This window comes from Chryseobacterium sp. FR048, assembly GCF_056844665.1.
The window spans coordinates 634,386-692,056 of sequence record NZ_JBXDSE010000003.1 but is presented as its reverse complement, the minus strand read 5'-3'; the positions used below and the strand labels follow the sequence as shown (position 1 = coordinate 692,056).

Below are 57,671 nucleotides of genomic sequence, written 5' to 3'. Positions count from 1 at the left end.
GTTTTCCAGTTCGTCACCGAGCATAATCGTATTGATAGGAATGCCCACGTCATGACATATTTTTTTAGCAACAATATCATTGTCTCCCGTTACTACTTTCACCTCTACTCCCAGTTTATGCAGAGCTTTGATGCTGGGCTCAGCTGATGGTTTGGCAGGATCAAGAAATCCTATAAAGCCGGTAAGGGTAAGCTGGTTTTCATCTGCAACAGAATAATTCAACGGGTGGTTTCCATCAAATTCCCGGATAGCCACCAGTAAGACTCTTAGTCCTTCTGCATTGAGCTTTTCAGACATTTTGATGATCTGTTGCTTCATGAGATCATCCAGAGGAACAATATTGTCATTTTCTATGTGAAGGCTGTGATCTTCTCCCGGATCCAGTGCATAATGACACAGTGAAAGCATTTCTTCTACGGCACCTTTGGAAATCATCAGGTGTTTTCCTTTGGATGTGTTCAGGATTACAGACATTCTTCTTCTTTCGAAATCAAAAGGGATTTCATCTACTTTCAGATAAAGCTCATCTGCCTTCATTAAATTATGAACTTCAGCATGATCCAAAACGGCCTGGTCCAAAAGATTTTTAAGACCTGTTTGGTGAAAACTGTTGAGGTAAGCCCATTTTAATACTTCATCATCTTCGAGCCCACGAACGTTGAGGTGGGTTTCCAGAACGATTTTATCAAGGGTCAGGGTTCCTGTTTTATCAGTGCAGAGTACATCCATTGCTCCGATATTCTGAATCGCGTTCAGCCGTTTTACAATGACTTTCTTTTTGCTCATGTTAACGGCACCTTTAGCAAGATTGGCTGTAACGATCATAGGAAGCATTTCAGGCGTAAGTCCTACGGCTACGGCAATTGCAAATAACAAGGCTTGCATCCAGTCGCCTTTTACCAATCCGTTAATCAGGAATATCACAGGGGTCATGATCAGCATAAATCTGATAAGAAGGAAGCTTACTTTATTTACCCCAATATCGAAAGCGGTTTCAGGTCTTTTGGAAACCAGACTTCTGCTGATGCTTCCGAAATAAGTGAAAATACCGGTATTGGCAACGACTACTGTTGCAGAGCCACTTACCACGTTGGTTCCCATAAAGCATATATTCTGGAGGGTAAGCGGGTTTTTATCTTTAGCATCACGGATGGGAAAGGCATTTTTTTCTACAGGTAGTGCTTCTCCGGTAAGAATAGACTCACTGATGAAAAGGTCTTTACTTTTCAGGATTCGGCAGTCGGCAGGCACCATATCACCTGCGGAAAGGATAATGAGGTCTCCGGGAACAATTTCCGTGATCTCTATTTCTTCGCTGTCTTTAAATTTTCTTTTGGTAAGGCAGCTGGTTTTTACCATTTTCTTTAGTGCTTCAGCAGCCTTATTGCTTCGGAATTCCTGAATAAAACGTAAAGTTGTACTAAACATAAGCATGACCGAAATAATGATGCTTGTACTGAGATCCTTTTCTTCTGCGGGTGCAAGAATGACATCAATGAATAATGAAATCACAGCGATACAGGCCAGAATATAATTGAAAGGATTAAAGAAAGAATGGGCAAACTGCTTCAGCCACGAGGGGGCCTTCTGGGTGGCAATTTCGTTTCTTCCATAGATTTTCAAACGGTCTTTTACCGTATTTTCACTGAGCCCTTCTTCTGAAGTTTCCAGCATCGCGTAAATCATTTTTTCATTCTCAGCCGCAGCTTCTTTCAGTTTTACAAGAGCCGCAGAATTGAGATTTTTGTTTGAAGATTTTTTTAACATGGCTTCAGATGTTGTTTTGTATCTAGTTATCTATTGTTTTTAAAAGTCATATGGCATCGCAGCATTTGTGTGCTAATCATGGTCATTTCAAATGCTATAAATCGTTTTCTGTTCCTATAATTTCCCAGCTTACTTTGATCACTTTATCTTCAATGGTAAGTCTGCTGGCTGTTTTTTCCATGAAGCTGTCCTGTGGAGTGGAAGCATGTACTTCTGCTGTGATGATGGCATTCTCAGGAATTCCATTGTCGTCGCTGGTAAGGGATTTTAAGAGGACTTTGTCATTTCCGCTTAAAGACTGCATCAGCTGTACCCGGATGTGATTTTCTACCTCGCTTTTGCATTTGATGCTGAGTAAATATTCTGTGTAATCATTTCTGCTGCTGATATTGTTGCCGAGTTTTACGCCTAATGGACGTAGAATAAGATGGGTGATAATAATAAAGCCACTGGTGATGGCAGCTTCAAGAGGTAACCCCAGTGCAGAGAGGGCTCCTACAGACGCAGAACACCAGATGGTAGCTGCTGTATTGAGTCCCCGAACGGTAAGCCCATCTTTCATAATGACACCCCCACCCAGAAAACCGATACCGCTCACGATATAGGAAGCTATTCTGCCTGTAGCATCACCACCGATTCTGATAGACAGAAGAACGAATGCTGCAGAGCCCAGGCATACGAGTGTATTGGTACGGAGGCCTGCACTTTTCTGGCGCCATTGTCGCTCAAAACCGATACTGGCGCCCAGGGCAAATGCTGTGAAGAGACGGAGTGTAAATTCTAATGTGGTCATAACCTTTCTGTTTTAGAGCATTCAGCCGGTATACAGAAAGGCATACTGCTGAATACTTAGTTGTTGTTTCGATGATGTGATGAATCAGTATCCATAGTGATTTTTATCTGCTGCAAAGATAATCCTGCTATCAGAGAGAAGCCGTTAGAAAAGCTTTAGAATATTATTAGAAAACTATTAGAAAGAAAGTAACTTTGTACAGTACCCATGAATTTGGAAAAATAAACCGGAATCTGTACCCATTCTGGAAAACAAAATTTCAATACATTTGCGGGCAGACTCTTATCAATTGCAGATTTCGATTGTAATTGATAACATGAAGTTCGCTCAGGTCCGGAAATTCCTTTCCAAAAACGGTTGATAATAATATAAGATTTTAGAAATGAAAAATTCAAATATAGCGATACCTGCAACGCTTTTAGCCATCATCTGTGTTCAGGGAGGAGCTTCGATTGCGAAGCAGCTTTTTCCTCTGATAGGACCTATTGGAACGGTTACTTTGAGGATTGTATTATCAGCTATTTTGCTTACATTGATTAACCGTCCGAAATTTTCCCAGTTTACCGCACAAAAATGGAAATATTGTGCCTTATACGGTATAGGCCTGGCAGCGATGAATCTTATTTTCTATATGGCGATCCAAAGAATTCCATTAGGATTGGCGGTTACAGTAGAGTTTGCAGGTCCTTTATTTCTTGCACTGGCTCTTTCCCGAAAGTTATTGGATGTGGTCTGGGCATTACTGGCCTGTGTCGGAATTCTGCTGATCGTACCATGGAAAAGTGATCATGTTGACTTGGTAGGGCTAGGCTTAGCTTTTCTGGCAGGAATATTCTGGGCTGTTTATATTGTAATGGGTGGGAAGGTTTCCAAAATAATGGATGGAAAAGATGCTGTTACCACGGGGATGCTGTTTGCCAGCCTGGTGATCATCCCTTTTACTATATGGGACGGAGCAGTGTTTAATCTTACTCCTTCTATTTTTGTGAAAGGTCTGGGCGTTGCCATTCTGTCAAGTGCGTTGCCGTTCTCTTTAGAAATGATGGCGTTGAAAAGACTTCCTGCCAAAACATTTAGTATTCTGATGAGTCTGGAACCTGCGTTTGCTGCTCTTTCCGGATTGGTATTTCTGGCGGAAGAATTAACATTTTTGCAATGGATTTCTATTTCCTGCGTTATAGCTGCCAGTATAGGTACAACTGCTTTCAATAAGGCTTCAGCTGCTTAAAAAGAAGTTGTTTAATAGAGAATAAAAGATAAAGCTATTATTAATCGTAAAACTTTAAGAAGGATTAAAGTTCAAATTTAAAAGATCAAACCGTTTCAATTTCAAATATCACGGTAAAAACAGTGGCATTATGTTCTGAAGTTACCCTGATTGCAGCATTATGCAGATGAATGATTTTCTCTGTGAGGAAAAGCCCGATTCCGTATCCTTTCTCTTTTCTTGAGTTTTCACTTCTGTAAAAAGGTTCAAAAATATGCTGTAAATCTTCCTGAGAGATAGTGATCCCCGTATTTGAAAAATTGATGTATAGCTTTTGGACATTCACTTTTACGTCAATAGAACATACATGCTCCGGCGAATATTTGCAGGCGTTATCAATAAGATTATTAAAAGCAACCTGTAGCAGGTACTCATTTCCCTGGATGGTCAGCTGATGTTCATCTATCGTATCTTCAATATTCAACAAAACTTTATAGCCGGAATTTTCCCGGATAATCTTAGTATAGGATTCCAGAAGAACCTCGTCAAGCCTTACTTCAGAGAAGCTGATTTCATTGGGATCATAGCTTGCTTTGGCAAGATCCATCAGGCTGTTGGATAGTTTGACCATATTTTTTGCGTCGTCCAGAGCGTACCTGATGGTTTGCTGGTACTGCTCTCTGGTCAGTTCTTTTTCAGAAGCGAGTTCAAGTTCTGTGATAATTGCTGATAAAGGTGTCCGGAGTTCATGAGAAATATTGGAGACAAAATGTTTTTGAGAGTCAAATGAATTTTCCAGACGTTCCAGCATTCCGTTAAAGTTTTGGGCAAGCTCACTGAGTTCATCCTTTTCTCCGGTTGTTTTAAGGCGCAGCTGTAATTTCCCGGCAGTGATTTTCTTAATCTGATTCACCATTTCACTGAGCGGGCTCAATGTTTTTTTAGAAAGAAAGATTCCTGCCAGATAAATAAGAATTAGAATACTGATAAAAGAAGCAATACTTATGGTCAGCAGATGAGAAAGATATTCATACCCATATTTATCATACGAGGCGGCAGTTACTGCGTAGGATTTTCCATTATAGTGGTATACCATTCCGATGACCTGTAGATTACCCAGAAAGAAGCTGATTTTCTTTTTCTGAAAGATTCTGGAAAGCATTTCAGGAGTTTCTTTTACATAATCTACCTTGGCATCATCATGGTAAATGAGCTGATGATCGGCATCGTAGATGGCCACCTGCACTTCATTCAGGGTTCTGTTGTTATTCTTATAAAGTTTATGCATTTCCTGTTCGGGAAGTGAACTTTGGAAATAGAGATCTGCCTTGGCTATTGCTTCGTTTTGAAGCTCTCCGTAGAAAGAGGTTTCTCTGGCTTCTTTTGATGAATAATAAATGGAGAAACTGTAAACCCCTAAAAGCATCGCCGTAATCAGCGTAAAAAGCAGTGTGAGCCTGGTTCTTATTTTCATCCGTCTATTTTTAATTCATCCAATGATTATTGTATAAGTCCGGATTCATAGTCCTTTTTAAGGATGAATCCCATTCCTGCTTTAGTATGAATAAGCTTGCTGTCAAAATCCTTATCAATTTTCTTTCGCAGATAATTGATGTATACGTCTATGAAATTAGTCCCTGTATCGAAATGGGTTTCCCATACTTTTTCAGCAATTTCGCTGCGGGAAAGAACCCTTTCAGAATTTTCGAGCATGAATTTCAAGAGGTTGAACTCTTTTGGGGTCAATTTGATAGGAGTATGATCGCGGCTGACTGTTTTTTGCTCCAGGTTCATTTCAATTCCTTCATATTTCAGGACAAAAACTTTCTGTTGTTTCTGTTGTGAAAAACGCTTCAGTAAGACTTTGATTCTTGCTGCCAATTCGCGCATTTCAAAAGGTTTGGTCATATAATCATCGGCTCCTGCATCAAATCCTTCCAGCTTATCATCCGTAGTTCCAAGTGCGGTAAGCATGACTACCGGAAGATTGGGTTTTAATACTTTTATTTCATCGCAGAATTCCAGACCGCTTTTTTTAGGAAGTACAATATCGGTTACTACCAGATCAAAATTGTTTTGTAGTGCCAGTTTCAACCCCGTCACTCCATCATATGCGGTGGTTACTTCAAATTCAGATTCCTGAAGCCCTTTTGTGATAAGTTGGGAAAGCCTGTCGTCGTCTTCAACTAATAAAATATGTGGCATAAGAATATGGAATGTTTAGGATGGTGTGAAGAGTAGCTCAATATTCTTCACAAATGTAATGAATTCTATTTTGTAATTTTGGGCCGAAACAATATTTGAATGTCAGAATTTAAAAAATCATTAAAAGAAAGAATTAAAAAGAATAGTCTGGTGGGAATCCTGTCCCTTTTCATCCTTTTGCTGATAGGTTGTGCTTCTTCTCAGACGTCTTCACTTAAAAATGGGGATCTGCTTTTTGTAACAGCAAAAGAAACAGGACTTTCCGGTGCCATCAATAATGTTACCCAAAGGCAAAAAACAGCTTCTTTTGATCATATTGGTATTCTGGAAAAAGAAGGACGTCAGATATTTGTACTGCACGCGGCTCCCAAAGGAGGTTCCCAAAAGCAGACTTTAAAGAATTTTATCAAAGATCAGGAAACAGACGGGCAGAAGGTTATAGTTTATCGCTTAAAGCCGGAGTATCAGAAAGCAATTCCGCATGCCCTTGGAAAAGCCAATTCAATGATCGGTAAACCTTATAATTTCAATTATATCCTGGATGAAAACTCCTATTACTGCTCAGACTTTATTGAAAGGGCTTTCAGGAATGATTCTATATTCAGATTAGAACCTATGACATTTATTGATCCTAAAACAGGAAAAACGAATACATTCTGGGAAGAATTTTACAAAAAAAAGAATCTGAAAGTACCTGAAGGAGAGCCTGGTTGTAATCCTAACGGGCTGGCAGGCTCAGATAAACTGGAAAGAATAGGAGTGTTGTAAAGATAGAGAGAAGCTGAAAAGCTTCTTTTTTTGTTAAAATTTAAAAAATATTAGTCTACTAATTTGGTAGACTAATATTTTTTTATATTTTTGTCACAGATTTAAATGCAGAGCGCAATATGATCTGAGAGTATTTAACCCAAAATGTTTAACGATGATTACACCTAACCCTAGTCTGCAGGTTTTTCAAAATAAACTGAACCTGCCTAAAAAAGAATTATTACTGGAAATAGAGTTGAATGGCAAAATGAAATTTGAGCATTTAATGAATACCATTTATAATCAGATGGGGATATGTCATAGAGTGTTGTCAGCCAATGTGGAATATGTGAACGGATATAGTTTTGGTACAATACAGTTGTATATAAATGTCAATTCAGAAGATTATCAGCAACTTGAGTTCTATCTGAATAAAAATAAACTTATCAATACTGCGGTAGAATATACCTGTAGAACCTATTTTTAAGTGAGATTCATATAGTTTTAATTACCAAAGCGTCCGGTTCTTTTATCGGGCGCTTTTTTATTTTTAATGTTTGTGAAGATTATACGGATATTTTAGAATAAAGAATAAAGAATAAAGAATAAAGAGGGGGGAGTTCATTAGAAGTTTCCGATTCAGAGAGCAATGACAATTGGAGGGCGAGAATTTTTGAAGTGTGGTCAAAAAAAGCGCCCAGATTTCTCTGAGCGCTCTATAGTAATAAAAATAATTTTAAATTCTTTCAATATCAGCACCAATGGCTTTCAGTCTTCCGTCGATATTTTCATATCCTCTGTCGATCTGTTCGATATTGTGGATAATTGATTTTCCTTCTGCGGAAAGGGCTGCAATCAAAAGGGCATTTCCGGCTCTGATGTCCGGGGAAACCATTGTTGTTCCTCTTAACGGAGCTTCCTGGTTCAATCCGATTACCGTTGCTCTGTGCGGATCACATAAAATGATCTGAGCTCCCATATCAATCAGTTTATCAACGAAGAATAATCTTGATTCAAACATTTTCTGATGAACAAGAATACTTCCTTTTGCCTGAGTAGCTACTACTAAGATAATAGATAATAGGTCCGGAGTGAATCCAGGCCATGGTGCATCAGAAATCGTAAGGATAGATCCATCAATAAATTTCTGAATTTTATAATGTTCCTGAGCAGGAATATAAATATCATCACCGCTTTGCTCAAGCTGGATTCCTAATTTTCTGAAAGTATTCGGGATAACACCAAGCTGGTTCCAGTTTACGTTTTTGATGGTAATTTCAGATTTCGTCATCGCCGCAAGACCGATCCATGATCCGATTTCCACCATATCCGGAAGCATTGTGTGCTCTGTTCCTCTAAGATAATCTACCCCTTCAATCGTAAGAAGGTTAGATCCGATTCCTGAGATATTAGCACCCATTCTGTTCAGCATTTTACACAATTGCTGAAGGTAAGGTTCGCAGGCAGCGTTATAAATTCTTGTTTTTCCTTTTGCTAAAACAGCAGCCATTACAATATTAGCTGTTCCGGTTACAGAAGCCTCTTCCAATAGGATGAATTTTCCTGTAAGTTCTTTTGCTTTTAGAGAGTAGAAATATTCTTCCTCATCATAGTGGAATTCAGCACCAAGTTCAACCAATCCCTGGAAGTGTGTATCCAATCTTCTTCTTCCGATTTTGTCACCACCCGGAGTCGGCATATAAGCTTCACCATAACGGGCTAACATTGGCCCCATCAACATGATTGATCCACGAAGCTTGGCACCGTCTTTTTTAAATTCGTTGGATTTTATATAATCAAAGTTTACTTTATCCGCCTTGAAAGTATAGTCTCCATGTCCGTTTTTAGTAACTTTTACTCCAAAATCTCCAAGGATCTCAATCAGTCTGTTCACGTCATGAATATCCGGGATATTTTTAATTCTTACTTCTTCGTCGGTCAACAGCACCGCACATAAAATCTGTAGAGCCTCATTTTTGGCTCCTTGTGGAGTTATTTCACCCTGCAGTCTTTTTCCTCCTCTTATTTGAAATGTTCCACTCATTATTTTCTGTTTTTATGATTGTTATTATGCCTTCTTTTGTTAGGCTGGTTATTGTTATTATTTTTATTATTGCTGTTGTTCCTGTTGTTATTGTTGTTATTTCGGTTGTTGTTATTACTTGTGTAATAGATTTTACTTTTCTCAAGAGAATCTATTCCTGTAAGATCCAACCTGTTTTCAGACAGTTCCTTCAGGTGGCGGAAAATAACATCATCCGTCACATGTTCTTTATTATAGACATTATAGGATTTCTTCATATTGTTGGCAATCACCTCGATAAGAGCTTCTTTTTCATCACCCGTTTCAAGTTCAATTGCTTTTTCGATCAATTGAAGAATACTTTTTCCGTAAAACTTAAAGTCACCCTGAAGTTTTGGATATTCCATTCTTTTTGGCTTTTCTGCCAATTGTTCCATGGTAGGGAAAGGATAAGGAGAATCTACATCCAGGTCATGATTGGCCAGAATATAAAGATGATCCCAAAGTTTATGTTTATAATTTTCTTCGTCGCGAAGTTGTGGGTTTCTCTGACCCATAAAATCGATGATTGCCATAGCCATTTCGTTCCTTTCCTCTTTGGTAGGAAGTTCTTTGCAGCGCTCAACCAACTGTTGTATAATTCTGCCGTATTCCGGCATATGAAGCTGAGTTTTTTGGGTATTGTATTCCATAGTATGCAAATATATGGATTAAAAGAAAAATTGTTTCGGGAATCTTAAAAATTTATGATTTTTTAATGAAAATTTCAAATGAATTTCTTCATGATTCATTATTTAGAATGAAAATATTTCCCATTAAATTGAATTTGTTTTCAATAAAAATGTAACTTAGTTAATGAATTCATAATTAAGTGTTACGATGAAAAAAACATATTTTTTCCTTTCCCTGCTGGCTTTAGCGCTTGTAAGCTCATGCCGCAATAATGATGAAATGATTACTGAGCCCTCTCCAAAAGAAGAAGTGCACAACAAGATTGTAAACGTTACCAATCATGACGGCAGACCTTTCAGTACCGGAAAAGGTTCCGGGTCTGTACAAGGTAAATTTGTAGCCGGCCCGGGTGGTGGAGTTCTTATGCAGGGATTCTACTGGGATGTTCCGGATGGAGGAAACTGGTGGAACACGGTGAAAGATAAACTGACGGCCTGGTCTAATGCCGGAATTGGTGCTGTATGGCTTCCTCCAGCTTCAAAAGCTCAGAATGGTGCTTATTCTATGGGGTATGACCCTACCGATTATTATGATTTTGGAGATTATAACCAGAATGGAAGTGTGGAAACCCGTTTCGGATCAAGAACAGAACTGGAAGCTCTTATTACCAAAGCCCACACAGAAAATATGCAGGTATATGCAGATATTGTGATCAATCACAACAGTGGCGGACAGTCTGAAGCCAATCCTTTTACCGGAACCAATACATGGACCAATTTTTCAGGGGTAGCCTCCGGCAAATTTAAAAGAAGCTACAACGATTTCTATAAAAATGCGTACGGGAATAATGACGAAGGTTCCTTTGGCGGTTTTCCGGATCTGTGTCATGCCAATCCTTATGTACAGGACTGGCTGTGGGGAAGAGATGATTCTGTCGCCAAATATTATAAAAATGTGATGAAATTCGATGGGTGGAGGTTCGATTATGTGAAAGGTTTCGGTCCGTGGGTGGTGAATACCTGGAATTCTAAAGTAGGAGGATTCTCTGTTGGGGAATTATGGGATTCTAACGTGAATACATTAGAATGGTGGGCGAATAATGCGAACAGCTCCGTCTTTGATTTTGCCGCTTATTACAAAATGGATGAAGCTTTTGACAATGGAAATCTAAATGCCCTGAATGATGATATGATGTGGAAAAGAAATCCTTACAAAGCGGTAACCTTCGTTGCCAATCATGATACGGATATTATCTACAACAAAATGCCGGCTTATGCTTATATTTTAACCCATGAAGGCTATCCTACGATTTTCTACCGGGATTATGAAGAATGGCTGAATAAAGAAAGACTGAACAATCTGATCTGGATTCATAATAATAAAGCTACCGGAACAACATCTATTTTATATACCGATAATGATGAATACATTGCAAGACGTAACGGCTACAACGGAAATCCCGGTCTGGTTGTTTATATCAATACTTCCTCAAACTGGCAGGAAAGATGGATTCAGACCAATTGGGCAAGTCAGCAGATTAAAGATTTTACAGGAAGTTCAGGTTGGTATCCTACCACCCAGGCTGATAAATGGGTGAAGATTCAATGTGCTCCGAATTCTTATTCTGTTTGGTCACTGAATCAATAAATAATCAGTTAAAATTAAAATGTAAATGAACAAAAAAGACTGCTTCACTATTGGAGCAGTCTTTATCTTTTTATTATAAGTATTTATCTACTTGTCTCACGAAGAAAGTTTTTCAAACCTGTATAAACTTCTTCTTCTGATGTTGATCCGGCAGATAGCATTTCTGATTGGCCAGTTTCATCCGGTTTCTGGAAATCATATCATATACCTTATCATTCAGGAATGTTGGGAAAGCTTTTCCAATAAAAGAAAGTTTGTAAATTCCGCCCAATAAATTGGCAATCGTTAGTACAGCCCGCGATTTTATTAAGTAATATTTTTTTGGTTTCCAGAGATACATGGTATTGAATTCTGTTGTATTCAGTCCCCTTTCAGAAAGAAACTGCTGCCCGAATTCCGATTGTAAGGAAGCAAACATGAATTGATCTTTCCTGTCTCTTTCCAGAATCCACTGAACCCAGAAATTACAGACACCGCAATCTCCGTCAAAAAATACAATATGTTTGTTCTCCCAGTTCTCCATGACTTTTATTTATTAAACATAATTCCTCTTTCAGTATCTTCTTTTACCCTTTTGAAGTATTGAACAAGATCTGCACGCTGCTCATCTGAGAGCTTGGCGTTCTGATGTCCCAGATAATAAGACTCAAGAGGCATTTCTTTTTTTTCAACCATTTCTATACATTCATCCAACTTATGGATCTGTCTTTTAGGTTCATATACTGCAAAGGTAGAAAAATTAAGATGTTTCCTGCCTTCATCAATATGATTTTTTACCCACCATGAAGCAGGAGAAATATTGGTATACCACGGATATTTTGTTTCGTTGGAATGGCAGTCGTAGCATGAAGTTCTGATGATTTTTGCTGTTTTTTCCGGAGTGTTTTTAAACTTCAGAAAATCCATTCCCGGTGTAGGAAGAGGATTGGTTTTGTCGATAGGAAAAAACTGAATGATAATGAATGCTACGAGAATGATAACCAGTACTTTTTTCATAGATGTTCATGTTTCTTAGGATAAAGATAGTTAATTTTTTTTTGATGAAGTAAGGAAGAGATGGAAGAGGTAATAGTTTGAATGCCAGGTTTAAAATATTCTATAAGGTCACATGTTTTTTAACCAGAAAAACCTTATTAATAGAAAATTTTTTCTTCTTCTTTTGCTTTAAAATGTCCTAAACTTATTTTCCGTCTGAAATAAACTTCCAGCTTCCCTCTTCCAACTTCTAGCCTTTTCTTACATTGAGTTATTCTAAATAGAGCCGGGTTGGCTGAATGGATTTAAAAAATGACTAACTTAATACCACAATTATGTCTTAGCCGTGATGCTGTCGAAATTATCTATTTATAGTTTTTAACTATCGTTGAAATAAAAATTAATAGATTGTATTTATTAAGTAAACGTTGTAGGTTTGTGATGTTCTTACAACAGAGAATTAAAACTGTATTAATCAATAATAAAATAAACGACAATGGAAAAAGATTTGAATGACATCAGCAAATGCCCGTTTCACAACGGAACAATGAAGACGAATAATGTAGCGGGAGGGGGAACTCAGAATTCAGATTGGTGGCCGGATCAGCTTAGAGTAGATCTTCTGCGCCAGCATTCGTCACTGTCTGATCCTATGGATAAAGACTTTGATTATGCCAAAGCTTTTGAAAGCCTTGATCTTGAAGCTGTAAAAAAAGACCTTCATGCATTAATGACTGATTCTCAGGATTGGTGGCCGGCTGACTTCGGCCATTACGGACCTTTGTTTATCCGTATGGCATGGCATAGTGCCGGAACTTATCGTGTAGGAGACGGAAGAGGTGGAGCAGGAGCAGGACAGCAGCGTTTTGCACCATTGAACAGCTGGCCGGATAATGTAAGCCTTGATAAGGCAAGAAGACTACTATGGCCTATCAAACAAAAATACGGAAGAAATATTTCATGGGCAGATCTTCTGATTCTTACGGGAAATGTGGCTCTTGAATCGATGGGCTTTAAAACATTTGGATTTGCAGGCGGGCGTGCAGACGTTTGGGAACCGGATTCCGATGTATACTGGGGATCAGAAAAAACATGGCTGGGAGGGGATGTAAGGTACGCTCATGGTTCAGAAGGAGTACCAGAAGGGCATTCAGCAGTTTTACCTACCGATGAAAAAGCAGATGGAGATATTCATTCCAGAAATCTTGAAAATCCACTGGCTGCAGTACAAATGGGATTGATCTATGTAAACCCTGAAGGACCGGACGGAAACCCTGATCCTATTGCAGCTGCCAAAGATATTCGTGACACATTCGGACGCATGGCCATGAATGATGAAGAAACTGTTGCTTTAATTGCCGGAGGACATACTTTTGGTAAAACCCACGGTGCAGGACCGGCAGATCATGTTGGGAAAGAACCGGAAGGGGCAGGCATTGAACAACAAGGTTTAGGATGGGCAAGCACCTATAAATCCGGAAGCGGAAGAGATGCTATTTCCAGCGGTCTTGAAGTAACCTGGACAGAAACTCCTACGCAATGGAGTAATTATTTCTTTAAAAATCTTTTTGAAAACGAGTGGGAGCTTACAAAAAGCCCTGCCGGAGCTCATCAATGGGTAGCAAAAGATGGGGCAGACATCATTCCTGATGCATTTGATTCTTCTAAAAAGCATAAACCAACCATGCTTACAACAGACCTTTCATTGAGACTGGATCCTGTTTACGAAAAAATTTCAAGACACTTCTACGAAAATCCTGATGCCTTTGCAGAGGCTTTTGCAAGAGCCTGGTTTAAACTTACCCACAGAGATATGGGACCTCGTGCCCGTTACCTTGGTCCGGATGTACCACAGGAAGAACTGCTTTGGCAGGACCCGATTCCGGCAGTAAATCATGAATTGGTAGATGCAGCGGATGTGGATGGTCTTAAATCTAAAATATTGAATTCAGGATTAAATATTTCTGAACTTGTATCTACAGCCTGGGCTTCAGCTTCTACTTTCAGAGGCAGTGATAAACGTGGTGGTGCCAATGGAGCAAGAATCAGACTGGAACCTCAAAGAAACTGGCAAGTAAATAACCCTTCACAACTGAATAAAGTATTGGGAGTACTGGAAGGAATTCAGAAAGAATTCAATGATTCCCAAAATGGAGGTAAGAAAATATCATTAGCAGATATAATTGTATTAGCAGGAAATGCAGCCGTGGAAGCTGCCGCAAAAAATGCGGGTCATGAAGTGAAAGTTTCTTTTGCTCCGGGAAGAATGGATGCTACTCAGGAACAGACAGATGTAGAATCTATGGGCTATCTTGAGCCTGCTGCTGACGGATTCCGTAATTATCTGAAAAGAAAATATAACGTATCTACAGAATCTTTGTTAATTGATAAAGCTCAGTTATTGACCCTTACTGCACCGGAACTGACTGTTCTGGTAGGGGGAATGCGTGCTTTAGATACCAATTTTGACGGTTCTAAACACGGCGTATTCACCAGCCGTCCGGGAGCACTTACCAATGATTTTTTTGTAAACCTTCTTGATATGGGGACACAGTGGAAAGCCATGTCGGAAGATAGAGAATTATATATGGGCAGCGACCGTTCAAGCGGCCAGCCAAAATGGACGGCCACTCGTGCCGACCTTGTTTTCGGATCCAATTCTGAATTGAGAGCAGTGGCTGAGGTATACGGAAGTGCTGATGCACAAGGTAAATTTGTGAATGACTTTGTCGCAGCATGGACGAAGGTGATGAATCTGGACAGGTTTGATCTGATGTAATAAAAAGTAATTTGAAATAGTAAAAGACAGCAGTGGTGCTGTCTTTTTTTGTTTCTGAAAAACAATGAGTATTATTCTATTTATTCAGTATCGGAAGGGTAAGGTGGGAGTATCAACTTTAAAGAATTGATATAATCTTCTTCAAAATAAATTGCTCTTATTTCTTTATATAAAAAGGTTTCCAATTGCAGCCAGACTGCACTGGGACTAAACAGGTGAACCCTGAAAGAATGTTTTCTAATGCTGTTGATCTTACCAATAAAAGCTCTGTGATGATCCTTGATCTCAACTCTGATAATTCCGATTTTAGATTGTAAATCAGCCAACAGTTTTTCATTGTCATCAAGATCTAGTATTGGGCTTTTCACCGAAATAGCTCCTTTTAGTTGTAATATCCGCTCCTTAAACTGATCTTCTTCAGTGATCTCGATGTCAGCTATATATCTTTTGTTGATGACTACATAACCATCTGTCATATAGTCAACAGGAATGTATTTTAAATAACACCAGTTATCTGAAATATCAATGACGATCCCCTGAAAATATGCTTTGCTCTTTAATGTAATTGAAACGACTTTATTGATGAGGTTTTCCGTATTCATGCTTATCCTGTTTTCAGGAAATAAATATATAAAAATAGAGAGGTAAAATGTTACTATGGTTATTTTATGTTTTATGAGTGAATGGCGGGTATTTAATTCTTATAAGGCTCTAAAATAATGCTCACTTTTCTATCAAAAAATTCGTTCTGGATTAAAAATATAAAATACACACTTATGTGAATTTTACATTAAATCCCGTTAATATTGATCTGTGGTTTTATAAGAAATGCTAGTTTCGTAAAGCGTTTATCAACGTAGACTAATTACTAATTCAAAAGCAATACGAGAATGAAAAAACTTTATCTCGGTGCATATACCTTATGCGCAGTCTTTGGTGTGTCCGCCCAGGAAGTCGTGTGGCAGAAAGACATCAAATCCTCTACTCAGGATTTTCTAAGCCAGATTACCACTACAATCGATCAGCAGTATCTTATTACAGGAAGCTCTATTCAAAGCGATAAGCAACAGGCTTCGGGCAGTAAGCGAAACAACGGCTATGATTTTCATCTGGTGAAACTCAATCAACAAGGAGATGAAGTCTGGGAAAAGTATTTTTCAGGGCAGAATCATGACTATTTATCAGCAACAGTTACCACTCAAGATGGCGGATTCCTTCTGGCCGGAACTTCTTATTCCGGAAAAGGTCTGGATAAAAAAGAGGATTCCAAAGGTGGTTCAGACATCTGGCTGATCAGAATTAATGAATTTGGCGATGAATTATGGCAGAAAACCTTGGGAACTTCTTCTGATGAAGAAGCCAGATCAGTGATTCAAACTACAGATTTAGGATTTTTTGTGGCCGGAAATGTACAAAATGCTTCAAAAGGCTATGGTTCCAAAGATGTCTGGATTACCAGACTGGATAAAGACGGAAAAGAGCTTTCACAACTGATTTTAGGCGGAAAAGGTCTCGATGAAGTTGAAAAAATGATTCCAACGAAAGACGGTGGGGCATTACTGGGAATTTATTCCAGAAGTTCCGAGGTTCGTGATACGGGTTCTGGAGTAAGAAATCCTGAAAGTAAATCCTCAGCCGAAAGTACTGCTACCCGCAACCTAACATCTGCCACCTCCAAACAAAGCACCAACTTCGGTGAAGGCGACTACTGGATCGTAAAGCTTGACAAAAACGGAAAAGTAGAATGGGAAAAAAACTATGGCGGAAAAGAAGATGATCATATCAGAACTCTTGCTTTGACATCAACAGGTTATATCATCGGTGGAGAGTCCAGATCAGAAAGATCAGGAAACAAAACAGTAGGTATTGAAGAAGGAACAGACCTTTGGCTGATTTCTTTAAATGAAAAAGGAGATGAACAGTGGCAGAAATCCTACAACTTCAAAAACCGTGATGTTTTGATGGGAATGAGTGTGATTCATTCTTCAGATGACAAATCTTCTAAAGGAATTCTTTTAGGTGGTTATACTCAAGCGGAAGGCAGAATAGAAAAAGATGATGAAACATTCTGGATGTTGTATTTGGATCAGAATGGGAATGAGCAGTGGAGAAAACATGTAACAGGAGAATCCAGAGAGAGGGAAGAAAGACTGTCAGATTTGAAACTGAACAGAGACGGTTCTATCATTTTAGCAGGAACCAGCGCGACAGAACTTGGAAAGGAGAACTGGAAGATCGTAAAGCTAGGAGACAAACAGGTTAATCAGCTGATCGAAAAACAAGACATCAAGATTTATCCAAACCCTGTATCGGACTATGCTTACGTAGAAATAGGTTTTGATTTCAAGGAAGCTGATATTCTGTTGTATGATATGAGTGGGAGACAGCTTCAGAATCTGAAGACAAAGAATAATGTGACTAAAATTAACACCCAGTCTTTGGTGCAGGGAGCTTATCTGATCACGATCAAAACGGATACTCAGAAAACAGCAAATGCCAAACTAATTAAAAACTAATGAAAAAATATACAATACTCATGGCTGTATTATATTGTTCTCTATATAATGCACAAAAGATCAATATAAAATCTCCTCAAAGTTATGAGATGGAGAGATACGGAAACATTCCGGTCAATATGAATGTAGGAGGAGTGGATATGAATATTCCTTTATTTCAGGCACCTATTGGAGCATCAGATAAAAGTTTTACCATGAATTTATCGTACAACTCTTCAGGATTTATCCCAACCAAAAGATCAAATTATGTAGGACTAAACTGGATGCTGGATGTTGGCGGGATGATAACAAGAGAAGTTAATCACCTTCCTGATGATGAACCTCAATTTGCGGTGGAAAATAATAGAGAAATAAATGGTCTTTTAGTAGGAATCAGAAATACCAATATCTCTAAAACAACTTTGTTTGACAATAATACTGATGTAGATGATTTTGGAAATTTTAAATCAGGAGGAAGTACAGGTTTTGAATTGGGACCGGATAAGTTCTCATTCAATTTCATGGGAATTTCCGGGTATTTCTACATTGATGCTGAAAAAAATCCGGTTTTTGCTTCCAATGATCCCAACCTGAAAATAGATATTACAGGATTTCAGAATCAAAAGAGTCCTAAAATAGGATGTCATGATTTTAATAGCAGTGAAATTGTGATGACGGACGGAAAGGGGAATAAGTATTATTTCGGCGGACCGGAAGAAAATATAGAAGTCAATTATCCATTGGGAACGAGTAGAGACTCTCCTGGATCAAGTGTTAATGGACAAAATTATTACATTAATGCATGGTATCTGAGTAAGGTTGAATTTGCTGAAGGAAGCAATATGACCATTTCGTATCTTAAATTTCAGGATGTAGGATCTATTGGGGTAAGTGACGGGTTCTGTCAAAACAGCTTTTTTCCTCCTACCTATCGTCTGCCGGGCTCTGAAGTTTTTTTTGAACAGCATAGCTACGTCAATGCAAGTTCCACGGCATATGTAAATGTGATCAATGATGGTTTTTTTTCAGGAGTGAGCAGTAATTCTTCCAATCCGGCCTTAAGCTATCATTTTAACCTGCTGAAAAAGGTTTATCCCTCAAAAGTTATGATCAATGGGAAGAAAGTTGCAGAGTTTACCTATAAACAAAATGAAGGAAGCTCGTTTACTAATCCTGCATTGGGTAATGTATTCAATAAATATTACAAATCTTTTAGTTTAGAAAATGTATTTCTTTACAACGGGGTAAATGATGTGTTGGTCAAAAAAATAGGATTTACTTACTACCGTAATAATGAATATTTCTTCCTGGATGAAGTAACACTTAATGATCTGAAATATAAGTTCGATTATTACGATAAATTTGCAAGCTTAGCTCATGAAACCACCACTTCTGTTGACCACTGGGGCTATTGGAATAATAAAGCTGAATTTTCTAACCCACTGATTCCTGATTATAAAATTAATCCCAATACAGGAGAATACATTATAACGGGAACTTCAAGAGAGCCATCTACCACTTCGGTTCAGCGGACATTATTATCCAGAGTTACTTATCCTACAGGCGGATATTCAGAATTTATCTACGAACCACACGATTATTCTAAAAAGCTGGACAGAACTCCCAATTCTAACTTTTTTGAAGAACTTAAAACTCAAAATGGAACCGTAGGTGGGGCTAGAATTGCCAAGGTATTGGATTTTGATGGAACTAAAACCATTGAAACAGAATACAAATACAGGAATAACTATCCTACAGGAACTACTTCATCAGGAATCAGCAATAGAGTGATAAGATATTCGAATTTTGTGAAATCCGGTAATAATACTCAATATGCGATGGTTCAAAAGAGTGTTTCCAATAATATTATTCCTGGTTCAATGAGTGGCTCCCCGATTAACTATTCCGAAGTGTCCGTATTGAAAAATGGGCTTTTACAGAAGAAATATTTGTTTTCTGATCAGGTCACCAATCCTGATACATTGGTCTATAGAAACAGAGCCAGCTTTGGAATTACTGACCTTTTGCCAGATAATATCGTCAACATGAAGAGAAAATATCAGGACAGAAGCTCTCTAAGAGGAAAAATTATCCGTGAATTGGACTTTAATGAGAATGGGGCAACGATAGTGAGTAAGGAATATAAGTATTCGGATAACAAAAAACTTCCGGTCAATAAATATAATTTGTTCTATGTTGAAACAGGTGAAGCAGAAGTGTTGTATTATAAAGATTTTCTCTTTCCTAATAATCTTACTAAAACAACTACCACCAATTTCTTCAATGCTCAGTCTGTCAATACTGTTAATGAATATTTTTATGATCACACCTATGACAATAATATTTCGAGGGAAAGAACATCTTCAAGTAGTACCGGAACCTCAGAGGTTTCCTATCAATATGCAAAAGAGTTATACGGAACAAGCAATGATTATGTTACTCAAAATATAGTTGGGATCCCACTTGTTACAACAAGATTTAACAATAATCTTCCGATTTCAAAAACAAAGCTAAGTTTTTACAGATATTGGTTTGGGTATGACAAGTTACTTCCTTCACAGCAGGAGTCTGTTCCTATTCAGTTGATCAATACTCCTAATGAGGTATATGATAAGGAAATTACATATGATCATTATGATACCAAAGGAAATCTGGTACAGTATACAACTAAAGCAGGCGTTCCTGTAACCATAATCTATGGCTATAACCAGGCATTACCTATTTTGAAAGTGGAAGGAGTGTCCTATTTAAGCTTTATGGATCTTTTAGGGATGGACGATAATGCGGTGAATTACTACAATCTGGAAATATGCAAAAAGTCGGACCTGGATATTGACCGCAATACTGAAGATGTATTAATTAATGCTTTGGATAATATCCGTCAGAATCCTTTTTTACGGGGAACTCAAATTACAACCTATACCCACGATCCTTTGGTGGGTGTGACGACTATTACCCCTCCATCCGGGATCAGAGAAAGGTATTTTTATGATGCAGCCAACCGATTGGAGAAAATAGTAGATGTCAACAATAAGGTAGTGAAAGAGTTTAAATACAAACACAAAAACTAATAACGATGAAAAAGATAATTATTCCCGTAAGCATATTGTTGATGTCAGGAACAATAAACGCCCAGCTTACTTCCACTGAAAATTATATCCAGGCAAAAACATATCTGGATTATGACGCCGCAGGTCAACCTGTTAAAAATTCTGAGACCGTTCAGTATTTTGATGGATTGGGTAGGCTTAAACAAACTGTAGGAGTAAAATATTCACCCCTTGGGAATGACGTGGTGACTCCTGTTGAATATGATTCCTATGGAAGACAGGCTAAAGATTATCTTCCTATTCCTCAGGGAGGAACTTTGAATGGAGGAATTGTTCCCAACCCAACAGGAAGTGCTTCGACATTCTATGGCGGAGAAAAGATCTATTCAGAAAAAATAATAGAAAATTCTCCGTTAGACAGAATTAAACAACAAATTCAGGTTGGGAATGACTGGAGTGCCAAACCCGTTAACTTTGGATATGAGGCGAATATTGGGGAAGACTACGTAAGAAAGTATGAAGTCTCTACAACATGGGTTGAGGAAAGGACGCAAACCTCAGTAAAGCTGCTTCAGTATTTCCAGGCTGCCCAATTATACAAAAATACGGTTACTGACGAAGACGGAAACAAAACCATTGAGTTTAAAAATACTAAAGGGCAAACCCTTTTGGTAAGAAAAGTACTGAGCCCTACGGAAAATGCAGATACCTATTACGTTTATAATGAATATGATCAATTAGCATTTGTCATTCCGCCACTGGCATCTGCTCCCACTGTGGAACCTGCCACTGTAGAGAGTTTGTATTATCAATATCGATATGATGGGAGAGGAAGATTGGTAGAAAAGAAGCTTCCCGGTAAAGATTGGGAGTATATGGTCTATGACAAACAGGATCGGTTGGTTTTGACTCAGGATGCCAACTTAAGAGCAAAAGGGCAATGGCTTTTTACTAAATATGATCAGTTTTCAAGACCTGTTTATACAGGGATATTAAACAGCGCTCCAGGAAGACTTCAGCAAGTGAATGCCATAGAAAGCAAGGGATCTAACTATGAAGTAAGAACTACCTCAGGTTGGAGTAATAGTGGGATGACAGCCTTTTATACTAATAATACAGCATATCCTACTACAAATTTCAAATTGTTGAGTCTCAATTATTATGACGCTTACCCTGGGTATGATTTCAATCCGCCATTTCCATCCGGTATTCAGGGAGAACCTACTTTATCCGATGTTGTGGTTGATGGGAAGAGCACAAAAGGATTACTTATCTTGAATATAGTTAAAAATGTTGGAGATGATTTCTGGACAGATAATGATAAATGGACCAAAAACTATACTTATTATGATAAAAAAGGAAGAGTTATTGGTACCCATTCGGTTAATCATTATGGAGGCTATACCAAAGTAGAATCTAAACTGAATTTTGCAGGTGATCCTCAAAATGTGATTACAAGACACAAAAGAATGCCTACAGATTCTGAAAAGACGATTACTGAAAATTTCACTTATGATTCTCAGAATAGATTATTAGTACGCAAACATCAGGTTGCTAATGGAGCTGAGGAAATTTTAGTTCAGAATAAATACAACGAAATTTCTCAGTTAGAGTCTAAAAAAGTGGGTGGGACAGACCTTATCACACCTATTCAGACTGTAGACTATAAGTATAACATCAGAGGCTGGATCTCACAGATCAATGATCCTGTTGCTCTGGGAAGTGATTTATTTGGATATAAATTGAAATATCAAACCCCTGAAGCTCCTTCCTCAATAGCCCGATTTAATGGTAATATCGCTGAGGTAGATTGGAAAACAGCTAACGATGGAGTTCGCAGAAGATATGGATATACTTATGACAAGCTCAACAGAATGGCACTTGCGAAGTATCAGAAACCCGATGCAGGGGTCGTAGAAACCAATGCCTACAATGAAAGTGCAACCTATGATCTTAATGGAAATATTCAGACACTATTAAGGTTTGGAGGATCTGATGGAAACTCAGCGCTTAAAATTGACGACATAAAATATACCTATGAGGGTAATCAGCTTGTAGATATTTGGGATTCAAGTGGAAACTCTTTGGGACTTGACGGAGGAGATGCTATAGTATATGACAAAAATGGTAATATAATTATGGATGGAGCCCATTTTATTGATGGGATTGCATATAACCACATGAATTTACCCGAGTCATTGGAAAAGAAGCATGAATATTTTAAGTATATTTACTCTGCAGATGGAACTAAACTAAGTTCATTCCAGTTTTTAAGAGAATTCAGTCAAATGATCGTAAATGATTATCTTGATGGTTTTCAGTACAAAGATGGAGTGTTGCAGTTTATACCGACAAGTGAGGGCTATTATAGTTTTACAGATAACAGATATGTGTATAACTATACCGATCATTTAGGAAATATAAGATTAAGTTATACCAAAAACGGAGCAGGAGCACAGATTTTAGAAGAAAATAATTATTATCCGTTTGGATTGAACCATTCAGGATATAATTCTACTCCGGGAACTTTTTCCTATAAGTATAAGTACAATGGGAAGGAATTGCAGGAAACAGGGTATTATGACTATGGGGCGAGAATGTATATGGCGGATATTGGAAGATGGGGTATGCATGATCCTTTATCGGATGCTACATTCCAACCTTATAATTATGCAAACAATAATCCTGTTTTCTATAACGATCCAAGTGGAATGATTGGTGAAGCTCATGCAAGTATTGGGGTGAAGAAAAATAAAAATGGAGAATATGAAATTGTAAGTGCAAAAAATGATGGAAATCTTGGGATTTATTTAGTAGGTTCTGATGGAATAAGTTATGATGTTAACAAAAGCCAAAGAGTCGGGACTTTAAATAATGCATTTGACTTTTTATTTACTAATGATGAAACAGGTAAGTTTCTAAATACTGTTGCAAAAAGAGCTAATGGTTCAAATATTAAACTTACAACATCGTTAAATTTAAGCTCAATATTAACCAAATACAGTTATAATACAGATAACAATATAGAAAATTATTATTTAGATCTATTGAATTTAGCTTATATGTCAGCCAATTATAGGGAAGGTGGAAATATGGGAAAATTAGATCTGAAAAGTTCATTAGGGTTAGACATGTATACCCCTGTAAAAGCAGGTAAAAATATTACTTCTTTAAGAGCAGCATCTAATATACTTTTTGGATTTAATATGCGAAGAATTTATGATAAATATAGTGGAAATTCTAATTTTAGAAATAAGTTTCCTACAGCTGGAGATTTCTATACCTACGCAATGCAGGCAGTAGGAGGGTATAATCAGTTCCAAAATAACCGAAGTGGTTTCTTTAATGGAAATGGATATAATAAAGGATTTCCATTTTATGGAGAACATACCTATTCTGGAACTAATATTTATAGAGGATACTTTCATCAATTTACTAATCAAAAATTACATAGATAATATGAGATACCTGTTTTTATTAGGCTTACTGGTTTTAATATCATGTAATAAAGAAAAGGTTTTTTATAAAAAAATTGAAACAAAAGATTATTTAGTAGAGGGGTATTCATACGAGAATCATACGGATAAGATATTTCCTAAGGAGCTGATAATAATAGATAAAGCCTCAAAAGATACTATTTATCATTGCAGTAATTGTTACAATGATTTTCATATGATTCTTCAAGATACATTATTAATTTATGGAGGAAATAGATTAGACAGTACAATTGCTCATGGAATATTTTTAAAGCGTATACCAGTGGCACAAATGTATAGATATAATTTACCTTTTTCTGATAAATAATGAACTTTTGGAGAACGTTTTATAAATATGAAAATAACATTTAAATCCCTGTCAATAATATTTTTATATTCAGTATTTTTTAGTTGCCAAAAGCGGAAATCAGAAATACATTATATTGGATTGTACACAGCTACTGTAACTTCAGTAAGTTGTGAAAATCTAAAGAAAGCAACTCATAAAACCGATCTTATTTTGTCTGAAAAAGAAAATAATGAACTGTTGAAATTATTTTCCCAGCTTAAACCTATAGGGAATGATGTGAATATAAATGCAAGGCTGTATGGAGAGATTATAAATGAAAATGCTGAAAGATCTGACTTTTGTATGAACCTTGGATTTATAGAATTAAATGGTAAGAAGTATATGGTAAATGATGAATTGAGGGAGTATATTTTGCAACTGACAAAGAAGAAAAAATAGTTTCACTAATAAAAGATGATAAAGCCACCATTCATTATGGTGGTTTTATTATAAAGGGGAATCAAATAACAGACTTTTCATAACGCCAATTGTAAGCATAATCAAAAAGAGGAGTAAAAAATAGGCGAAAAAATTCACAAGTTGTTTTCTATTATCATGATTTTTCAACGTATTGGTATTATAATTATTTACAAAGCCCCTCATTCCTAAAATAAATGCAACTATTATTGATGTAAATGTGATATAAATGGTAATAGATTGCTTTAGTTCAAAAAAGAATAATATTACTAAAATATCTATTAATGCAACAATCCAACTTAATTTAAATATTGGAAAGGACTTTATATCTTTTCCCAACATCAAAAATGTTGAATTTGAAAATATAATGGTAAGAAGCGTTATTTGTAAGATCGTATTCATTGGTAAGATTAGATATTATGCTCAGAACTGTACATAAAATAAAGCGCAAGGAAATAGGTTTTTTCACTCCCGTTTAGCTTTTTGAATTAGATATTAGTCCTTTTTAAACCTGCGCTAAATTAACTGTTTTTAAAAAGGTTTACAGAGGTTTTTAAAGTGTGTTAGTATGATTTTTGTCACTCTTTAGTGTGTTGTATTTGTACAATCGATTTTCTGTGAATTGACTTTAGAATTAGGAAAGTAAGAATTTTTTAATTACGGTAGAAAGAAGGATAGAAGTCTGGTATAAAAAACAAAAAACCACCCTTAAAAAAGAGTGGTCTGTAGACCCACAGGGATTCGAACCCCAGATGACTGAACCAAAATCAGTAGTGTTACCGCTACACCATGGGTCTGTTTTGACGCTGCGAAATTAGAAAATTTATTTTAAATATGAAAATCAAAATTGAAGATTAATGAACATAATAGAGGGGTAATGGGCTTTACTTATTGATAGCCAAAGAATTATTTTTAAGATATTTTTTCAAAATATATTGGATTAGACAGCAAGATGGCTTGATCAGGGAATATTCAACCCGTTTTCATCGAAATATGGATCATACATTATCCGTAGAATAGTAGCTTCCTGCCTCCCTCTTCCTGCTTCCCGCCTTAAATCCCCAGCTTTCCTTACGTTAAATAATAAAACCTTATCTTTGCAAAAAAATTGGGCTCCAAAAGTTGGAGTAACCCATTAATAACACATCCTGAGCGCAGCAAAAGGATTATTAAACATTTTTTATGTCAAATATTGTCGCAATCGTTGGACGTCCCAACGTAGGAAAATCCACACTTTTTAACCGTTTATTAGAAAGAAGAGAAGCTATTGTAGATTCTACAGCCGGTGTTACCAGAGACCGTCACTACGGAAAATCTGACTGGAACGGAGTAGACTTTACCGTAATTGATACCGGAGGGTATGATGTAGGTACAGACGATATCTTTGAAGAAGAGATCCGTAAGCAGGTACAGCTGGCGGTAGACGAAGCTACCTCTATTATCTTTATGATGAACGTAGAAGAGGGACTTACCGATACCGATTACGAAATTTACAGACTTCTGAGAAGATCCAACAAACCGATTTATATCGTTATCAACAAAGTGGATTCTTCAAAAGAAGAACTTCCAGCAACAGAATTTTATCAGTTAGGAATTGACAAATATTATACACTTTCTTCTGCAACCGGTTCAGGAACAGGAGATCTTTTGGATGATATTGTTAAAGATTTCCCGACTACAGAATATAAAGACCCTTTCGAAGGACTGCCTAAGATTACGATCGCAGGACGTCCGAACGTAGGAAAATCTACAATGACCAATGCCTTATTGGATGTAGAAAGAAATATTGTAACCGATATTGCAGGAACTACAAGAGACAGTATCCAGACCTTATACAACAAATTCGGACATGAGTTTGTATTGGTAGATACCGCGGGAATGAGAAGAAAGTCTAAAGTAAATGAAGACCTTGAATTCTATTCCGTAATGAGATCAATCCGTTCTATCGAATATTCTGACGTGGTGATCATTATGGTAGATGCTACACAGGGATGGGAGTCTCAGGATATGAACATTTTCGGATTGGCACAGAAAAACAGAAAAGGAATTGTCATTCTTGTCAACAAGTGGGATTTGATCGAAGATAAGCAGACCAATACCATGCGTGACTTCGAAAAATCAATCAAAGACAAAATCGGTCAGTTCCAGGATATTCCAATCTTATTCGTTTCAGCTTTGACGAAGCAGAGAATTCTGAAAGCAGTAGAGGTGGCAATGCAGGTTTATGATGACCGTAAAAAGAAGATCAAAACATCCAAACTGAATGAAGTAATGCTTCCGATCTTCGAAAATACGCCACCGCCGGCATTGAAAGGAAAGTATATCAAAATCAAATATTGTGTTCAGCTTCCTACGCCATCACCACAGTTTGTATTTTTCTGCAACCTGCCACAATATGTGAAGGAGCCATATAAGAGATTTACTGAAAACCAGCTGAGAAAAGAATTCGGATTTACCGGAGTTCCAATCGAAGTGTATTTCAGACAAAAATAATAAGAACAGTGTTCACAGAAAATCCGGTAAGCTTGCTTACCGGATTTTTTATTTTAAATAGTTTTAAAAAGAACAAGTGATCACAATATCTTTACTACAGAGAAAAAACTTCCAGCTTCCCTTTCCATGCTTCCTGCCTTTTTCTCATAACCATTTTTCATACACCAACCTTACAGGTCTGTACCCCTGTGAAGCCAGCCATCGCTGCATTGTATCATTATTGAAAAGAGTATAACGGTATATTTTGCGGATTTTATAATCTGAATAAGCCTCTTCAAATGTTGTATTGAGCGCAGAATAGATTCCCTGTTTTCTGTATTCTTTTTTTACATACCCTTCAGAAACATACAGGTCATCATTTTCCCCAAGTTCAAAATTACTGTCATCCTTTTCATCAATATACCCGAATATAAAGCCTATAGCTTTTCCGTCAACTTCTGCAATAAGGAATGTTCCGTCATTCTCTTCTTCACATTCTGCCATGAAACGGAGATAATTGTCTCTGATCTGGCTCCAGTCAGCAGTCTTATCATTCATTTCTTTTTCCGAAACATGAAGTTCGCCCACCAGTTCATCAACGATGGGTAGGTTTTCAGCGATTTTTATTTTTTTGATAGAGTAGTTCATAATGATGTTTTTATATTATTTGTCGGAAGCTGGAAGAAGGAGGATGGAAGTAATTAAGGTTAGTACAATAATATACGTTGTTCATTCAAATTATTTTGTTTCAGATGACAACTATTATATGAATGTACCATAGAAACTTCCATCTTCCATCCTCTGGCTTCCCTCCCAATTACTTCCCTCTCAACGGGCTTCCATACCAGGAAGTATCATCAGAAAGAACTTCTCCTTTCATCACCAGAGAAAGCGGGTCAATATTAACATTGTTTCCGATTTCACTATCATATAAAATAATGGTTCTTGAATTGATGGTCGTCTGGCTTCCGATTTTTACACTTCCGATCTTCATAATCCTGTCCTCAAAAAGGTGAGTCTGAGGTCCGCAGTCTTCGTTCAGCATCGTTTCATCTCCAATGGAAACCATATCAAATTCTGTAATATCAGTAGTGTTAAGCCAAACTTTTTTTCCGATTTTGACTCCTAAAAATCTCATGAAAAATGGCAACCAGAATGTTCCACGCAGAAAATCCAGGAAAAATTGTACCGGAAGGGCTTCATAGATCGTTGTGATGCCCTCGCTCAGCCATACTTTCATACTGTACATCGGCATTTCTGTTTTCTTATATTTTCCAACAAAAATCCATTTGAGCAATACCGTGAAGAAAAATGAAGGTAAAGCCACAATTCCTAAATAATAGAATGGCGCAAATAATAAAAGGTAAATAATTTTTCCTTCCAGATAAGTGCTGGTATAAGCGATAAATAATACACTGCAGATAATCACAACAGTCTGTGGAAGAATAATCCTGATCCCTTCCACAATAGCTCTTGCCAGTTTAAGGCGGAATGGAGGATTGTATGTAAGATGATCTTGGAAAACATCAGATTTTTGTCGGGAAGGAAGTCCTATCGGCGGAGATCCGAACCAGTCCTTTTCAGTAGAATTTTTCAGCTGCTCTTCCGTTGGGGCTTTACTCAGTACACCGATCAACATATTGTCTTTCAGCTCATACCCTTGTGGAATAAGACCGCTGTTTCCTACAAAACTGTTGTTCCCGATGGTTGTTTTAGATAAAATTAATTTTTCATTTCTTACATCATGCTCCCCAAGAATAACCGCATCTGCAATGAATGAACCTTCACCAATTTCCAAAAGGTGATGAGAAACATCGCTGGCTGTTGAAATTTCTGAATTTTTGCCCACTTTAGCTCCCATCATTCTGTAAAATTTACTGATATAAATTGAAGCAAAAAGAGGATGTACAATGATGAGTGATAAGTTGAAAATCTGATCTTTAATCCATTTTTTGTAATACATAAAACTGTACACGGAATAAACACCGGGTTTCATATTATATTGTAAAATTCTTGTCAGGATACTAACCACTGCAATAAACAGTAAAATGTATACGGTAGACAGAATAGGAGCTTGCCACAGATAGTAAAAATTGTAATCCGCGGAGCGGTCATCCAGATAATATAGAGTATATAGGGTAGGAGCTAAAGGCAAAACGATAAGTAACGGGAAGAAAAACAGTGAGCATGCATACAGAAATGCAAACCGGTTTCTTTTTGCTGTGGAAGCCAGTTGAGGAGCTTCAATTTCTTCGCCCTCTTTCACTCTTACCTTTTCTGCCGGGCTGCCATTCCATACTTCTCCGAATCCTATTCTGCCGCCTTCATTAAGACAGCTTAAATCCTGAAGTTCACCGAATTTTTCAATAACCGTATCTCCACATACAATAACTGACGATCCGAGATAAGCGTGAGCTTTAATATGTACTTTTCTTATTCTTAAAACACCGTTTTCCACCGAAGCATTGTCAATACTACAGCCGGAACTGGAGTTTACATTTTCATCAATCGTAACAAGATCTTCCGCTGCAATAGGCAATAAACTCAATTGGGCACTTGGGTGGACCTTTACCCCGAGTAATTTTAAATATTTCGGATATAAGGGCGTTTCTACGATAAATTCAGAAGGCATTAACCTTTTAACCGTTTTCCATAGCCACCATCTGAAATAATACCAGCCCCAGAGCGGATAATCACCTTCTTTTATTTTGCCTATCACCAGCCATTTGGTCAGAACAATAATAATCGAATATACCGGCGGAATCAATGTGTACAGTAAAAAAGCACTTAATAATGCATAATGCAGTCCATATCCGTTAAGCTGGAAATAATAATAGCTTAGATAAGGAAAAAATATCTGAATACTTAGCAATCCAAAAACAACCAGTAAGCTGATGGTCTGGGCAATATTACAGGCAATATACTGTAATGTTGAAACCCTTTGAAAAGGTTCCTGATGTACTATCACCTGGCTGTGCTTGGTTTTAAGACATTCCGAATAAGCCGACAAAGGGCGGTTTTCATAAATTTCCTTTAATGAAGCCGTTGGGAATCCTGCCTTTTGGCGCAAATGAGAAACCAGAGTAGCTGCCAGAAGAGAATGCCCGCCAAGATCTGTGAAAAAATCCTGGTTCAGATTGATTTCTTTTCCGGGAAATACCCATTTCAGGGTTTGGATAAGCTTTTCCTCTACAGGAGCTTCAGGATCAATGGTAATCTCTTCATTTTTCTCATGAACCGTGAAGCTTTCCGGAACAGGAAGGCGCTTTCTGTCAATTTTACCACTCGGCATCCGGGGCATTTCTTTCATCAGAACAATAGAGATCGGAACCATATAAGGAGCCAGGAATTTGGCAAGTTCCTTCCGCATTCCGTTTTCATCAAATGAAGACTCATTGCTCATTACCACATAGCCTACAAGCTGTCCTTGCTCGTTGGAATCTTCTTTTACCGCTACAGCAGCAGATGAAACATCCTGAAGCTGGTTGAGGCGGGTTTCAATCTCTCCAAGCTCAATTCTGTAGCCCCGTAGTTTGATCTGATCATCTATTCTTCCCTGGAAATCAATGAATCCGTCTTCACGAATGATAACGGCGTCTCCGGTTTTATAAATGGTACTTCCCGGTAGCTCAGGAAAAGGATTCTGTAAAAATTTCTGTTCAGTAAGCTCCGGAAGATTAAAATATCCGTTACTCACTCCGGGGCCGGAGATAATCATTTCCCCACGCTCTCCCCGCGGAACAATACTCATGTTTTCATCAACTACAGCAATATGATAATTGGGAAGCGGAGGGCCAATAGTAAGCGGCTGTTGGCTGTTCAGCTTAGTCATATTGGAAGAAACGGTAGTTTCCGTAGGACCATAGCTGTTGATGAATATTCTGTAAGGTTTTGCCCATTTCTCCTGTACCTGTTTAGTACATGCTTCACCACCTGTATTGATAAACCTGATGGCAGGAACTTCATCAATGATGGCCAGAATACTCGGAACGGCATGAAGTACCGTAATTTTATTTTTTGTTAAGACGTCGCTAAGTTCATCTATTGCCTTTACAGTGGTGGCATCTGCAACCCATATGGTGGCTCCGGCAAACAGACTGATCCAGACTTCCTCACACCACATGTCGAAAGAAACAGAAAATCCCTGATAGACGGTATCTGTATCTTGTATCTGTATAAAATCCTGTTCAGAACGGATCAGGTGACATATATTTCTGTGAGAAATAGGAATTCCTTTAGGATTTCCCGTACTTCCGGAAGTAAATAATACATACGCCCAGTTGTCCGGACTGTAATGTACAGCAGGTGCAGGGATCACCTTCTCAGGTTGTGGAGCGATTGGTATCGGCTGACAATGAATCTGAGCATCCGTATCGGAGAAATAAGTTTTTACATGAATGTCTGTAAATACCTTTTTGATCCTGTCTTCCGGCATTTCCCGGTCCAACGGGATATAAGCAGCACCTGCCTTTAAAATACCGAGTATGGCAACAGGAAGCTCAAGACTTCTCGGATACCATACTCCGACACGATCACCAGGTTGTACCCCTTGGCTCTGTAATTGTAAAGCAATAGCATTGCTCCAGCTGTCTAATTCAGCGTAGGATATTTTTTTATCTTTAAATATAAAGGCTGTTTTATCTTTATATTTTTCAAAAGTGGGAACCAGTAGCTCAGGCAGAGTTTCTTCTTGGATAAACTCCGGACTGATTTTTCCTAAAATCAGGCTTTTCATCATTAAAAAATTGTAATATCTATTGATCGGGAATATTTTATAAATATACTTTATTTCTATTCACATCCGATCTTTCAATTCGTTTTTTAGTTGTAATTTTGCAGGAATTAATATCAATTTAACTGAAATTAAAAAAAAATAAAATTTTCATGCTTACCGTATTATCTCAAAACTTTTCTCTTGTCAATGAATGGATCAATGAACTTCGAAACGTCGAAGTGCAGCATGACCGTATGAGATTCCGTAGAAATATGGAAAGAATCGGGGAAATTGCAGCTTTTGAAATCAGTAAAGGATTAGAGTATAGAGACGTTGAAATTCAGACTCCTTTAGATACCATAAAAAGTAGAGAAATTGCAGTGCAGCCTGTTATTACAACCATTTTAAGGGCTGGTGTTCCATTGTTTGAAGGGATTTTGAACTATCTGGACAGGGCAGACTGTGGTTTTGTGGCAGCTTACAGAAAGCACGATGCCAACGATTATTTTTCTATCAAACAGGATTATCTGACATGCCCCAGCATCGAAGGAAGACCACTGATTGTGGCAGATCCTATGTTGGCAACAGGAGCTTCCCTGATTGAGGCTATTAAAGATTTGCTGACCAACGGAAACCCAACCCAGCTTCATATTGTAGCAGCGATTGCTTCAAGGCAAGGAGTGGAAACCGTTCAGAACGCTTATCCTGATGCTCACATCTGGGTAGGAGCCATCGATGAACAATTGACCTCGAAAGGGTATATTACCCCGGGATTGGGAGATGCCGGAGATTTAAGCTACGGAGAAAAACTTCAGAGATAAATTAAGAGAGATTCCAGAAATCTTTCATTAAATTCAACAATAAACCTGGTCGTACCTTATCCATAGGATGTTTAGTATCCGGAAGTACGGCCAGTTTTGCATTAGGCAGGTTTCCGTAAACATTTTTACTTTCCTCAAGCGTTACCATATTGTCTTTATCACCTACCATAATCTGAACAGGGATCTTAATGCCGGTAACGTCATTTTTCAGAGGTGGATTTTTACCCAGATTCACCATCAGATCAGCAATAGCTGGAAGAAGTTGTTTCCATTTTGAGCCGTGTTGCGCTTCCAGAAGCTGAGCGTATTGTGGAACTTTTTCAAGGATCGCATCAGGGTTCAGCATTTTACTTTCTTTCAAAGCCTGCTCCTCGGTCCAGTCAAATTTTGTTCCCAGAGTCATGACGGAGTTTACATTCTCAGGGTTTGTCATGGCATAGCAAAGTGCAACATACCCACCCATGCTGTGTCCGAAAATAGATACATCAGTTAAATCGTTGTCTTTACAGTACGTTGCCAGTTCCTGAGTATATTTCTCTATGCTGATTCCTTCTGCCGGAAGTTCAGTATCTCCGTGTCCGGAAAGCAAAGGCGTATGAATAACAAAATAGGAGGATAACGTTTCTAAATAAGGCTTAAAAATATCGCTGTGACCTAAAGCGCCATGTAATAAGATCAGATTGGGCATTGTGGTTTAAGTTTTCCGGAAAATTAGGAAAAAGAATCGGAACCCGAAAATCAGTTTTGAGTGTAGAATAAATGTATTTTCAAACAACTTTAAACTTTGAACCTAAAACTTACACATCCATTGCCATGACCAGCACGCTTACTTTATTGTCTCCGGCATTCAGAATTTCCCAGGCAACAGAAGAAATGGTATTCCCTGTGGTGAAAACGTCATCAATCAGTAGGATATGCTTTCCGGTAACAGGTCGGGTGACAGAAAATGTATTTAGAGTTTCCAGTCTGTGTTTTTTATCTTTCAGGGCCTGTGCTTTTGAATAATGATTTCTTTTGAGAAGCTGGTGGTCAAAAGGAATTTCATAAAATGCAGATAGCGTTTCCGTAAATAGATGAAGCTGATTATATCCTCTCTCTTTTAATTTCTTCGGGTGAAGCGGAACACTTACCATAAGATCCGGTTTTTCATTTTTAAAATCCAGACGCTCAGTAGTCCATTCTGCCAGAATTTTTCCAGCTTTTTCCCGGCTTCTGTATTTCAGTTCATGAATAATTTTCCTGCTCAGGTTCTCTTTTTCAAACTGGATTAATGCGAAAGCATTTTCAATAGGAAAGAAGAGGCTGCATTTTTCTTTGATCGGGGTATTCTCAAAATAATCATAATGAGTGAAATGGATCTGATTGAAACAAATATCGCAAACCAGAAGATCAGAATCGATAATCCTGCTGCATTCAATGCAACGGTTGGGGAAAAAAAGGTCTAGTATCATGGATGTGTTTTTTACGAAGTTATGAAATAGTTTTCACCCAATCAATGAATAAAAACCATCATCTCCAAACTCCAAAACGCTCCCCCTTTAACCTCACACTCTCAAACACTCCCACACTCAAACTCCAAAACCCTCTCACTCAAACCCTCTCCTGATCTTCTCAATAGAACTCTTCATGCTCAGATTAAAATGCTCTTTCTCCAACCGTACAGGAGGAGCCTGTCTTACTTCACAGTCGGCTATGCTGCAGGATTCGCAGGTAACACCTACATTGATGGTTTTTAAAGAAGGAGATTTGACAAAGCTGATCTTTTTGATGGTCTGAGGATTCAGTAAAATACCAAGACAGTAGCTTCTGTTGCTGCCATCAGAAAAGGGGTTCTTTTGTGAGGTAGAAATCACCAGATAACTTATGCCCTGATCCTTATAATGGGAAATCTGTGCATCCGTCAGGGTTTCATTTTCTTTTAAATGGTCAAGATTTTTCACAGCAATCCATCTTCTGCAGTAATGTTCGTTGGTGGCGTTGGCATGAGGAGCCTGTTGGTGGTTGAGGTGAAGTTCCTTTAAAATCTGAATTTTATCCGAATTTTTCTTTTTTACGAGACACAAATAAAAAAGGTCTTTGATTCCCATCTCTGCTGAAAGAATATTCGTAAGACGATAGTAAAAAGTCTCCGGAGAATGGGTGAAACTGTTGATCAGGCTTGCGAAACTCTGAGGCTCCCAGCTGTTTTGCTGGAAAAATTCTGAAGTTTTTTCAATGACAGGTTCTTTTGAAATTAATAAAGCTCCTGCAAAATAGGATGCATAAAAATTATTCAGAATCTCCTCAAAACTACCGAAATCAAGCCATGAGTACGTATTGGGACGGATCTTTAAATCCAAAACTTTAAAACCGATCTCTTTTGCCAGAATGAATGTTTTCTGGTCCTTCTCAAGTTTTTTATTCAGAAGCAGCAGGTTCTTTTCAGGAATAAGTAATGAACGTAGATTATCCAGTGTTCCGTAAACTTCAAAATCTTCAGATTGAATCGTATAACCGAATTTTTCCGTAAGAATGTGCTCCAGAATATCAGATTTTAAATTTTTATCAATCTGTAATTGATTTTCCTGGATAAACTGGCTGACTTTTTCTTCAATTTCCGGGAAATAATTATCATACAGCTCCTGGAATGACCGTAAAACGGCAAAATAAAACCTTTCCTTCCCCAGGTTATAATTCTGGGAGATCTCGATCAGGGCATTGATGAAAGCAGTAACCTTTTTAGGGGCATCACTGATTATGCTGATGAGGTTGTTCTTGTTGATTCCAAAAAGTTCCAGTGGAATTTCTTTAAAAAAATCTGACTGTAAAATTTCATTGAAAGGAGCCAGGCTTTTATCAAGTTTAGTAGAAACCAGATCATCAAAAGTACAGTTCAATGCATCCGAAAGCTGGATGATTTTGTCATGCTTCGGATATTTTTTTCCGTTTTCAATTTCGTTGAGATAAGATTTTGATAACCCGGTTTTTACAGCAAGATCCTGTAGAGACCAGTTTTTCTTCTGCCTTTGCTGTTTCAGTTTCAACCCGAAAACTGTTTTGATAAAATCGCTTTCTGAATTCATTACTTCAAATATAAATAATTAGATGCGATTATTCGCATAATAATTTTTAAATATATTTAGCGAACGTTCGCTGTTTGTGAAAATTTTTGTTTATGTTTGTAACATCAAATCACAAAATCAATATGTTATGGAAACCAAGACACAATTAAAAATAAAGGCTCAGAAGCAGTTTGAAGAAATTTTCACTCCCGATTTGATTGATTTTCTTGTAGCCCTGCATCAGAATTTTAATCACAAAAGACTGGCGCTTTTAGCAGAAAGAAAAAAAAATCAGCAGGAATTTGACCAGGGCATTCTTCCGAAGTTTTTACAGGAGACCGAAGAAATCAGAAAAACGGATTGGGTCTGTGCTCCTTTACCGGAAGATCTGTTGGACAGAAGAGTAGAAATTACCGGACCTGTTGATCGGAAAATGATCATTAATGCATTGAATTCGGGCGCTTTTACGTTTATGGCCGATTTTGAAGACAGTAGTGCTCCGACCTGGGGTAATTGTATGGAAGGACAGATTAATCTTTCCGATGCGATCAGCAGAACCATTGATTTTGTAAACGAAAAAGGGAAAGCCTATACCCTTAATGAAAAAACGGCTGTTTTATTGGTTCGGCCAAGAGGACTTCATTTACCTGAAAAACATATTGAGATCTCTGGAGAAGAGGCATCCGGATCACTTACCGATTTTGGAATTTATTTTTTCAGAAATGCCCAAAAACTTCTGGAAAACGGAAGCGGTCCTTATTTTTATCTTCCCAAATTAGAACATTATAAAGAAGCCCGCTGGTGGAACGAAGTATTTATCTTCGCTCAGAAATATCTCGGTATACCGGAAGGAACTATTAAAGCAACGGTGTTAATAGAAACCATCACGGCTTCATTTCAGATCGATGAAATTTTATTTGAATTAAAAGATCACAGCGCCGGACTGAACTGTGGAAGATGGGATTATATTTTCTCCTTTATCAAAAAATTCAGAAACCTGCCGGCATTTATTGTTCCGGACAGAGATCAGGTGACAATGACTTCCCCTTTTATGAGTGCTTATTCAAAAAGAGTGATTGAGATCTGTCACAAAAGAAACGTTCATGCCATTGGCGGTATGGCAGCACAAATTCCTGTGAAAGATGATGATGAAGCCAATAATGCGGCTTTCGAAAAAGTAAGAAATGATAAAGAAAGAGAAGTTAAAAATGGTCACGACGGAACCTGGGTAGCACATCCGGCATTAGTTTCGGTGGCAAAAGAAATTTTTGACCAATATATGCCTTCCAAAAACCAGATCGATAAAAAAGTGGAATACCACATTACAGAAAGCGATCTGCTGGAAATTCCAAAAGGAGAAATTACAGAAAAAGGAGTTCGGAAAAATATCAATGTCGGAATCCTTTATCTTGAAAGCTGGCTGATGGGAGTGGGAGCAGCAGCCATTTATAACCTGATGGAAGATGCGGCTACTGCAGAAATATCAAGAACCCAGATCTGGCAATGGCTGAAAAATGAAGCCGTTCTGAGTGATGACAGAACCTTGACAAGAAGTATGGTCCTTCAATGGGAAGCAGAAGAAATGGACCGTATTGAAAAATATGTAGGCGAAGAGCGCTTTAAAAATGGAAAATTCAATCTGGCCAAAGAACTTTTCAATGAACTGATCTTCTCTGAAAACTTTGAAGAATTTTTAACCTTAAAAGCATATCCTTTTATCTAGTGAAAATGCTGGTTGCTGGTTATATAGTTGCTGGTTGAAAACCAAATCAACAAGTAACAAGTAACAATAGAACCAGCATCCAGCAACAATATTACTTTCAAACCTAATTAAACAAAATCCAAATATTATGAAAACAAAACAAGAACAGATCCAGGCTTTAGAGCAAGATTGGCTGACCAACCCACGCTGGAATGGGGTAAAAAGACCTTATACAGCAGAAGAAGTTTTAAAACTTCGTGGTTCTTATAAAATAGAGTATACCATTGCGACTGAAATGTCTAAAAAATTCTGGGAGAAATTGAATACCCAGGATTATGTAGCAGGACTTGGGGCGCTTACAGGAAACCAGGCTGTTCAGGAAGTGGATGCAGGACTGGAAGCAATCTATCTTTCAGGCTGGCAGGTAGCAGCTGATGCCAATCTATCAGGAGAAATGTATCCCGATCAGTCATTATACCCGGCCAATTCAGTGCCTTCTGTGGTGAAAAAGATCAATAATGCTTTATTGAGAGCAGATCAGGTGCAATCGGTGAGCGGAAACGGGGATAAAGAATACCTGGTACCGATTATTGCAGATGCCGAAGCAGGTTTTGGCGGTAATCTGAATGCTTTCGAACTGATGAAACAGATGATCGAAGCAGGAGCCGCAGGAGTACACTTTGAAGATCAGCTTTCTTCTGCAAAAAAATGTGGGCATTTAGGAGGGAAAGTACTGGTTCCTACTCAGGAGGCTATCAATAAACTGATTGCAGCACGTCTGGCAGCCGATGTATTGGGAGTTCCAAGCCTTATTATTGCAAGAACGGATGCCGATGCGGCAGATTTATTGACTTCAGATATTGATGATAGAGATAAAAAATTCGTAACCGGAGAAAGAACTTCTGAAGGGTTTTATGTAGTAAGGAACGGAGTAGAGCAGGGCATCGACAGAGGTTTATCATATGCTCCTTACGCAGATCTGATCTGGATGGAAACCTCAAACCCGGATCTTGAGCAGGCAAAAAGATTTGCTGATGGTATTCATGCTAAATTCCCTGGGAAAATGTTAGCTTACAACTGTTCCCCTTCATTCAACTGGGCGGCAAAGCTAAGTGTTGAAGAAATGTCTACTTTCCGTGAGGAGCTGGCTAAAATGGGTTATAAATTCCAGTTTATCACCTTAGCAGGATTCCATGCGTTGAATACGGCCATGTTTGAGTTGGCTTTAGCTTATAAAGAAAAAGGAATGGCAGGATATTCTGAATTGCAGGAGCGTGAATTTGCTTTACAGCAGAAAGGTTTCAGAGCCGTGAAGCATCAGTCTTTTGTAGGGACAGGGTATTTTGATGAAGTTCAGAATGTGGTTACAAACGGTTCTTCCGCCACCGTAGCTATGAAAGATTCTACAGAAACGGCACAGTTCCATTAGTCATTTTTCCATATTTTTTTGATGTTAAACCTTTCTCCAAAACTGAGAAAGGTTTTTTGTAACGAAACTCTCGTAGAATCATACACCAACAATTTTATTCGTGCATCCGTGGCAATATTAGTATACGGAAAAGAGGTCTGAATTGAGATGATTATTTTGCCACGGATACACGAATAATTTTAAATAAATATGGGGCACATTAAACGATGTTCATATTTTACATCCGGTAGTTTTTTAGATCATGTGACCATCCATATTTTGATAATGACAAAAATCTCTGTAAAAAAACTGCTTAATTCAAGGAAAATAATCCCGTATTTATCCGTCTTCATCAGGCTTAAAAAGTCGATAGAGATTTGATGAAAATTTGTGTTATATTTGACGGCAAAAAACAAACGTTTTTGAAAATTATATTAAAAATGAATTTAATTAAAGTATTTTTTATTACAGCCGGATTAACATTGACGGCTAATGCTGCGAATGCTCAGCAGAAAATTGGGAACGTAAACTCCGATGATGTCTTTGCTAATTTATCCGAAGTAAAAACAGCAGCTGCAGCTATTGATAATCTGACTAAAACTAAGCAGACTGAAGTTGAAAAACTGATCTCTGAATACCAGACAAAGCTGAAAGCAGCACAGGACAAAGAAAAAACATTAAGCCAGGCTAATAAAGAAGCTGTGACAAAAGAACTAATGGCTGCACAGACAGAATTGGAAGCTCTGGGTAAGAAAATAGAAGACACAAGAGCGCAGGCTGCTAAAGAAATTGGTGCCAAGCAAACTGAATTGTACACACCTTTACAGCAAAAAGTAAAAGGAGCAATTGCTGCCGTAGCAAAAGAAAGAGGATTGAATTATGTTTTCGATACTTCATCACAGGATGCTAACAATCTTGTTTACACGGATGGAAGTGAAGATATAACGGCTCAGGTGAAAACCAAACTAGGAGCTACAGCTACCCCTGCAAAAGCTAAAGGTAAATAATCATTTCAACATTGAATATAGACGGAATCGGATCAGCATCTGGTTCCGTTTTTTTATAGATGGCCACCATCTTTGTCTCAAAAGAATGCTGGAAATTTTATTTTTAAATGATACATTTGAGTAAACTTTCAGACGGATGAATTTAGTGCATGAAAAACAGATAAAAGTAACGGAAGAACATATTGATGGAAATAATCATGTCAACAATGTACAGTACGTACACTGGGTAGAAGAAATAGCGGCAGAGCACTGGGAACTTTTAAAACATAAGACAGACTATGTAAACGATGCATGGATGCTGCTGGACCATCATATACAATACAAAAAACAGGTTTACCTGAATGATGTGATCACTGTGAGAACCTATCCAATGGCCCCTGAAGGTGCTAAACAGCCAAGAAAAGTAGAATTCTACTGTCATGACGAGCTTGTGGTAGACTCAGCAACACTTTGGATTCTGTTCGATCCGGAGACCAAAAAAATCAAACGCTTAGAAGGAAATTGGCTGGAAAAGCTGATTTAGACTTCATAAAACTGAAATCAATGAGTAAGCATTCATTGATTTTTTTTATTTTTAAGCTTTTCGCCAAAAAACAAAAACGATAACATGAAATTATTTTATTCGATAAGCTTATTGCTTCTTAGTATATCAGGATATTGCCAGGAAAACCATTACTTGTTTTCTGATGACGTTAAAAAGACAATACTGGAAGACTCTACCCAATCAGCATCCTGGAAGAGTCAGATGGGAGCAACATATTATTCTATAAGTGGAAAATATAAACCCGCTTTGGAAATGTGGGATACGGTCATGGGCAGAACTAAAAAACTCAGTACTCCTGACAGTCTGAGATTCTCAAAATTAACGCCTGTCAATGCCAGAGATTATATTATGGACAGAGCGTCCCGTGAAGAAATGATCATCATCAACGAAGCCCATCACAATGCTAGCCACCGGGCTTTTGCCTCTTCATTGCTTCAAGGGCTGTATGATAGAGGATACAGATACCTTGGTGTGGAAACTCTGGCCAATGATTCTTTAAATACTACAAAATTTGCCAACCTGAATAGCGGGTTTTATTCGAAGGAACCTGAATTTGGGAATTTTCTTTATCAGGCTCTGAAAATCGGATTTAAACTTTTCCCATACGACGCAGAAGGAAATGGAAAAGAAAGAGAAATAGGGGAAGCAAAAAATATTTACGAATTCATGCAGAAGAATAAAGAAGGGAAATATCTGATCTATTGTGGTTATCAGCATGCTTATAAAGGAGTACATAAAAGCTGGGAGAAAACAATGACAGAGCGACTGATGGATCTTACCGGATTAAATCCTTTAACGATAGACCAGACTCAGTTTTCAGAAAAAGGTCTTCCAAAATATAACGAGCCGTTGTTACGATTAGTAAAGAATACTGTTCCGGTGATTTTAAAAGATAAAGATCAGGTCGTATACAATGGAGAAGATAAAGTGCTGTTTACCGATATTAAAATTATTCATCCCGCTACGCAATATAAAAAAGGAAGACCCGGCTGGATGCTGACTGAAAACCGAAAATGGTATGAAGTTCCGGCTTCCCAAGTTCCGGAATATCCGGTTCTCGTGATGGCGTACAGAAAAGGAGAATTTGAACGGGAGGGAATTCCTGCCGATATTATTGAACTTAATGATTCTAAAGACACTCGTTTTTTGATTCTCAATAAAGGCAACTACGATATTGTGATGATGGATCGTAAATACAAAGTAGTTAAGAAATTTGATAAGACGGTAAAATAATAACGGTTCATGATATGGAAGAGTGCACACATATAAAAGATGATTGAAAATGAAGAATAAGCTAAGAAAAATAGTGATCAATAATCTGGAATACCTGTATTTTGTCACCGTCCGGTTTCATGCAGGAACAGGTATGAATACGACGTCCGTAAAAGTATTTTTGAGTGGCTTCAAGAAGACCCCTCTGATCATTGAATTCCTGACCCTAAATGATTATTATATAGGATCACGTTTAAATTTTGGGATTATGCTGATGAATAAAATGACCCATGTTGAAACTGAAGTCAATCTTAATAAACCCGGACTCATCAGGAAGCTTATTTTACAAGGACAGGAGAATGGATGGTCCGGAATCAATACTATTGAAGTACAAAATGGACTTAGTTATCTGGAAGAATTAGGTTTTGAAACAAACCCATTACAGCAGTAGAGATTTAGTTTTTATCAATGAACTGTAACCTCTCGCATTGAGCGTTGTCTTTAGTAAAAACAACAGGATTATACACCGGTAATAACAAATAAGGAAACAGTTGAAAGACGGTCCATTTTTATTCTTTAAAAAACAGGAATAAAAGGAAGGTTAATAATAGGTTAATGAAGGCTGTCCGTTCAGAATTTGTATTATTTTTTTCTAGATTGCAATCATTAAAATAACCCGTTTCTGACGTTTTGATATGATCTGTAAGAGGGGAAATGTATAACATAAATGTATTAACGATGCTAAGGAAATTCTTTCTATTCAACATACTATTGACATCATCAGTAGTATTTTCACAAAATTCAAAACAGGAAACACCAATTCCTGATCAATTGACTGATGGTAAAAATATGGCCAAAGCTGTAAAAAATATCAGTGACCAATTGAAAGGACAGCTTATTGTAGGGCTTGGTGAGGGAACACACGGAACAAAAGAATTCAATGAGATCAGAAGTGAACTTTCAAAAAGGCTTATTGCTAAAAATGATTTTAAAATCGTGGCGTTTGAGAGTGCCTATGGAGATGCAGCCCTTTTGAATGAGGCTCTTAATTCCGATGAGGATGTAAATACCATATTAAAAAGTTATATGACTTCTATCTGGCAGACGAAGGAGATAGCAGATCTTTTGACCTGGATTAAAACATACAATAAAAACCATAAAGACAAAGTGGTTATCTCAGGCTTTGATACCAATGCTTTAGCCAATAATGTAGCGATTCTTAAAAAAGGCAGTATTGCAGAAAAAGAATATTCAGAGCTGGTTGCTGAGCTTGATAAAAAAGCGAACTTCCAGGATGAAATGTGGGAAAAGCAGAATGATCCTTCTTTCAGACTGGATATGAATGCGGTCATTAAAAATGGTACGGAAGGCTATTTTCTGGCAAAAAAAATGGACAGTATCTATCATGGGAAAATAGAGGTGAAGAGCAGATTAGCCCTTGATAATCTTAAATTAGGATTCGAAACCATGTACGAGGCCAGTAAGAAAAATTACGATGTTTCAAGAGATTATATCATGGCGGAAATGATTGCAAAAATTCAGAACGGCTATAATAAAAAAATGATATTGTTCGCCCATAACGCCCATATTGCACTGAAACCGATCTTAGTAGACGGAATGGGCGGATATATTAAGAAAAAATATGGAGAAGGCTATTATGCGGTGGCAACGTTTACAGGATTTGGAACTTACAGTGCCACAAAAGATCCGCGTGCTGTAAAAAAGAATGAGTATAAGTCCTATACATTACCTGCACAAATGAAAAACAGCTGGGAAGAAAAACTAAGCAATAAAGAATACAAAAATTATTTTGTGAACTTCAGAACAAATAAAGATGCATTGTATCAAAATGCCTTAAAGATGAGGTTTATAGGATATGGACCCGTCATTCCGGAGGCAGAGCAGTATACCATTACAGAACCGATAAAACTTAATGAGTGTTTCGATGGAATGATCTTTATAAAAAATACCAATGCTTCAGAACATCTGGCAGCTGGTTAATAATTAGAATTCTTTATCTTGTAACCATTTCTTCATCTAATAATAAGTCTATGAAAAAAATACTTTTATCAGGGATAATACTTATTGCTATAAGCTGTAGCTCTCACAAACCTCTTTCAGATTCTGAGCGTGGAAAGATTATTTCTGAATTAGACTATATCCGGAATATTGATCAGCAATATGCAAGAATACCGCCTAAAGAAATGAGAGAAAAATATGGTGAAGAGAAGGCCTGGAAAATATTTGAAGCCAAAAGGGACAGTGTTGGGAAAGATAACCAGAACAAAATCAAAAAGCTATATATTCAATATGGCTACTTAGGCTTTAAGCAGGTGGGAAAAGAAAATACTACCAAATTCTGGATCTCCATACAACATGCCGATAATGATGTTGAATTTCAGAAAGAAATGCTTGCAGCAATGAAAAAAGAGATCAAAAAGAATAATGCCCACAAAAATGAATATGCTATGCTGGAAGATAGAGTGGCCATCAATTCCAATCAAAAGCAACGATTTGGGACACAGGTAACCTATAATAAAGCTGAGCAGGCAGTTCCTAAAAATGGTTTGAAAGACAGTGTGAATGTTGATAAACTACGTCTGGAGTACGGACTGTCAACCTTCAAAGATTATTACAATCAAATGACTACCATGCATTTTGAAATGAATAAAGAGTCTTTTGTAAAAAAAGGAATTACAGGACCCAAGCTTTATCAGTAATAAAATGAGCAGATCATTTTTATTAAAATCTGTGTAACCTGTGAAATTTATGAAAAAATAAAAAACAGATTCCAGCCAGGAGTCTGTTTTGCATTTTATTTTATCTGACAAAATCTGAATGATATGTAATATTTTAATACCAACAAGTGTCTTAATAAAGAACCACAAACCGATTAGAAAATGAAAAGATCAGTTTTAGCCACTTTATTTTTGAGCTTATCTCTTCTGGGATATGGCCAGACAGCAGAACAGACGAAGAATATTGATAACTATATCAGGCAGGTGATTCAGGTCAATCAAATTCCCGGTATGGCCGTTGGGATTGTGAAAAATAACAAAATAACATTCCAGAAATACTACGGAACAGAAACGTTGGAAAATAATAAAAAAGTGGATGCCAATTCCATGTTCAGAGTATATTCTACAACGAAACTGATGACAAATGTTGGCCTTTTTCAACTCATCGAGCAGGGGAAAATAGCGCTGGATGATAAAATTTCAAAATATCTGGACAATTTACCTGAAGCGTGGCAAAACGTCCAGGTCAAAAATATTTTAAGCCATTCCTCAGGCATTCCGGATTGGATTCGCTTCAGTGATATTTCCGTAGATGATACCAATGCTGCAGTCATTGCCAGGCTGTCAAAAGAAAAAATGGATTTTGAAACAGGGAGCGATTATCGGTATAATCAGACCAATTATCTGCTGATTGCCATGATCATTGAAAAAATAACAGGTGAAAAATTTGAAGACTATATTGTGAAAAATCAGTTTTCAGATGCTAAAAACCAGGTGGTATTTTCATCCAATTCCATTGAAGACATTCCGAACAGAATTGTAAAATATATCTACAATAAGGATACGGACAAATATGATAAATCTACTTTTGTAGAAGGAAGAAGAGCTCACCCGGCCAATGGTCTGGCCATTACATTACCTGCCTTTTTACAATGGGGCATCCATTTGAGTAAAAATGATTTTCTAAAGCCGGAAACCACAAAAATGATGTGGAAGCCTTTTGATTTTAAGAACAAAGATATTCTTTTCGGAAATGGGTGGGATATTACTGAGGTAAACGGAACAAAATTCTATGGTTTTTCCGGGGGAAATGTAAGCGCGTACAGAATATATCCGGATCAGGATATGGCGATTATTTTTATGTCGAGTGGATATAAAAATTTTCCAATCCATTATCTGTTGGTCAATCATATAGCAGGACTAATGGATAAGCGTTTGCTGAATCCTTATATGGCAGCAGAGGAATATACAAGGTCAGAACCTTTTGCTCATCCGGGACTTCAAAAGAAAACCTACGGTTACAGAACCGATAAAGATCATATCATTTTCTCTTATCCATATCCTGAAAACTCAGGTGCAGAATGGATTAACAATGTTTCAGTGACGGGGTCATTTAATGACTGGAACCCCGAAGATCAGGCTTACAGACTGAGTCTGAAAAAAAACAAAACCTTTGAGCTGGCAGTACCGAAATCAAAATTTGAAAAAGGAAAGACCTATACCTTTAAGTTCGTAATGAATAAAGGTGGCTGGCTTTCCGTACCTTATCATGCAATGAATGTGGATGGAACAAAGGATAATAATTTAACTTTTAAAATTGATCATTAGATTTCAATATCATAAGAAACAAACCCGCCGGAAAATATAAAATGCTCTCAAAAGTGGTCTAACTTTTGGGAGCATTTTATTTGTTGCTCTTTTTATCTTAACTTTGAACATAAATTTTACAGTTTTTCATCAGGTTGATCACTTTTTTTTGACCTTTCTGTGATTTTTTATTTATAGAAAGATGAAAATCAGTAATTTAAAACTTATTCATTGAGTATGATACGTATTACAAAAATTTTTACATTCGAAACCGCTCACGTACTTTATAATTATGACGGGAAATGTAAAAATATGCATGGACATTCCTATAAGCTGTTTGTGACAGTGAAAGGAAAACCGATTAATGATATTGAAAATCCTAAAAATGGAATGGTGGTTGATTTCGGAGATATTAAAAGTATCGTAAAATCTGAAATCGTAGACGTCTGGGATCATGCGGTTCTCGTAAATGCGCTGTCTCCACACAAAGAATTGGGGGATGACCTTGAGCAGAAAGGGCACAAAGTAATCTATTGCAGCTTCCAGCCTACCTGCGAAAATATGCTGTATGCCATTGCAGCCAAAATAAAATCAAGACTTCCTGAAGGAATTTCTCTGGCTTATCTTAAACTTCATGAGACGGAAAACTCTTACGGAGAATGGTTTGCAGAAGATAATCAATAATTTTATCCAACAAAACTCAGACGGTGTTAAAAACAACAATCAATCTAGAACCCGGGAAGAAAGTATATTTCGCTTCAGATCAGCATTTTGGTGCTCCTACTCCTAAAGAGAGCCGGGTACGTGAAGAGAAGTTTATACGTTGGATGGATGAAATAAAGGAAGATGCCCAGGTTTTGTTTTTAATGGGCGATCTTTTCGATTTCTGGCATGAATGGAAACATGTTGTTCCCAAAGGCTATGTACGTGTTCTGGGAAAAATTGCAGAACTGAAAGACAGAGGAATTCATATTTACTTCTTTGTAGGAAACCACGATTTGTGGATGAAAGATTATCTGGAAGAAGAAATCGGGTGTACCGTTTTTTATCAGAAACAATACTTCGAAATGGGAGGTAAGCAGTTTTTACTGGCCCACGGAGATGGATTGGGACCTGGTGACAAAGGATACAAGAGAATGAAAAAAGTCTTTACCAATCCGGTGGCACAATGGTTTTTCAAATGGCTTCATCCTGATATTGCTATGAAAATCGCATTGTATCTTTCCCAGAAGAATAAAATGATCTCAGGAGAAGAAGATAAAGCATTTTTAGGAGAAGATAAAGAGTTTCTGATCATCTATTCTAAAGAAAAACTCAAGACAGAGAAGATCGACTACTTCATCTATGGACACAGACATCTTCCTATGGTGCTGGATCTGGAACAGAAGGCAAAATATGTCAATTTGGGTGACTGGATTTCTTACTTCACCTACGGCGTTTTTGAAAAGGATTTTGAACTGAAAACGTTTGATAAATAAACAAAAAAATTACCCCTGAGAGAGGTAATCTTTCGAATAGACTGAGATCTATTCTTGTTTTTAATCCATATTCCACTTTAGAACTTGCAAGAAGTTTACCAAAGTAGGGTGGCCATATTAAAAAATTATTAAATAAAATTATTTTATCCTTATAATTGCTTTATAATGAGCAGGTAAAGGATTATGAAAAAATGGAACTTAAAAATATATTCAACATACAGACAGAAGAAGATTTCCTGAAAGCATCTTTGAAAACATTTCGTTATCAGTATGAAAATGTTGAGGTATACAGGAAGTTTGTTGATTTTTTGAAGGTCAATCCTGATGAAGTGAATCATTTGGACAAAATACCTTTTCTTCCGATAGAAATGTTTAAAAATCATCAGATTCTTGACCGCAACGTGACGGCAGATCTGTTTTTTCAGAGTTCCGGAACCACGCAGATGAACCTTTCAAAACATTATATTGCCGATCCGGAATTGTATGAGGAAAGTATTTATAAAAGTTTTGAGCAATACATCGGTAAGCCTGAGGAATTTATTTTCCTGGGACTGCTGCCAAGTTATCTTGAAAGACAAAACTCTTCACTGATTCATATGGTAGACTATCTGATGAAGAAATCTGCCAGACCGGAAAACGGATATTTCCTTTACAACCATTCCGATCTTTTTGACCTTTTGAATACATTAGAAGATAAAAAAGTGATCCTCTTCGGAGTTTCATTTGCCCTGCTTGACTTTTTAGATTACTGCCATTCCGAACAAAACGGGAAATCTCTGAATTTTCTTGAAAATTTAATCGTTATCGAAACCGGAGGAATGAAAGGCCGTAAAGAGGAAATGACAAAAGACGAATTACTGAAGATTTTACAGGAAGGCTTTAAGACCAATAAGATCTATTCAGAATATTCGATGACAGAGCTGTTGTCACAGGCCTATTCCCTTGGAAATAATGAATATGAATGTCCGAATTGGATGAGAATTATGATCCGGAATGCAGAAGATCCTTTATCTTATGAAAAAGAGGGGAGAACCGGAGCTATTAATATCATTGACCTTGCCAACACCCATTCCTGTTCCTTTATTGCCACTCAGGATCTGGGAAAAATAATCGGAGATAAATTTCAGGTATTAGGAAGAATCGATCATTCCGACATCCGCGGCTGCAGTTTGCTGGTCAGCTAAAGATATTACCATAATAAGATTCAGAGCCCATGTCTCTCATCTCTTCGTCTATTATCTTTCATCTATTATCTCTTCATCTCTTTAACCCATTCAGATCATGATTAAAATAGAAGAACTTGTTCACGCTTATATTCATACCCATTGCGATTTTGAAAAAGAACTCGTTCTGACTAATTATTTTCAGGCAGACTGGGAGGCGGATATTCTGATCATAGATGCAGAAGGATTCAGTCATGAGATTGAGATCAAATTTTCGAAAAGTGATTTTAAAAATGATTTTAAGAAATCATACCTTAATAAAGATACCGGGGAAAAATACCTGAAGCATGATAAAATTTCGTGTGGTGATTATATCTGCAATGCATTTAGTTTTTTGCTTCCGATGGGAATGGTAGAAGCTTCACTCATTCCTGAACATTGCGGAATCATAGAATTTTATCATAATGTAGACACTTGGGAAACCGAATTCTACCTGATCCGCCCACCGAAAAAACTTCATGAAGATTCCTATTGGAAACTGAATGATAAAGATCTTTTTATCCGGAAAATGGCACTTAATCTGCTTCAGCGCAAAATGGAGATTAAAGGAAAACACGAAGAACTTATTTTCAAAAATCCTTTTGAAATCAAAAAAATAAAATAGGGGCAATTCCCCAAAAAAATAAGACTATTCTTTTTTCCACAAACATATTTAATTTTCTCCATAAAGAAGATCATTCGTGCGTTCGTGGCAATCTTAATATAAAGCTTTAGATATTTTTTTGCCACGAATGCCTTTAGATTTGCAAAAGGATTTAGTAATAAATTAGATACTAATTAAATTCTGAAGAACCAGAGAAAATAAAGTGAACTAAACGAATGCATAGAAACGAACTATTTCGTGTATCAGACTCTATTTTCTCTTTTGAATACTCGCCATTTAGAATTTTAAGCATTGTGGCTTATTAAAGGTTTTAGCATGATTCAAAATGGTTCATTCAGGATTAGCCTAAATCCAAAGTTATGAAAACTTATTTTATTGGAATAGATATTTCCAAGGATACACGAATTTTTTATTTGCAGTGTTATTGTGGATGGAAGCAGATTGGTTTTAATTTCTCAGTTTATTTATGGATCAGGAACAAAATTTGAGAGTACAAAATCTATACTTTTTATGGAAGCAGCAAGTCATTTTTTAATCGCAAAGAAAGATGATTCAAATTTTTTATTTTAGCAAACTAAGAAGTGCACCTTGTCGCTGAAGAAGCTTAGTGGATGTGCATTTGCTTAGGAAGAATCAATGAAATTGATTCCATCCTTTGCTCTCTTGAAAATATGAGATAAGAGGCTAAAAACTTTGCGTTAAATTAAATTTCATAAATACAATATTATACCCAGTTTTTGAGACTGATCCGTATTTATTATAATCGTTGACGTGAGAAAATCAATGTCAAACCAAACAAAAAAATCCTGCCAGCTGACAGGATTTTATATTATTGAAAATGCTTAACATTAATCTACGATTTCATCAGCATCTCTCTGAAGTAAGAATTTGTAGATCAGTCCACCCACAATTCCTCCCAAGATAGGTGCTACCCAAAACAACCATAGCTGTGACATCGCACTTCCTCCTACGAAAACAGCCTGAGAAAGAGATCTTGCAGGGTTCACAGAAGTATTGGTGATAGGAATAGAGATCAGGTGAATCAGGGTAAGCGCAAGACCAATAGCAATCCCGGCAAATTTACCGTTCGCCCATCTGTCTGTAGCTCCCATAATCACAATAAGGAAAAACGCTGTTAATAAAAACTCAGCCAGGAATGCTGCTCCCATACTGAAAGCCTTTCCGTTATATACGGCTTCACCGTAAAAGTTAGTGGCAAAAGCCCCCGGTGCTGAAAAATCTACAGCTCCCGCACCATTAAGGATGGTATACAGAGATGCTGCCGCTACAATAGCTCCCAGACACTGGGCTACAATATAAGGGATAAGGTCTTTTGCAGAAAATCTTCCGCCTGCCAGAAGCCCGAAAGAAACTGCCGGATTGAAATGTCCGCCGGAAATATGACCTACAGCGTAAGCCATCGTAAGAACGGTAAGACCAAAAGCGAAAGCAACTCCTAAAAGTCCGATCCCAATATCTGGAACACCGGCTGCAAAAACAGCGCTGCCGCAACCTCCGAAAACAAGCCAAAATGTGCCGAAAAATTCAGCAAAAAGTTTTTTTATCATGTTGTTTATTCTAAAAATGTATCTCAAATGTAGAGTTTATATCTTAAAATAAAAAGTTAAATCTGAAAAAATATTTCAAAAATGAGGGAACAAAAAGTTATAAATTCAACAATTTGGTTTAATGTTTGTTTGGGTTGTAATCAGATAGTATGATGAGCCATTTTAAAAATAATATAATTGGTTTATCATTCATTTTGAATTTAAAAGGATGGTTAATGAGAAAGTTTCTTTGTGTGGTCTTCGTACCTTTTATTTATAGTTTACATTATTCGCAGGCGGCAAAGAAAACTTTCCCCTGTTATGATCTTACGACTGTTCTGAAAGTGGAGCCTACAGCGCTTTACAAATCCCATCTTGATGCCTCGAAAAGTTTCGGAATACAGCTGCTGAAAGATTCTAAATCTGTACAGAAATATATCAACAATGGAAAATTTCACAAAATAAAAAAGTCCGGAAAAGGGTATCAGGTACAGCGGCTCGACTACAGCAGGGCGTACATGGTTTCCAAAGCCAAGACAACTCTGGAGAAAATAGGTTCTAAATTCAGCAAAGATACCAAAGGAGGAACATTTACCGTTTCATCCATTACCAGAACCCTTGAGGACCAGTGCAGGCTGAGAAGAGTAAATTCTAATGCTTCGCTGGGAATAAGTTCCCACAATTATGGTAATTCTTTTGACATTTCTTATGTAAGATTCAACAATGTTCTTAAGTATAATCCGAAAATGGAAATTGCTTTGGAGAAAGTTTTAAAGCACTATGCTGATGCCGGGAGAATTTATTATATAAAAGAAAAACAGCAGAGCTGTTATCATATTACAGTGAAAAATTATTAATTAAAAATCATACTTGCACAGCATGTTTAGTTTACATAATTTTATGCAGCTAAAAACCATGCTATATGACAACAGTAGACCTTCAGATTTCAACACTTTCTTATGAAGAATGTAAATTCGCAATGGATCAATGGACCAATTGCAGATCTTCCTTCTATGAAATAAAAAAAAGAATTCCTACCAATTACGTTTTTAATCTTTCCAAAGAAAATCTTGACTGGATGAGAAACATCGGTAGTAAATCACCGGAATTCTGTGCAGGAGTGGGATTGTATAAGGATCAGCTTATTTTGATTCTGTACCCAATGGATGATTCAGGAAAAAGAATAGAGGCCAGAGAATACCCTGTCAGCTTTCTTTCTGAGCTTACAAGAGATGTGATGCTTCAGGAAATTCAGCAATATACCATCGTTAAAAATGCGGTTCTTTCCAAAGGTCTTGAGCCAATAGGAAAAGATGCAGATATGGCATTTCCTATATCTGAAAAGCCGGTTCTTGAGCAGGATGTAGCATTGGAAGCCATCGAAAAATGGAGACTTGAAGCAATGGATTGGTTCTACAGAGAATGTGGAATTGACAAAGGAACGGGAATCTTCAGAAAATTCTATGTTCCTACCGCAGATCTTTGCCTTACAGATGAAGGATTAACAGATATTGTATGTTCTTTCGGACTTAAGTACAACGATATTTATGGAAAGATGCTTGCTACGCTGATCTTTATCTCTTTCCGTGAAAATCTTCAGAACGCAGGCCGTGCACAAACGATTTCAAATACCTATGACTGGGCAAAACCATGCCCGCCTATCTGCCGTCTTCCGGATGATGGAGTAGGTTGTGAATTTTAAATTATTAAAGTAGGGAATGGCTGAACTTTATAAAGCAATTTTATTCCTGAACTATGGGCTGCTTCTATCAGTTATAGTGCTGGGAGCAGCTAAATACCGCATATTAGATCGTAAAGAAAAGCAATATTTTTATTGTATTGCTTTTCTTTTTTTTATTGAGCTGATCAATTTTGTATTGCCTTATATTTTCAGACTCAATGATACTTCATTCCTTTATCCCGTCTATATTGCCGGGGAATTTTTTCTGCTGACCGGTTTATTCATCAGGAAACTGGATTGGCCTGCCTATATCCGGGGATTCGTAGCAGCAGCTGCAGCCGGATTTATGGTGGCTAAATATGGCTTTGACTGGCCGTCTAATGCAGATATAGCAAAAGTAGTTTCCAATATCATCATCATTTGCCTTTCCGGATATGTGCTGATCCGTGAGATTAAGAATGCTTCCGTTCAGGGGCGCTTCCTTTGGGTAGATGCCTGTATTTTTTTCTATTATTCCGTTTCGGTGTTTATTTTTATCATTCAGCATCAGATTGCCAATCTGTCGGAAAACGACTATTACACACTTTTCAGTGCCAATAATATTCTTTCAAGCATTTTATACTGTTCATTTTTATATACCTTTATCAGATTAAAGAAGTAACTTTAAATATCAACCTGTTGATTCTTATAATTGTTACCATAGCAATTATAGTATCTTTTATTCTGCTTGCGTACAAAGCCTTTATCACCAGAATCATTAAAGAAAAGAATGTACAGCACGAAGCAGAAGTCCTGCACCAGAAAAAACTGGTCTTGGAAAATATTAAAGCTCAGGAGGAAGAGCGGAAGAAAATAGCCGTCATGATTCATGATGATATAGGAAACCGACTCAATATTTTGTCTCTATGGCTGAATAATCTTGATACCCAGGGTGATGAACTGATCAAAAAAAATATTTACAGCCAGATGTCTTCCCTGATTGATGCTGCCAGAAGTATTTCTCATTCATTGTATCCCGTAAATCTGGAATCGGTAGGACTGGTTCTGTATGTAGAGGAACTGATTACCAACCTCTCCCACAAAATCAATATTTCCCTGCAGGTGATGCCCGGATATGAAAAAAAAGATCTCTTTGTGGAAGTACAGCTGTACAGGATTATTCAGGAATTTACAACTAACGTGATCAAGCATTCCACTGCAACAGACCTTTGGATCTACATCAAGGATTATCCTGAAAACATGGCGGTCGTTATTTCGGATAACGGGCAGGGATTTGATTACGAACAGGTAAAAAAAGGAATGGGAATCAAGAATATTGAATCCCGGATCAAGTCAATGAATGCCACCCATAAATGGAAAAAAACTTTTTTACATAAAGGAAGTCGTCTAATTATTAAAATTCCAAAACATCATGAGTTCCCAAATCAAAATAGCCCTGATTGATGATGAACAGCTGATCCTTGAAGGGGTAAAAATGCTGCTGTCTAATGAAAAGAACATATCGGTCTGCCTTACTGCTGACAACGGACCTGATTTTATAGAAAACCTGGGGAAACTTTCAAAAGAAGACTTTCCGGATCTAGCCCTTGTAGATGTACAGATGAAACCTATGAATGGTTTTGAACTGGTAGAAATTCTCAAAGAAAAATATCCCGAACTCAAAATTATCATCCTTTCTTCCCACTACAAAACTTCTATTCTCGGATATATGGTCAAGCTGGGCGTTTCAGCATTTCTTCCTAAGAACTCCAATAAGAAAACATTTATAGATGCTATCACAATGGTGAACAAAAATGGAGTTTTCTTTACTGCAGAAGATCATCAGATGCTGTTTAGCTATATGAACAGTACCGCTAAGAAAAATTCCCTTTTTGAAACAGAAGATGAATTGTCTGAGCGAGAAAAAGATGTCGTAAAGCTGATCTGCCAGGAATTTACGAACAATGAAATCGGAGAAAAACTCTTTATCAGTCCCAGAACCGTAGAAAGTCACAGACAGCGGATTCTTGAGAAGATCGGCGCTAAAAATACGGTGGGTATTGTCATTTATGCCATTGTAAACAATATCTACTCGCTTGAAAAAATATAATATGATTCCGTAGAAATACGGAATTTTTTATTTGGTACTTTCCACTCTATATTAATTTATTTTTCTTCTGTTATTTTGAAATGTCTCTTCTGGAGATTTTGGATGAAAACAATATACAGATAGAATCTGTAAGATAAATAAACAAAGCATGAATGATAACAGAGTGATTTCCGTTGGGATCTTCTTTGATGGCACAGGTAATAATGGAGTCAATGCACTTTCCCCGGATAAGCCGCTGAATAATAATGAAAGTTATTTCGGTGCCTTTACCAATATTTATAAACTTTACAGTTTATTCAATGGGAATAAAAAAATATATATCGAAGGAATAGGAACGGTAATAGGGCGTGAGGACAGTAATTTTGCAATGGCAACCTGTGCCAATCCTCCTTATGGAATAGGATATTCTTCAGATGATAAACTTCAGAAAGCTGATGATTTTGTACAGGAAATACTCACGGATGCAGACGCGGAATATCATTTTTATATCTATGGATTCGGAAGAGGAGGCATGCTGGCGAGAACTTTTGGTAACCAGATATTATCCTATTATTCTGCTTTGAAAAACTGTAAAATCAGGTTCTTAGGAGCTTTCGATACAGTAGAGTCAAAACCTTTTAATAAATATGATCTGAATTTATCTGTCGGAGTAGAAAATGCACTGCATATCTGTGCCATGACTGAAGGAAGGTTCTTTTTTCCACTTACCGGGTTTTTTGAAAATTCAAAAACGATGCGGGATCAGAAATCAGAAACGTATTCATCCGTATGGAAAGAAATTTTTGTTCCGGGTGCCCATGCAGATATAGGCGGAGGTTACCTTGAAGGGCCGCAGTCGGTTTATATTTCTACAGATTTTGTCAATAGAGGAGACTTAGAAGAGTATATTTCAGAGATCAGGAATAGAAGGACCAATACAGAAGGGCATAAAATCTGGGATGCCCTGCTCGCCGGTTATCAGGTGGAGACAAGAGAGATATTTTCACAGGCATACGTATGCCGGGACAGAGTATATAATGATTTGTCTAAAGTATATGGAAAACTGATGCTGGAAGAAACCAATATTATATCACCTGTTTTCAGCTTAGAGAGTGATGTATACTTTGGAATGGATTATAACAGACATTTTTTACTGAACCGTTTTGCCATAAAGCTAAAAGAATATTTGAAAGATCTTTCAATGGACAGAAAACCTGTGTATGATTTCGAATGGTTGGCAGATTATACCCATATTTCAGCCAATTTCGGCTTATACAGAAAGGGATTTCAGGAGAGGACAGAATGGGAGGTCAATGCAGAGCTTATCAATAGTGGTCTGAATGTTTCCAGCAGTACCACGACAGATCAGGATAGTCATGCGAGGCTTTCCGTAGAGCTTCATCTGCCCGAAGACAGTTTTGTAGCAGATTATCTTTACGGAACCAGCGTACCCAATAATGATATTTGGATCCGCTCTATCGTAAAAGCACCTGTAGCCAGATTAAATGAAATGAATAAATAGTGCAAGCACTTGAGTTTTAAATTTAGGTTAGAGACCGTCTTAGAGATGGTCTCTTTTTTTTGATTTCATGTCTGGATCATAATCACTTTTGATTCTGAAGAATTAAATGGGATCGGGTTCAAAAGTTAGAGGAACAGTACAAAACATACACTATTTTGTTGAATGGAACAATCTATTTTAAAAAACGTAAAGAAAGTTCATTTGAATGTTTTGTTTTAGGGAGCAAAGAATAGCGACTTTGTCGCTGAAGAAGCTTGATGGATATGCATTCGCTTAGAAAGAATCAATGAAATTGATTCCATTCTGTGCTTCCTTAAGAATAGAGGATAAGATGCTAAAAATCTTTGCGTCAATTAAATTCCATAAACATAAACAATATGATCCCCCAGTTTTTGTGCTTGTTCCATTATATGCCATATAAAACATGTATTGGTCCCAAATTCTGCTTTTCATTTCTTTTTCCGTATTTTTGCAGCCGAAAATTCATACTCATTACTAACAATTAATTAAAAAAATGCTTTCGGTTCAAAGTTTAGGATTACATCATTCAGGAAATTATTTATTTCAAAACGTCAATTTCACCATTAAAAAGGATGATAAAGTAGGTCTGGTAGGTAAAAATGGAGCGGGAAAATCCACTTTATTGAAAATGCTTTCCGGAGAAATTAACTTCTATGAAGGAGAGGTCATTACAGAAGGAAGCGTTACCATCGGATTCCTGAAGCAGGATCTTGATTTTGTGAAAGGAAGAACGGTTTGGAATGAAACCATGCAGGCCTTTGAGCAGATCAATGCATGGAAAAATGAGCTTGAAGAGGTGAATCATCAGATGGCAACAAGAACCGACTACGAAAGCGATTCTTATACGGACCTGATCAACAAGATGACCGAACTGAATGACCTTTTGATGAACCATGATGCCTACAATCTTGAAGGTGACATGGAGAAAGTATTGTTCGGTTTAGGGTTTAAAGCAGATGATTTCCAGAAGATCACCGATGAATTTTCAGGAGGATGGAGAATGAGAATTGAGCTGGCAAAACTGCTGCTTCAAAAGAATGACATCATGCTTCTCGATGAGCCTACCAACCACCTTGATATGGAATCTATCATCTGGCTGGAGAATTTCCTTAAAGATTATCCGGGAGCTATTGTTCTGGTAAGTCACGATAAGCAGTTTATGACAGCGGTTTGTAACAGAACCTTTGACATCAACAATAAAAAAGTAGACGACTATAAAGCGAACTATACCAAATATCTTGTTATGCGTGAAGATCGCCGTGAGAAACTGATTCAGGCTAAAAAGAATCAGGATGCGGAGATCAAGCAGATGGAAGATAACATCAATAAGTTCCGTGCCAGTGCTACCAAAGCATCCTTTGCACAGTCATTGATCAAAAAACTGGATAAAATAGAACGTATTGAAGTGGATAACGAAGATGTTTCCAAGTTCAATATCCGTTTCGTACAGTCTATGGTTCCTGGAAAAGTGATTTTTGAGGCTGAGAATTTAGGAAAAGCTTATGGTCAGAAACAGATCTTTGACGATGTAGACTTCATCGTTCAGAGGGGAGACAGAATCGCACTTTTAGGACAGAACGGACAGGGGAAAACAACCCTGGCAAAAATTCTGGCAGGAGATATTAAAGATTATTCAGGAAATTGGAATCTTGGGCATAACGTGAACATCGGATATTTTG

47 protein-coding genes and 1 tRNA gene (2 of these 48 cut by a window edge) are annotated in these 57,671 nt (G+C 37.4%); 32 read left to right on the top strand and 16 right to left on the bottom strand.

Annotated features, from left to right (window positions below; translation table 11 throughout):
* A protein-coding gene (gene mgtA / locus AC106K_RS12540; protein ID WP_482445707.1) for a magnesium-translocating P-type ATPase crosses the window boundary here: on the bottom strand, positions 1-1,767 show its 5' portion. 906 nt of this gene lie to the left of the window's left edge; only the first 1,767 of its 2,673 coding nucleotides appear in the window; the start codon lies at positions 1,765-1,767; its stop codon lies off the left edge, out of view.
* 94 nt (positions 1,768-1,861) lie between these two features.
* Complete coding sequence (locus tag AC106K_RS12535; protein WP_482445705.1) at positions 1,862-2,560, bottom strand: MgtC/SapB family protein; 699 nt, start codon at positions 2,558-2,560, stop codon at positions 1,862-1,864.
* Positions 2,561-2,942: 382 nt separating this feature from the next.
* Between AC106K_RS12535 and AC106K_RS12530 the strand changes: the two genes are divergently transcribed.
* Positions 2,943-3,788, top strand: a complete 846-nt coding sequence (locus tag AC106K_RS12530; protein WP_482445704.1) for an EamA family transporter — start codon at positions 2,943-2,945, stop codon at positions 3,786-3,788.
* An 85-nt stretch (positions 3,789-3,873) separates the two neighbouring features.
* Here the strand turns inward: AC106K_RS12530 and AC106K_RS12525 are convergent, their stop codons facing one another.
* Both AC106K_RS12525 and AC106K_RS12520 read right to left on the bottom strand, forming a co-directional pair.
* Positions 3,874-5,241 (bottom strand): sensor histidine kinase, encoded by a 1,368-nt coding sequence (locus AC106K_RS12525; protein WP_482445702.1) that lies wholly within the window; start codon positions 5,239-5,241, stop codon positions 3,874-3,876.
* Positions 5,242-5,267: 26 nt separating this feature from the next.
* On the bottom strand, positions 5,268-5,972 hold the full coding sequence (locus AC106K_RS12520) for a response regulator transcription factor (RefSeq protein ID WP_482445701.1): 705 nt from the start codon (positions 5,970-5,972) through the stop codon (positions 5,268-5,270).
* Positions 5,973-6,071: 99 nt separating this feature from the next.
* On the opposite strand from AC106K_RS12520, the gene AC106K_RS12515 reads away from it, so the two are divergent.
* Complete coding sequence (locus AC106K_RS12515; RefSeq protein WP_482445699.1) at positions 6,072-6,740, top strand: YiiX/YebB-like N1pC/P60 family cysteine hydrolase; 669 nt, start codon at positions 6,072-6,074, stop codon at positions 6,738-6,740.
* Between the two features lie 154 nt (positions 6,741-6,894).
* Entirely contained in the window at positions 6,895-7,206 is a 312-nt protein-coding gene (locus AC106K_RS12510; protein ID WP_482445697.1) for a cysteine methyltransferase, read from the top strand.
* A 249-nt stretch (positions 7,207-7,455) separates the two neighbouring features.
* Here AC106K_RS12510 and murA read toward each other — a convergent pair whose 3' ends face one another.
* Together murA and AC106K_RS12500 are read right to left on the bottom strand one after the other, a co-directional pair.
* The gene (murA, locus tag AC106K_RS12505) at positions 7,456-8,763 is read right to left on the bottom strand and encodes a UDP-N-acetylglucosamine 1-carboxyvinyltransferase (protein WP_047097328.1); all 1,308 of its coding nucleotides are present in this window, start codon (positions 8,761-8,763) and stop codon (positions 7,456-7,458) included.
* A complete protein-coding gene (locus AC106K_RS12500) occupies positions 8,763-9,434 on the bottom strand; it encodes a DUF4290 domain-containing protein (RefSeq protein ID WP_047097329.1) in 672 nt (223 codons plus the stop codon). Before AC106K_RS12500 ends, murA begins: the two co-directional genes overlap by 1 nt.
* A 187-nt stretch (positions 9,435-9,621) precedes the next feature.
* On the opposite strand from AC106K_RS12500, the gene AC106K_RS12495 reads away from it, so the two are divergent.
* A complete protein-coding gene (locus tag AC106K_RS12495) occupies positions 9,622-11,061 on the top strand; it encodes an alpha-amylase (RefSeq protein WP_482445695.1) in 1,440 nt (479 codons plus the stop codon).
* A gap of 112 nt (positions 11,062-11,173) precedes the next feature.
* On the opposite strand, the gene AC106K_RS12490 is transcribed toward AC106K_RS12495, so the two are convergent.
* Together AC106K_RS12490 and AC106K_RS12485 are read right to left on the bottom strand one after the other, a co-directional pair.
* Positions 11,174-11,584 carry a thiol-disulfide oxidoreductase DCC family protein gene (locus AC106K_RS12490; RefSeq protein ID WP_482445693.1) on the bottom strand — a complete coding sequence of 137 codons (411 nt, stop codon included), beginning with the start codon at positions 11,582-11,584 and terminating at the stop codon, positions 11,174-11,176.
* Between the two features lie 5 nt (positions 11,585-11,589).
* Positions 11,590-12,057 (bottom strand): heme-binding domain-containing protein, encoded by a 468-nt coding sequence (locus AC106K_RS12485; RefSeq protein WP_482445691.1) that lies wholly within the window; start codon positions 12,055-12,057, stop codon positions 11,590-11,592.
* Positions 12,058-12,532: 475 nt separating this feature from the next.
* Between AC106K_RS12485 and katG the strand changes: the two genes are divergently transcribed.
* Positions 12,533-14,815: a catalase/peroxidase HPI gene (gene katG, locus AC106K_RS12480; RefSeq protein WP_482445689.1), complete on the top strand. Its 2,283-nt coding sequence runs from the start codon at positions 12,533-12,535 to the stop codon at positions 14,813-14,815.
* A gap of 80 nt (positions 14,816-14,895) precedes the next feature.
* Here katG and AC106K_RS12475 read toward each other — a convergent pair whose 3' ends face one another.
* Positions 14,896-15,417 (bottom strand): hypothetical protein, encoded by a 522-nt coding sequence (locus AC106K_RS12475; RefSeq protein WP_482445687.1) that lies wholly within the window; start codon positions 15,415-15,417, stop codon positions 14,896-14,898.
* A gap of 288 nt (positions 15,418-15,705) precedes the next feature.
* Between AC106K_RS12475 and AC106K_RS12470 the strand changes: the two genes are divergently transcribed.
* The 5 genes from AC106K_RS12470 to AC106K_RS12450 are packed head-to-tail and all read left to right on the top strand — an operon-like array spanning position 15,706 to position 24,584.
* Positions 15,706-17,331 carry a T9SS type A sorting domain-containing protein gene (locus AC106K_RS12470; protein ID WP_482445685.1) on the top strand — a complete coding sequence of 542 codons (1,626 nt, stop codon included), beginning with the start codon at positions 15,706-15,708 and terminating at the stop codon, positions 17,329-17,331.
* Entirely contained in the window at positions 17,331-20,381 is a 3,051-nt protein-coding gene (locus AC106K_RS12465; RefSeq protein WP_482445684.1) for a hypothetical protein, read from the top strand. The genes AC106K_RS12470 and AC106K_RS12465 overlap by 1 nt, the downstream gene beginning before the upstream one ends.
* A 5-nt stretch (positions 20,382-20,386) precedes the next feature.
* Positions 20,387-23,818 (top strand): DUF6443 domain-containing protein, encoded by a 3,432-nt coding sequence (locus tag AC106K_RS12460; protein WP_482445683.1) that lies wholly within the window; start codon positions 20,387-20,389, stop codon positions 23,816-23,818.
* A gap of 1 nt (position 23,819) precedes the next feature.
* Positions 23,820-24,164 (top strand): hypothetical protein, encoded by a 345-nt coding sequence (locus AC106K_RS12455; RefSeq protein ID WP_482445681.1) that lies wholly within the window; start codon positions 23,820-23,822, stop codon positions 24,162-24,164.
* A gap of 27 nt (positions 24,165-24,191) precedes the next feature.
* Positions 24,192-24,584 (top strand): hypothetical protein, encoded by a 393-nt coding sequence (locus AC106K_RS12450; RefSeq protein ID WP_482445679.1) that lies wholly within the window; start codon positions 24,192-24,194, stop codon positions 24,582-24,584.
* Positions 24,585-25,328: 744 nt separating this feature from the next.
* On the opposite strand, the gene AC106K_RS12445 is transcribed toward AC106K_RS12450, so the two are convergent.
* Positions 25,329-25,399, bottom strand: a tRNA-Gln gene (locus AC106K_RS12445).
* Positions 25,400-25,784: 385 nt separating this feature from the next.
* Between AC106K_RS12445 and der the strand changes: the two genes are divergently transcribed.
* Positions 25,785-27,095 carry a ribosome biogenesis GTPase Der gene (der, locus tag AC106K_RS12440; RefSeq protein WP_047097338.1) on the top strand — a complete coding sequence of 437 codons (1,311 nt, stop codon included), beginning with the start codon at positions 25,785-25,787 and terminating at the stop codon, positions 27,093-27,095.
* 144 nt (positions 27,096-27,239) lie between these two features.
* Here the strand turns inward: der and AC106K_RS12435 are convergent, their stop codons facing one another.
* Both AC106K_RS12435 and AC106K_RS12430 read right to left on the bottom strand, forming a co-directional pair.
* A complete protein-coding gene (locus tag AC106K_RS12435; RefSeq protein WP_482445677.1) occupies positions 27,240-27,722 on the bottom strand; it encodes a GNAT family N-acetyltransferase in 483 nt (160 codons plus the stop codon).
* 169 nt (positions 27,723-27,891) lie between these two features.
* Positions 27,892-31,812, bottom strand: coding sequence for a Pls/PosA family non-ribosomal peptide synthetase (locus tag AC106K_RS12430; protein ID WP_482445676.1), 3,921 nt, complete (start codon positions 31,810-31,812; stop codon positions 27,892-27,894).
* 146 nt (positions 31,813-31,958) lie between these two features.
* Between AC106K_RS12430 and upp the strand changes: the two genes are divergently transcribed.
* A complete protein-coding gene (upp, locus tag AC106K_RS12425; RefSeq protein WP_047097341.1) occupies positions 31,959-32,609 on the top strand; it encodes a uracil phosphoribosyltransferase in 651 nt (216 codons plus the stop codon).
* Position 32,610: 1 nt separating this feature from the next.
* Here the strand turns inward: upp and AC106K_RS12420 are convergent, their stop codons facing one another.
* The 3 genes from AC106K_RS12420 to AC106K_RS12410 form a co-directional block, all read right to left on the bottom strand.
* The gene (locus AC106K_RS12420; protein ID WP_482445674.1) at positions 32,611-33,297 is read right to left on the bottom strand and encodes an alpha/beta fold hydrolase; all 687 of its coding nucleotides are present in this window, start codon (positions 33,295-33,297) and stop codon (positions 32,611-32,613) included.
* A 109-nt stretch (positions 33,298-33,406) separates the two neighbouring features.
* Positions 33,407-34,060, bottom strand: coding sequence for a ComF family protein (locus AC106K_RS12415; protein ID WP_482445672.1), 654 nt, complete (start codon positions 34,058-34,060; stop codon positions 33,407-33,409).
* Between the two features lie 135 nt (positions 34,061-34,195).
* Entirely contained in the window at positions 34,196-35,671 is a 1,476-nt protein-coding gene (locus tag AC106K_RS12410; protein WP_482445670.1) for a helix-turn-helix domain-containing protein, read from the bottom strand.
* 127 nt (positions 35,672-35,798) lie between these two features.
* Between AC106K_RS12410 and aceB the strand changes: the two genes are divergently transcribed.
* From aceB to AC106K_RS12345, 13 genes are all read left to right on the top strand, one after another.
* Entirely contained in the window at positions 35,799-37,373 is a 1,575-nt protein-coding gene (aceB, locus tag AC106K_RS12405) for a malate synthase A (protein WP_482445669.1), read from the top strand.
* A 127-nt stretch (positions 37,374-37,500) separates the two neighbouring features.
* Positions 37,501-38,781: an isocitrate lyase gene (gene aceA / locus AC106K_RS12400; RefSeq protein ID WP_482445667.1), complete on the top strand. Its 1,281-nt coding sequence runs from the start codon at positions 37,501-37,503 to the stop codon at positions 38,779-38,781.
* A gap of 419 nt (positions 38,782-39,200) precedes the next feature.
* Positions 39,201-39,767, top strand: coding sequence for an OmpH/Skp family outer membrane protein (locus tag AC106K_RS12395; protein WP_482445665.1), 567 nt, complete (start codon positions 39,201-39,203; stop codon positions 39,765-39,767).
* 136 nt (positions 39,768-39,903) lie between these two features.
* A complete protein-coding gene (locus tag AC106K_RS12390) occupies positions 39,904-40,290 on the top strand; it encodes an acyl-CoA thioesterase (protein WP_482445664.1) in 387 nt (128 codons plus the stop codon).
* Positions 40,291-40,374: 84 nt separating this feature from the next.
* On the top strand, positions 40,375-41,544 hold the full coding sequence (locus AC106K_RS12385; RefSeq protein ID WP_482445662.1) for a hypothetical protein: 1,170 nt from the start codon (positions 40,375-40,377) through the stop codon (positions 41,542-41,544).
* Positions 41,545-41,593: 49 nt separating this feature from the next.
* Positions 41,594-41,974: a hypothetical protein gene (locus AC106K_RS12380; RefSeq protein WP_482445660.1), complete on the top strand. Its 381-nt coding sequence runs from the start codon at positions 41,594-41,596 to the stop codon at positions 41,972-41,974.
* Positions 41,975-42,261: 287 nt separating this feature from the next.
* Positions 42,262-43,524, top strand: coding sequence for an erythromycin esterase family protein (locus AC106K_RS12375; RefSeq protein WP_482445659.1), 1,263 nt, complete (start codon positions 42,262-42,264; stop codon positions 43,522-43,524).
* A 50-nt stretch (positions 43,525-43,574) separates the two neighbouring features.
* Positions 43,575-44,243: a DUF6624 domain-containing protein gene (locus AC106K_RS12370; protein ID WP_482445658.1), complete on the top strand. Its 669-nt coding sequence runs from the start codon at positions 43,575-43,577 to the stop codon at positions 44,241-44,243.
* 180 nt (positions 44,244-44,423) lie between these two features.
* Entirely contained in the window at positions 44,424-45,869 is a 1,446-nt protein-coding gene (locus AC106K_RS12365) for a serine hydrolase (protein WP_482445656.1), read from the top strand.
* Between the two features lie 216 nt (positions 45,870-46,085).
* Entirely contained in the window at positions 46,086-46,532 is a 447-nt protein-coding gene (locus tag AC106K_RS12360) for a 6-pyruvoyl trahydropterin synthase family protein (protein ID WP_047097353.1), read from the top strand.
* Between the two features lie 23 nt (positions 46,533-46,555).
* A complete protein-coding gene (locus AC106K_RS12355; RefSeq protein ID WP_482445654.1) occupies positions 46,556-47,326 on the top strand; it encodes a UDP-2,3-diacylglucosamine diphosphatase in 771 nt (256 codons plus the stop codon).
* Positions 47,327-47,517: 191 nt separating this feature from the next.
* Entirely contained in the window at positions 47,518-48,510 is a 993-nt protein-coding gene (locus AC106K_RS12350) for a LuxE/PaaK family acyltransferase (RefSeq protein ID WP_482445653.1), read from the top strand.
* A 97-nt stretch (positions 48,511-48,607) separates the two neighbouring features.
* Entirely contained in the window at positions 48,608-49,153 is a 546-nt protein-coding gene (locus AC106K_RS12345) for a hypothetical protein (protein WP_482445651.1), read from the top strand.
* An 848-nt stretch (positions 49,154-50,001) separates the two neighbouring features.
* On the opposite strand, the gene aqpZ is transcribed toward AC106K_RS12345, so the two are convergent.
* Positions 50,002-50,718: an aquaporin Z gene (gene aqpZ, locus AC106K_RS12340; RefSeq protein WP_482445732.1), complete on the bottom strand. Its 717-nt coding sequence runs from the start codon at positions 50,716-50,718 to the stop codon at positions 50,002-50,004.
* Between the two features lie 218 nt (positions 50,719-50,936).
* On the opposite strand from aqpZ, the gene AC106K_RS12335 reads away from it, so the two are divergent.
* The 7 genes from AC106K_RS12335 to AC106K_RS12305 all read left to right on the top strand — a co-directional run.
* Positions 50,937-51,557, top strand: a complete 621-nt coding sequence (locus tag AC106K_RS12335; RefSeq protein WP_482445650.1) for a DUF5715 family protein — start codon at positions 50,937-50,939, stop codon at positions 51,555-51,557.
* A gap of 65 nt (positions 51,558-51,622) precedes the next feature.
* The gene (locus AC106K_RS12330) at positions 51,623-52,402 is read left to right on the top strand and encodes a hypothetical protein (RefSeq protein ID WP_482445648.1); all 780 of its coding nucleotides are present in this window, start codon (positions 51,623-51,625) and stop codon (positions 52,400-52,402) included.
* A 16-nt stretch (positions 52,403-52,418) separates the two neighbouring features.
* Positions 52,419-53,042 carry a hypothetical protein gene (locus AC106K_RS12325; protein WP_482445646.1) on the top strand — a complete coding sequence of 208 codons (624 nt, stop codon included), beginning with the start codon at positions 52,419-52,421 and terminating at the stop codon, positions 53,040-53,042.
* Between the two features lie 17 nt (positions 53,043-53,059).
* Positions 53,060-53,824 (top strand): sensor histidine kinase, encoded by a 765-nt coding sequence (locus AC106K_RS12320; RefSeq protein ID WP_482445645.1) that lies wholly within the window; start codon positions 53,060-53,062, stop codon positions 53,822-53,824.
* Complete coding sequence (locus tag AC106K_RS12315; RefSeq protein WP_482445643.1) at positions 53,793-54,470, top strand: response regulator transcription factor; 678 nt, start codon at positions 53,793-53,795, stop codon at positions 54,468-54,470. Before AC106K_RS12320 ends, AC106K_RS12315 begins: the two co-directional genes overlap by 32 nt.
* Positions 54,471-54,618: 148 nt before the next feature.
* Complete coding sequence (locus AC106K_RS12310; RefSeq protein WP_482445641.1) at positions 54,619-55,971, top strand: phospholipase effector Tle1 domain-containing protein; 1,353 nt, start codon at positions 54,619-54,621, stop codon at positions 55,969-55,971.
* Between the two features lie 514 nt (positions 55,972-56,485).
* Positions 56,486-57,671: the 5' portion of an ABC-F family ATP-binding cassette domain-containing protein gene (locus tag AC106K_RS12305; RefSeq protein ID WP_482445639.1), read on the top strand. The gene runs 743 nt beyond the window's last position; 1,186 of the gene's 1,929 nt are visible here — the first part of the coding sequence; it begins with the start codon at positions 56,486-56,488; its stop codon lies off the right edge, out of view.

What these genes read in the sequence shown, in the direction of transcription:
- AC106K_RS12510 (WP_482445697.1), top strand. Translation starts at nt 6,895, where the DNA reads ATGATTACACCTAACCCTAGTCTGCAGGTTTTTCAAAATAAACTGAAC.
- aceB (WP_482445669.1), top strand. Translation starts at nt 35,799, where the DNA reads ATGGAAACCAAGACACAATTAAAAATAAAGGCTCAGAAGCAGTTTGAA.
- AC106K_RS12315 (WP_482445643.1), top strand. Translation starts at nt 53,793, where the DNA reads ATGAGTTCCCAAATCAAAATAGCCCTGATTGATGATGAACAGCTGATC.
- upp (WP_047097341.1), top strand. Translation starts at nt 31,959, where the DNA reads ATGCTTACCGTATTATCTCAAAACTTTTCTCTTGTCAATGAATGGATC.
- der (WP_047097338.1), top strand. Translation starts at nt 25,785, where the DNA reads ATGTCAAATATTGTCGCAATCGTTGGACGTCCCAACGTAGGAAAATCC.
- AC106K_RS12410 (WP_482445670.1), bottom strand. Translation starts at nt 35,671, where the DNA reads ATGAATTCAGAAAGCGATTTTATCAAAACAGTTTTCGGGTTGAAACTG.
- AC106K_RS12515 (WP_482445699.1), top strand. Translation starts at nt 6,072, where the DNA reads ATGTCAGAATTTAAAAAATCATTAAAAGAAAGAATTAAAAAGAATAGT.
- AC106K_RS12475 (WP_482445687.1), bottom strand. Translation starts at nt 15,417, where the DNA reads ATGAATACGGAAAACCTCATCAATAAAGTCGTTTCAATTACATTAAAG.
- AC106K_RS12500 (WP_047097329.1), bottom strand. Translation starts at nt 9,434, where the DNA reads ATGGAATACAATACCCAAAAAACTCAGCTTCATATGCCGGAATACGGC.
- AC106K_RS12455 (WP_482445681.1), top strand. Translation starts at nt 23,820, where the DNA reads ATGAGATACCTGTTTTTATTAGGCTTACTGGTTTTAATATCATGTAAT.
- AC106K_RS12415 (WP_482445672.1), bottom strand. Translation starts at nt 34,060, where the DNA reads ATGATACTAGACCTTTTTTTCCCCAACCGTTGCATTGAATGCAGCAGG.
- AC106K_RS12485 (WP_482445691.1), bottom strand. Translation starts at nt 12,057, where the DNA reads ATGAAAAAAGTACTGGTTATCATTCTCGTAGCATTCATTATCATTCAG.
- AC106K_RS12525 (WP_482445702.1), bottom strand. Translation starts at nt 5,241, where the DNA reads ATGAAAATAAGAACCAGGCTCACACTGCTTTTTACGCTGATTACGGCG.
- AC106K_RS12345 (WP_482445651.1), top strand. Translation starts at nt 48,608, where the DNA reads ATGATTAAAATAGAAGAACTTGTTCACGCTTATATTCATACCCATTGC.
- AC106K_RS12395 (WP_482445665.1), top strand. Translation starts at nt 39,201, where the DNA reads ATGAATTTAATTAAAGTATTTTTTATTACAGCCGGATTAACATTGACG.
- AC106K_RS12390 (WP_482445664.1), top strand. Translation starts at nt 39,904, where the DNA reads ATGAATTTAGTGCATGAAAAACAGATAAAAGTAACGGAAGAACATATT.
- AC106K_RS12530 (WP_482445704.1), top strand. Translation starts at nt 2,943, where the DNA reads ATGAAAAATTCAAATATAGCGATACCTGCAACGCTTTTAGCCATCATC.
- AC106K_RS12420 (WP_482445674.1), bottom strand. Translation starts at nt 33,297, where the DNA reads ATGCCCAATCTGATCTTATTACATGGCGCTTTAGGTCACAGCGATATT.
- AC106K_RS12495 (WP_482445695.1), top strand. Translation starts at nt 9,622, where the DNA reads ATGAAAAAAACATATTTTTTCCTTTCCCTGCTGGCTTTAGCGCTTGTA.
- AC106K_RS12310 (WP_482445641.1), top strand. Translation starts at nt 54,619, where the DNA reads ATGAATGATAACAGAGTGATTTCCGTTGGGATCTTCTTTGATGGCACA.
- AC106K_RS12430 (WP_482445676.1), bottom strand. Translation starts at nt 31,812, where the DNA reads ATGATGAAAAGCCTGATTTTAGGAAAAATCAGTCCGGAGTTTATCCAA.
- AC106K_RS12470 (WP_482445685.1), top strand. Translation starts at nt 15,706, where the DNA reads ATGAAAAAACTTTATCTCGGTGCATATACCTTATGCGCAGTCTTTGGT.
- AC106K_RS12385 (WP_482445662.1), top strand. Translation starts at nt 40,375, where the DNA reads ATGAAATTATTTTATTCGATAAGCTTATTGCTTCTTAGTATATCAGGA.
- AC106K_RS12450 (WP_482445679.1), top strand. Translation starts at nt 24,192, where the DNA reads ATGAAAATAACATTTAAATCCCTGTCAATAATATTTTTATATTCAGTA.
- AC106K_RS12465 (WP_482445684.1), top strand. Translation starts at nt 17,331, where the DNA reads ATGAAAAAATATACAATACTCATGGCTGTATTATATTGTTCTCTATAT.
- AC106K_RS12365 (WP_482445656.1), top strand. Translation starts at nt 44,424, where the DNA reads ATGAAAAGATCAGTTTTAGCCACTTTATTTTTGAGCTTATCTCTTCTG.
- AC106K_RS12350 (WP_482445653.1), top strand. Translation starts at nt 47,518, where the DNA reads ATGGAACTTAAAAATATATTCAACATACAGACAGAAGAAGATTTCCTG.
- AC106K_RS12460 (WP_482445683.1), top strand. Translation starts at nt 20,387, where the DNA reads ATGAAAAAGATAATTATTCCCGTAAGCATATTGTTGATGTCAGGAACA.
- AC106K_RS12360 (WP_047097353.1), top strand. Translation starts at nt 46,086, where the DNA reads ATGATACGTATTACAAAAATTTTTACATTCGAAACCGCTCACGTACTT.
- murA (WP_047097328.1), bottom strand. Translation starts at nt 8,763, where the DNA reads ATGAGTGGAACATTTCAAATAAGAGGAGGAAAAAGACTGCAGGGTGAA.
- AC106K_RS12325 (WP_482445646.1), top strand. Translation starts at nt 52,419, where the DNA reads ATGGCTGAACTTTATAAAGCAATTTTATTCCTGAACTATGGGCTGCTT.
- AC106K_RS12380 (WP_482445660.1), top strand. Translation starts at nt 41,594, where the DNA reads ATGAAGAATAAGCTAAGAAAAATAGTGATCAATAATCTGGAATACCTG.
- AC106K_RS12330 (WP_482445648.1), top strand. Translation starts at nt 51,623, where the DNA reads ATGACAACAGTAGACCTTCAGATTTCAACACTTTCTTATGAAGAATGT.
- AC106K_RS12435 (WP_482445677.1), bottom strand. Translation starts at nt 27,722, where the DNA reads ATGAACTACTCTATCAAAAAAATAAAAATCGCTGAAAACCTACCCATC.
- AC106K_RS12375 (WP_482445659.1), top strand. Translation starts at nt 42,262, where the DNA reads ATGCTAAGGAAATTCTTTCTATTCAACATACTATTGACATCATCAGTA.
- AC106K_RS12535 (WP_482445705.1), bottom strand. Translation starts at nt 2,560, where the DNA reads ATGACCACATTAGAATTTACACTCCGTCTCTTCACAGCATTTGCCCTG.
- AC106K_RS12370 (WP_482445658.1), top strand. Translation starts at nt 43,575, where the DNA reads ATGAAAAAAATACTTTTATCAGGGATAATACTTATTGCTATAAGCTGT.
- AC106K_RS12520 (WP_482445701.1), bottom strand. Translation starts at nt 5,972, where the DNA reads ATGCCACATATTTTATTAGTTGAAGACGACGACAGGCTTTCCCAACTT.
- AC106K_RS12490 (WP_482445693.1), bottom strand. Translation starts at nt 11,584, where the DNA reads ATGGAGAACTGGGAGAACAAACATATTGTATTTTTTGACGGAGATTGC.
- aceA (WP_482445667.1), top strand. Translation starts at nt 37,501, where the DNA reads ATGAAAACAAAACAAGAACAGATCCAGGCTTTAGAGCAAGATTGGCTG.
- katG (WP_482445689.1), top strand. Translation starts at nt 12,533, where the DNA reads ATGGAAAAAGATTTGAATGACATCAGCAAATGCCCGTTTCACAACGGA.
- AC106K_RS12335 (WP_482445650.1), top strand. Translation starts at nt 50,937, where the DNA reads ATGAGAAAGTTTCTTTGTGTGGTCTTCGTACCTTTTATTTATAGTTTA.